This window comes from Trinickia sp., from assembly GCF_051953405.1.
Taxonomy (GTDB): domain Bacteria; phylum Pseudomonadota; class Gammaproteobacteria; order Burkholderiales; family Burkholderiaceae; genus Trinickia.
On the sequence record NZ_JBQCIV010000127.1, the window covers coordinates 1 to 57,671 of the forward strand.

General features: G+C 65.1%; 50 protein-coding genes (1 of these 50 running past the window's edge). 31 read left to right on the forward strand and 19 right to left on the reverse strand.

The window, feature by feature from the left end; genetic code table 11:
* Positions 1-34 precede the first annotated feature (34 nt).
* Entirely contained in the window at positions 35-3,535 is a 3,501-nt protein-coding gene (gene tssM, locus ACTHN9_RS22915; protein WP_440539076.1) for a type VI secretion system membrane subunit TssM, read from the forward strand.
* A 123-nt stretch (positions 3,536-3,658) separates the two neighbouring features.
* On the forward strand, positions 3,659-5,839 hold the full coding sequence (locus ACTHN9_RS22920; RefSeq protein ID WP_440539077.1) for an FHIPEP family type III secretion protein: 2,181 nt from the start codon (positions 3,659-3,661) through the stop codon (positions 5,837-5,839).
* 48 nt (positions 5,840-5,887) lie between these two features.
* On the opposite strand, the gene ACTHN9_RS22925 is transcribed toward ACTHN9_RS22920, so the two are convergent.
* From ACTHN9_RS22925 to ACTHN9_RS22980, 12 genes are all read right to left on the reverse strand, one after another.
* Entirely contained in the window at positions 5,888-6,991 is a 1,104-nt protein-coding gene (locus ACTHN9_RS22925; RefSeq protein WP_440539078.1) for an EscU/YscU/HrcU family type III secretion system export apparatus switch protein, read from the reverse strand.
* Positions 6,988-7,848: an EscT/YscT/HrcT family type III secretion system export apparatus protein gene (locus ACTHN9_RS22930; RefSeq protein WP_440539079.1), complete on the reverse strand. Its 861-nt coding sequence runs from the start codon at positions 7,846-7,848 to the stop codon at positions 6,988-6,990. The genes ACTHN9_RS22925 and ACTHN9_RS22930 overlap by 4 nt, the downstream gene beginning before the upstream one ends.
* 9 nt (positions 7,849-7,857) lie before the next feature.
* The gene (locus tag ACTHN9_RS22935) at positions 7,858-8,121 is read right to left on the reverse strand and encodes a flagellar biosynthetic protein FliQ (protein ID WP_440539080.1); all 264 of its coding nucleotides are present in this window, start codon (positions 8,119-8,121) and stop codon (positions 7,858-7,860) included.
* Positions 8,122-8,125: 4 nt separating this feature from the next.
* The gene (gene sctR, locus ACTHN9_RS22940) at positions 8,126-8,788 is read right to left on the reverse strand and encodes a type III secretion system export apparatus subunit SctR (RefSeq protein WP_440539081.1); all 663 of its coding nucleotides are present in this window, start codon (positions 8,786-8,788) and stop codon (positions 8,126-8,128) included.
* Positions 8,785-9,870: a type III secretion system cytoplasmic ring protein SctQ gene (gene sctQ / locus ACTHN9_RS22945; RefSeq protein ID WP_440539082.1), complete on the reverse strand. Its 1,086-nt coding sequence runs from the start codon at positions 9,868-9,870 to the stop codon at positions 8,785-8,787. Before sctQ ends, sctR begins: the two co-directional genes overlap by 4 nt.
* Positions 9,860-10,180 carry a hypothetical protein gene (locus tag ACTHN9_RS22950; RefSeq protein WP_440539083.1) on the reverse strand — a complete coding sequence of 107 codons (321 nt, stop codon included), beginning with the start codon at positions 10,178-10,180 and terminating at the stop codon, positions 9,860-9,862. Before ACTHN9_RS22950 ends, sctQ begins: the two co-directional genes overlap by 11 nt.
* Positions 10,181-10,266: 86 nt before the next feature.
* Positions 10,267-10,755, reverse strand: coding sequence for a hypothetical protein (locus ACTHN9_RS22955; RefSeq protein WP_440539084.1), 489 nt, complete (start codon positions 10,753-10,755; stop codon positions 10,267-10,269).
* Positions 10,721-12,103 carry a FliI/YscN family ATPase gene (locus tag ACTHN9_RS22960; RefSeq protein WP_440539085.1) on the reverse strand — a complete coding sequence of 461 codons (1,383 nt, stop codon included), beginning with the start codon at positions 12,101-12,103 and terminating at the stop codon, positions 10,721-10,723. The genes ACTHN9_RS22955 and ACTHN9_RS22960 overlap by 35 nt, the downstream gene beginning before the upstream one ends.
* Positions 12,097-12,900 (reverse strand): FHA domain-containing protein, encoded by an 804-nt coding sequence (locus ACTHN9_RS22965; RefSeq protein ID WP_440539086.1) that lies wholly within the window; start codon positions 12,898-12,900, stop codon positions 12,097-12,099. The genes ACTHN9_RS22960 and ACTHN9_RS22965 overlap by 7 nt, the downstream gene beginning before the upstream one ends.
* Positions 12,901-12,920: 20 nt before the next feature.
* Positions 12,921-14,435: a secretin N-terminal domain-containing protein gene (locus ACTHN9_RS22970; protein ID WP_440539087.1), complete on the reverse strand. Its 1,515-nt coding sequence runs from the start codon at positions 14,433-14,435 to the stop codon at positions 12,921-12,923.
* Positions 14,432-14,638 carry a hypothetical protein gene (locus ACTHN9_RS22975; protein WP_440539088.1) on the reverse strand — a complete coding sequence of 69 codons (207 nt, stop codon included), beginning with the start codon at positions 14,636-14,638 and terminating at the stop codon, positions 14,432-14,434. The genes ACTHN9_RS22970 and ACTHN9_RS22975 overlap by 4 nt, the downstream gene beginning before the upstream one ends.
* Positions 14,639-14,785: 147 nt before the next feature.
* Positions 14,786-15,343, reverse strand: a complete 558-nt coding sequence (locus ACTHN9_RS22980; protein WP_440539089.1) for an RNA polymerase sigma factor — start codon at positions 15,341-15,343, stop codon at positions 14,786-14,788.
* A gap of 248 nt (positions 15,344-15,591) precedes the next feature.
* On the opposite strand from ACTHN9_RS22980, the gene ACTHN9_RS22985 reads away from it, so the two are divergent.
* The 13 genes from ACTHN9_RS22985 (at position 15,592) to ACTHN9_RS23045 (ending at position 31,518) form a co-directional block, all read left to right on the forward strand.
* A complete protein-coding gene (locus ACTHN9_RS22985; RefSeq protein WP_440539090.1) occupies positions 15,592-15,918 on the forward strand; it encodes a hypothetical protein in 327 nt (108 codons plus the stop codon).
* A 66-nt stretch (positions 15,919-15,984) separates the two neighbouring features.
* On the forward strand, positions 15,985-16,185 hold the full coding sequence (locus ACTHN9_RS22990) for a hypothetical protein (protein ID WP_440539091.1): 201 nt from the start codon (positions 15,985-15,987) through the stop codon (positions 16,183-16,185).
* The gene (locus ACTHN9_RS22995; protein ID WP_440539092.1) at positions 16,182-16,604 is read left to right on the forward strand and encodes a hypothetical protein; all 423 of its coding nucleotides are present in this window, start codon (positions 16,182-16,184) and stop codon (positions 16,602-16,604) included. The genes ACTHN9_RS22990 and ACTHN9_RS22995 overlap by 4 nt, the downstream gene beginning before the upstream one ends.
* A 10-nt stretch (positions 16,605-16,614) precedes the next feature.
* Positions 16,615-17,412 carry a hypothetical protein gene (locus ACTHN9_RS23000; protein ID WP_440539093.1) on the forward strand — a complete coding sequence of 266 codons (798 nt, stop codon included), beginning with the start codon at positions 16,615-16,617 and terminating at the stop codon, positions 17,410-17,412.
* Positions 17,381-18,034: a hypothetical protein gene (locus ACTHN9_RS23005; protein ID WP_440539094.1), complete on the forward strand. Its 654-nt coding sequence runs from the start codon at positions 17,381-17,383 to the stop codon at positions 18,032-18,034. The genes ACTHN9_RS23000 and ACTHN9_RS23005 overlap by 32 nt, the downstream gene beginning before the upstream one ends.
* Before the next feature lie 23 nt (positions 18,035-18,057).
* A complete protein-coding gene (locus tag ACTHN9_RS23010; protein ID WP_440539095.1) occupies positions 18,058-18,717 on the forward strand; it encodes an HrpE/YscL family type III secretion apparatus protein in 660 nt (219 codons plus the stop codon).
* A 292-nt stretch (positions 18,718-19,009) separates the two neighbouring features.
* Positions 19,010-19,666, forward strand: a complete 657-nt coding sequence (locus tag ACTHN9_RS23015; protein ID WP_440539096.1) for a response regulator — start codon at positions 19,010-19,012, stop codon at positions 19,664-19,666.
* Positions 19,663-22,920, forward strand: coding sequence for an ATP-binding protein (locus tag ACTHN9_RS23020; protein ID WP_440539097.1), 3,258 nt, complete (start codon positions 19,663-19,665; stop codon positions 22,918-22,920). Before ACTHN9_RS23015 ends, ACTHN9_RS23020 begins: the two co-directional genes overlap by 4 nt.
* A 424-nt stretch (positions 22,921-23,344) precedes the next feature.
* Complete coding sequence (locus ACTHN9_RS23025) at positions 23,345-24,904, forward strand: hypothetical protein (protein WP_440539098.1); 1,560 nt, start codon at positions 23,345-23,347, stop codon at positions 24,902-24,904.
* A gap of 20 nt (positions 24,905-24,924) precedes the next feature.
* A complete protein-coding gene (locus ACTHN9_RS23030) occupies positions 24,925-26,811 on the forward strand; it encodes a hypothetical protein (RefSeq protein ID WP_440539099.1) in 1,887 nt (628 codons plus the stop codon).
* Between the two features lie 11 nt (positions 26,812-26,822).
* Entirely contained in the window at positions 26,823-28,667 is a 1,845-nt protein-coding gene (locus tag ACTHN9_RS23035; RefSeq protein ID WP_440539100.1) for a hypothetical protein, read from the forward strand.
* Between the two features lie 190 nt (positions 28,668-28,857).
* Positions 28,858-30,891: a putative Ig domain-containing protein gene (locus ACTHN9_RS23040; protein WP_440539101.1), complete on the forward strand. Its 2,034-nt coding sequence runs from the start codon at positions 28,858-28,860 to the stop codon at positions 30,889-30,891.
* Positions 30,892-31,068: 177 nt separating this feature from the next.
* On the forward strand, positions 31,069-31,518 hold the full coding sequence (locus tag ACTHN9_RS23045; protein ID WP_440539102.1) for an NUDIX hydrolase: 450 nt from the start codon (positions 31,069-31,071) through the stop codon (positions 31,516-31,518).
* Positions 31,519-31,594: 76 nt separating this feature from the next.
* On the opposite strand, the gene ACTHN9_RS23050 is transcribed toward ACTHN9_RS23045, so the two are convergent.
* On the reverse strand, positions 31,595-33,304 hold the full coding sequence (locus ACTHN9_RS23050; protein ID WP_440539103.1) for a glutamine--tRNA ligase/YqeY domain fusion protein: 1,710 nt from the start codon (positions 33,302-33,304) through the stop codon (positions 31,595-31,597).
* Positions 33,305-33,536: 232 nt separating this feature from the next.
* Here ACTHN9_RS23050 and ACTHN9_RS23055 point away from each other — a divergent pair, with 232 nt between their 5' ends.
* Positions 33,537-34,088: an RBBP9/YdeN family alpha/beta hydrolase gene (locus ACTHN9_RS23055; protein WP_440539104.1), complete on the forward strand. Its 552-nt coding sequence runs from the start codon at positions 33,537-33,539 to the stop codon at positions 34,086-34,088.
* A 160-nt stretch (positions 34,089-34,248) separates the two neighbouring features.
* On the opposite strand, the gene ACTHN9_RS23060 is transcribed toward ACTHN9_RS23055, so the two are convergent.
* A complete protein-coding gene (locus tag ACTHN9_RS23060) occupies positions 34,249-35,469 on the reverse strand; it encodes a CaiB/BaiF CoA transferase family protein (RefSeq protein WP_440539105.1) in 1,221 nt (406 codons plus the stop codon).
* A 259-nt stretch (positions 35,470-35,728) separates the two neighbouring features.
* Between ACTHN9_RS23060 and ACTHN9_RS23065 the strand changes: the two genes are divergently transcribed.
* From ACTHN9_RS23065 to ACTHN9_RS23090, 6 genes are all read left to right on the forward strand, one after another.
* Positions 35,729-35,983 (forward strand): GlsB/YeaQ/YmgE family stress response membrane protein, encoded by a 255-nt coding sequence (locus tag ACTHN9_RS23065; protein ID WP_440539106.1) that lies wholly within the window; start codon positions 35,729-35,731, stop codon positions 35,981-35,983.
* Between the two features lie 181 nt (positions 35,984-36,164).
* Positions 36,165-38,789, forward strand: a complete 2,625-nt coding sequence (gene alaS, locus ACTHN9_RS23070) for an alanine--tRNA ligase (RefSeq protein WP_440539107.1) — start codon at positions 36,165-36,167, stop codon at positions 38,787-38,789.
* Positions 38,790-39,128: 339 nt separating this feature from the next.
* A complete protein-coding gene (locus ACTHN9_RS23075) occupies positions 39,129-41,516 on the forward strand; it encodes an ATP-binding protein (RefSeq protein WP_440539108.1) in 2,388 nt (795 codons plus the stop codon).
* An 86-nt stretch (positions 41,517-41,602) separates the two neighbouring features.
* Positions 41,603-42,328 (forward strand): methyl-accepting chemotaxis protein, encoded by a 726-nt coding sequence (locus ACTHN9_RS23080; RefSeq protein WP_440539129.1) that lies wholly within the window; start codon positions 41,603-41,605, stop codon positions 42,326-42,328.
* Positions 42,325-42,867 carry a hypothetical protein gene (locus ACTHN9_RS23085; protein WP_440539109.1) on the forward strand — a complete coding sequence of 181 codons (543 nt, stop codon included), beginning with the start codon at positions 42,325-42,327 and terminating at the stop codon, positions 42,865-42,867. Before ACTHN9_RS23080 ends, ACTHN9_RS23085 begins: the two co-directional genes overlap by 4 nt.
* A 34-nt stretch (positions 42,868-42,901) precedes the next feature.
* Positions 42,902-43,267 carry a response regulator gene (locus tag ACTHN9_RS23090; protein WP_440539110.1) on the forward strand — a complete coding sequence of 122 codons (366 nt, stop codon included), beginning with the start codon at positions 42,902-42,904 and terminating at the stop codon, positions 43,265-43,267.
* A gap of 85 nt (positions 43,268-43,352) precedes the next feature.
* Here ACTHN9_RS23090 and ACTHN9_RS23095 read toward each other — a convergent pair whose 3' ends face one another.
* Positions 43,353-44,303 (reverse strand): LysR family transcriptional regulator, encoded by a 951-nt coding sequence (locus tag ACTHN9_RS23095; protein WP_440539111.1) that lies wholly within the window; start codon positions 44,301-44,303, stop codon positions 43,353-43,355.
* Positions 44,304-44,515: 212 nt separating this feature from the next.
* On the opposite strand from ACTHN9_RS23095, the gene ACTHN9_RS23100 reads away from it, so the two are divergent.
* The 9 genes from ACTHN9_RS23100 (at position 44,516) to ACTHN9_RS23140 (ending at position 53,358) form a co-directional block, all read left to right on the forward strand.
* Positions 44,516-45,805: a YbfB/YjiJ family MFS transporter gene (locus ACTHN9_RS23100; protein WP_440539112.1), complete on the forward strand. Its 1,290-nt coding sequence runs from the start codon at positions 44,516-44,518 to the stop codon at positions 45,803-45,805.
* A gap of 102 nt (positions 45,806-45,907) precedes the next feature.
* Positions 45,908-46,438, forward strand: a complete 531-nt coding sequence (locus ACTHN9_RS23105; RefSeq protein WP_440539113.1) for an NUDIX domain-containing protein — start codon at positions 45,908-45,910, stop codon at positions 46,436-46,438.
* A 132-nt stretch (positions 46,439-46,570) separates the two neighbouring features.
* Entirely contained in the window at positions 46,571-47,389 is an 819-nt protein-coding gene (locus ACTHN9_RS23110; RefSeq protein WP_440539114.1) for a MipA/OmpV family protein, read from the forward strand.
* 11 nt (positions 47,390-47,400) lie between these two features.
* The gene (locus ACTHN9_RS23115) at positions 47,401-48,081 is read left to right on the forward strand and encodes a response regulator transcription factor (RefSeq protein WP_440539115.1); all 681 of its coding nucleotides are present in this window, start codon (positions 47,401-47,403) and stop codon (positions 48,079-48,081) included.
* A 55-nt stretch (positions 48,082-48,136) separates the two neighbouring features.
* Positions 48,137-49,495, forward strand: coding sequence for a sensor histidine kinase (locus ACTHN9_RS23120; protein ID WP_440539116.1), 1,359 nt, complete (start codon positions 48,137-48,139; stop codon positions 49,493-49,495).
* 144 nt (positions 49,496-49,639) lie between these two features.
* Positions 49,640-50,578 (forward strand): branched-chain amino acid ABC transporter permease, encoded by a 939-nt coding sequence (locus tag ACTHN9_RS23125; RefSeq protein ID WP_440539117.1) that lies wholly within the window; start codon positions 49,640-49,642, stop codon positions 50,576-50,578.
* A gap of 34 nt (positions 50,579-50,612) precedes the next feature.
* Positions 50,613-51,815 (forward strand): branched-chain amino acid ABC transporter permease, encoded by a 1,203-nt coding sequence (locus tag ACTHN9_RS23130; RefSeq protein WP_440539118.1) that lies wholly within the window; start codon positions 50,613-50,615, stop codon positions 51,813-51,815.
* The gene (locus tag ACTHN9_RS23135) at positions 51,812-52,609 is read left to right on the forward strand and encodes an ABC transporter ATP-binding protein (RefSeq protein WP_440539119.1); all 798 of its coding nucleotides are present in this window, start codon (positions 51,812-51,814) and stop codon (positions 52,607-52,609) included. Before ACTHN9_RS23130 ends, ACTHN9_RS23135 begins: the two co-directional genes overlap by 4 nt.
* The gene (locus ACTHN9_RS23140) at positions 52,606-53,358 is read left to right on the forward strand and encodes an ABC transporter ATP-binding protein (protein WP_440539121.1); all 753 of its coding nucleotides are present in this window, start codon (positions 52,606-52,608) and stop codon (positions 53,356-53,358) included. Before ACTHN9_RS23135 ends, ACTHN9_RS23140 begins: the two co-directional genes overlap by 4 nt.
* Here ACTHN9_RS23140 and iolB read toward each other — a convergent pair.
* The 4 genes from iolB to ACTHN9_RS23160 all read right to left on the reverse strand — a co-directional run.
* The gene (gene iolB / locus ACTHN9_RS23145) at positions 53,355-54,158 is read right to left on the reverse strand and encodes a 5-deoxy-glucuronate isomerase (protein ID WP_440539122.1); all 804 of its coding nucleotides are present in this window, start codon (positions 54,156-54,158) and stop codon (positions 53,355-53,357) included. The two genes, ACTHN9_RS23140 and iolB, sit on opposite strands and share 4 nt — an antisense overlap.
* The gene (gene iolE / locus ACTHN9_RS23150; protein WP_440539123.1) at positions 54,155-55,069 is read right to left on the reverse strand and encodes a myo-inosose-2 dehydratase; all 915 of its coding nucleotides are present in this window, start codon (positions 55,067-55,069) and stop codon (positions 54,155-54,157) included. Before iolE ends, iolB begins: the two co-directional genes overlap by 4 nt.
* Positions 55,070-55,188: 119 nt before the next feature.
* Positions 55,189-57,192: a 3D-(3,5/4)-trihydroxycyclohexane-1,2-dione acylhydrolase (decyclizing) gene (gene iolD, locus ACTHN9_RS23155; protein ID WP_440539124.1), complete on the reverse strand. Its 2,004-nt coding sequence runs from the start codon at positions 57,190-57,192 to the stop codon at positions 55,189-55,191.
* Positions 57,192-57,671 carry the 3' end of a bifunctional 5-dehydro-2-deoxygluconokinase/5-dehydro-2-deoxyphosphogluconate aldolase gene (locus ACTHN9_RS23160; RefSeq protein ID WP_440539125.1) on the reverse strand. 1,536 nt of this gene lie beyond the right edge of the window, so the window shows 480 of its 2,016 coding nt (coding positions 1,537-2,016); its start codon lies beyond the right edge, outside the window; it ends in the stop codon at positions 57,192-57,194. The genes iolD and ACTHN9_RS23160 overlap by 1 nt, the downstream gene beginning before the upstream one ends.

A 57,671-nucleotide genomic window follows, 5' to 3' on the forward strand; every position in this document is an offset into this window, starting at 1 on the left:
ATATATGTTAGGGCTCCTAAAAAAATGTCTAAGCGTGCGCAACGCCGGTGTCCTGGCGCTCATTGGCGCGGTGGCGGCCGTCATTTGGTTCAAGGCGCCGCATCTGGGGTTCGACGAGCAACGACCGTTCGCGGCTGTTTCGGCGCGCCTTGGGTTGATCGGCGTCTGGGTGTTCGCGGTGCTGCTCTGGCTGGCGATCAGGCGGCTTATCCCGGTGTTGCGCGATATTCGCATCGTGCGGCATACCGGCGACGAAGAGAAGGGTGGCGCCGACGACCGTGCGCGCGAACAGAGCGCGGCGCCCGAGTCCGCGTCCCCGTACCCGTCCGCGTCCGCGTCCGCCAGCCGGCTGCGCAATCGCGTGAACGGTCTCGTCGCGGCGGCGCTGCGCTGGACGCGATCGGGCGGGCCCGCGTGGCGCTTCGGGCGGCATAGCGTTCACCGGCTTCCGTGGTATCTCGTCATCGGCGAGCCGGGCGCGGGGAAATCGACGATGCTGCGCGTGTTGTGCCGACGCTACGACGACAGCGAGTCGAGTGCGGGCGAAGGATCCGACGAGGCGTCCGTCGTCGGATGGTTCGGAAAGGAAGCGGTACTGTTCGAGGCGCCGGTGGGCGAGCCGGTGCACGAAGACAAATGGCGGGCGCTGATCCACCGCATGCGATGCGTGCGGCGTCGTTGTGCCGCCAACGGGATCGTCGTCGCCGTGGCGGCACGGCGGCTCATGGAGCGCGATGAAGCGTGGCTCGCCCGGCACGGCGAAGCGCTGCGCGATTGCATCGACGAATCGTATCGGCTCTGGAAGCGGCGCGTTCCTGTCTATGTCGTCGTCACGCAATGCGACCGATTGACGGGCTTCGACACGTTTCTCGCCGGATCGACCGACGCGGTCTGCGCGGGGCCGCTCGGTGCAGTCGTTCCGCTCGAGCGCGGGACGCGCGAGGACACGTGGAGCACGCATTTGACCCACGCGTTCGACACGTTGGCCCGCGAAGCGCAAGCGCAAGTGATCGCGCGCATGCCGGTGCGCTCGGACGCGTGGCGGGCCGCGAGGACGTTTCGGTTTCCCGGCGTGTTGATGCAATTGACGGCTCCGCTGGGGCGCCTATTGAACGACGCGTTCATTGCATCGCCCGAGCGATCGGAGACCCCGTTGCTGCGTAGCATGCATTTTTCCGCCGTGACGGGCAAAGCGTCCTCGGTCGAGCCGCACGCGCCGGGCTCACCGCTTTCGCAAGCATCCGGCGGCGAGCGCGGTTGCTTCGTCGAGGGATTTTTTCGGGAAGTGGTGTTTCGGGAGCGCGGTCTCGCTCGCTCGCGCGATGCGCTGCCGCATCGGCGCGTCGTCCTCGCTCGCCTGGGCGCCGCAGCGTGCGCGATGCTGGTGGCGTGCGCGGCAGTCGGCCTCGTGACAGCTTACCGGCGTGGCAGCGCCGCCGTCGCCGCCACGGGGCCCGCAGCCGTTGCACTCGTGCGCGAGGCGCGATCCGGTGTCGACCTGCGCTCGCCGCGCGCGATGCTCGCGTTGCTCGATCGCGTGCATGGCTTGCCTTGCGGGCGTGCTTGGCAAGAACCGGGCGGGTCCTGGTTGGTCGGGCTCGAACTGGTCCGTGAGGTGCACCTGGAGGCCGCCTGCCGGGCGACCTATCGGGAGATACTGCGCGAAACGGTGCAGCCGTACGTGGTTGCGCGCATGACGCAATCGTTGCGCGATGCGAACGCGTCGCCATCGACGCAATACGAGACGCTGCGTGCCTATTCGATGCTCGGCGAGCGGGCGCATTACGACGAGGCGACCGTTCTGGCGTGGATCGCCGGCGACGCGTCCCAAGCGGGCCTGTCTTCATCCGAAAAGGCGGCGTGGCTCGCGCATTGCGCCGCATGGGCCGATCCCACGTCGTTCCTAGCGGATATTGCGCTCGACCCGAAGCTGATCGCCGACGTGCGCGGCCGGCTGAGCGAACAACCGGGTGCGCAGCGCGTGTTCGACTCGGTGATGGCACAACTGAGGGCGTCCACGCCCGAACCGCTTTCGGTCGCCGATATGGCAGGACCCACGGCGGCGCTGGCGTTTTACCGCAAGAGCGGGGCACGGCTTAGCGACGGCGTGCCGGGGGCGTATACCCTGGCAGGCTTGCGCCGTTACGTGGTGCTACGCGATGCCGCGCTCGCCCAAGCGCAACGCGAAGACTGGGTTCTCGGTCGGACGCAGGCCAACACAGGCACACCACGCGCGTTAGCCGACGACGTCGACCGTCTCTATTTCAGCGGCTACGTGCAGGCGTGGGACGCCCTGATCGAGGACGTCGCGTTACGGCCGCTGCCTCGCGCGGACGATGGCGCGGCGCTCGTCGCGTTGCTGGCTGGCCAGGAGTCGCCGCTGCGCGCGTTTTTGTTGCGAGCGGCCAAGGAGACGACCCTGTCGAGTGCGGATGGCGCGGCCACGCCGGCTCGCGGTACGTCGGACACCTTCGCGATCATGGGGCGCACAGTCCGCAAGTGGTTCGACACACGCAGCGGGACCCCCTCGGCGAACGTTTCGATCCGCCCGGAGACGGCGGCGTTCGTCGATCGACATTTCGATGCCTTGCATCGTCTAGTTCGAAGCGAAGGCGGGGGCGGAGCAAGCGCGCTCGATCGGGTCCAAGCGCAACTGAAGGAAGTGGCCGTGTATTTGCGGGCGGCCGGTGTGGCGCATGCGAGCGGCTTGCCGGCGCCGCCCGACGACGCCCTCCAACAGCTCGCCCAGCATGCGGCCGTCATGCCGCCGCCGCTCGACGACATGCTCGGCTCGCTGGCCGAGGAAGGCACGACGACAGCGCAGTCCGCACAGCGCGCACGCATCGACGAGCGGTGGCGTGCCGAAGTGGACGGATTCTGTCATGCCGCGATCGATGGGCGCTATCCGATCGTCCCGACCGGCGTCGACGACGTGACGCCCGCCGATTTCACGCGGCTGTTCGCATCGGGAGGCCTGTTCGACACGTTCTTTCAGACGTATCTGAAGCCGTACGTCGACACCGCCGCGGTACCGTGGGTTTGGCGCCCGGGCGTTGCCCCGCCGGGGATGTCGATTGCCGCGCTGCGCCAATTCGAGCGGGCAGCGAGCATTCGCGAGGCGTTCTTCGGCGGGGACGGCAAGACGATGCACGTGCGTTTCGCGCTGACCCCGCGCACCATGGATGCGGCCTTGACGCGCTTCGTCTTGACCGCGGGCGGGCAAACGCTCGATTACGCCCACGATCCGGCGCGCGCGACGCCGTTCGACTGGCCCGATCGCACGGGGGACGCGGTGGCCCGGATCGATTATTCGCCTGCGAGTGCGGACGGTCGCCACGGGTTCGAGGCACACGGCGCGTGGTCGCTGTTTCGTCTGCTCGACGACGGCCGGCTGAGCGCGCTCGCGGCCGACCGCTTCGTCTTAACCTACAGTCTCGGCGGACAAAGCGTCGCTCTCGATCTGGCCGCATCTAGCGTGGCGAATCCGTTTTCGCTGCCCGCCTTGCATGCGTTTCGCTGCCCTGCGGGTTTTTAATGTCGGCTCGACGTCGTGCAAACATCGAAAAAAGCGTCGTAAAAGCGGTTCGCACGGGCGTATAAGGAACCATTGCCGAGCCGTTCGTTACTCAACCCACTCTTTCGTTTTCGGCTGGGGTGTATGAAGGGTCTTTCGCAGGCGGCGGTATCCACGCCGGTGCGGCGGCTGCGTGAAGCGTGGAGCAGCCGCCCCATGCGCTGGATTGCCCGAATCGGCGCGCGCGGCGACGCGGTTGCGGCAATCTTGATCGCTCTCGTCATGGCGATGATGATCTTGCCGCTGCCCACCTTCGTTATCGATGCGCTGATCGCCTTCAATATCGGCGCGGCCGTGCTGTTGATCGCTCTTGCGCTCTATCTGCCGAGTGCCGTTTCGTTTTCGAGCTTTCCCGTCGTGCTGCTGCTCACGACGCTGTTTCGTCTCGGCATCGAAGTCGGCACGAGCCGCTCCATTTTGCTGCATGCCGATGCCGGCGGTATCGTCGACACCTTCGGCCGCTTCGTTGCAGGCGACGATCTTGCGGTCGGCTTGATCGTGTTTTCGATCATCGCCATCGTCCAGTTTCTCGTGGTGACGAAAGGCGCCGAGCGCGTGGCGGAGGTGGCCGCGCGCTTCACGCTCGACGCCATTCCAGGGCGCCAAATGGCGATCGATGCCGACCTGCGCGCGGGCTTCACGCGTCCCGAAACGGCGCAAACCCTGCGCGAAGCGCTGGCCCGGGAGAGCCGGATGCATGGCGCGATGGACGGGGCGATGCGCTTCGTCAAAGGCGATGCGATCGCGGGCCTGGCGATCGTGGCGGTCAACCTGATCGCCGGTATCGGCATCGGCATGGCCGGGCGCGGGCTCTCGTTCGACGAGGCGCTGCAGCGCTATTCGATCCTGACGATCGGCAATGCGCTGATTGCGCAGATCCCGGCGCTGCTGATCGCGATTGCGGCGGCCGTGCTGATCACGCGAGGCGGCGACGATTCGAGCGCATCGGGTGCCTCGGGCGCGACGGTGGGCGGGCAAATTGCTCGTCAGTTGATTGCCGCGCCGGCGGCTTGGTTGATGGCGGCCGTCGTGATGCTCGTGTTCGCGACGGTGCCCGGCATGCCGTGGCCCGTTTTCGCATTGCTGTCCGCTGCGATGTTCGCGATCGGCTTGGCGGGGCGGCGGCGCGACGCACAAGCGAGCGCCCCCGCACCATCGCCGGCAACGCCACGCGATCGCGGCGTCGTGCCCGACGATATCGACGTGCGCCAAATCGTTCCGATCCGGCCGATCGTCGTTTCGGTGTCGTCACGTCCGCACGATGCGCCGGCGGCGCTCGCCGCCGAACGCGAAGCGGCACTGCTACGCGCGATCCGGCGCGTACGAAACGAGATCGTGTTGCGCTACGGCATGACCGTGCCCGTCATCGACGTGGATCGCGTTGAGCGGCTCGACGCCGATCGGTACGAGGTGGCAATACACGAAGTCGTGGTGGCGTCGGGGGATTTTCAATGGGATCGCATCTGCGTGCCGTTCGGCGAAGACATGGAAGCCGTCCTGCGCAAGCACGGTGTGACGCAATCGTTTCCGTTGATCGACGGTGCTGTCTGGATCGAGCCGTCCCTGGTGCCGCGGATGGACGGCGAGGATCGTCACGCGCTGGATGCCATAGGCTATTTTTCGGCGCTGTTGCGGCGGTTGCTGCATCGGCATGCAGCCCGGTTCGTCGGGATACACGAGGCCCAATTGGTATTCAATTGGCTGCAGCGCGAGCTGCCGGCCACGGCGAAAGAGCTGGCGCAAGCGCTGACGCTGTCGCGCTTCGCGGAAGTCATGAAGTTGCTGATTGTCGAGCGGGTCTCGTTGCGCAACGTCAGAGAGCTTGCCGAGGCGCTCGTGGTTTGGGCGCCGCGCGAAAAAGACACGGCGGTGCTGGCCGAACACGTGCGTATGGCCTTGGGGGCGCAAATTTGCGACGAGTTTTCCCATGGCGGTGTGCTCCATGCGTGCCTGATCGAGCGCGCGCTGGAAACGCATCTGACCGACGCGCTTCAGCCGACGCCGCTAGGCCCGGTGCTAACGATCGACCATGACCTCGCGCAAGCGCTGATCGCGCAAATCCGCGCGCTGGCCGCGACGAGGCCGGGGGTGCTCGCCTCGGCGGTCGTGTTGACGACGCAGGCGTTGCGCCGCCCATTGCGCCAATGGCTCGCGGACGAATTGTTCGAGACGCACGTCCTCTCGTATGCCGAGGTTGGACCGACGCAGCGCGTGCAGGTCCTCGGTAGCCTATCGATGGACACCGCCGCGCATTCGGCGCCGTAGCGCCGCGAGGCCGAGCGCCCCATCGTGCGCCGGCCGAAACGGTGCGGCTCATGACGAATCGAAGGCGACGTCGTCGATTTCGATCGGTAGGTTGGGGCGCTCGGCGAGCGCTTCGATCTCTTCGACGATGCGGTAGACGATGGCGACCGCGCGGTAGGAATCGGCCGGAATCCCGGCCTGCAATTCGCCGTGGCGGTAGAGGTGGCGTGCAAGCCTTCGGAAGCGAAAGACCACAACCCGGTCGAGCAATGCATCGTTCGTCATCCGCATCGCTTCGTCGTCTATGGCTTTGGCGACGACGAGCGGAGGCGCGGAGTCGTCGGCGTCGAAATCCAGTAGGACCGCGATATGTTCCGGGTTCGTGATGAGCGCGCGCCTTTTGCCGGCGCGGCCGACGGGCGGTACGGCGAACAGGGCTTCGGCGAATGAAGCGCGCTGACGGGCCCGCATCGTCTGGTCGCCCGTCGTTTGCTTCAGTTCGTCCTTGAGTTCGCGGTGGCTCATGCGCAGCGCGCGGCGATGCCGACGTCGCGCGATCGCAATCGACAATACGGCCGGAACGAACAGTGCCGCCAACAGCGCGCGCACGAAGCCATGCAGGCTGGCGATGCCCACGCGCAGATCGAACGAGAGCGATTGCCACTCGACGAGGGCATCGACGAGCGGGAGCCGCTCCAGCAAGAGGCAATAGGCGACCGTAGCGACGATCGCCGCGCTTGTCAGGGCCAGGACCACGGCCGTGAGATTCTTGGCGCCGAAGAGCGTCCTCAAGTGCCGGACAGCATTTAGGCGTTTGAACGACGGTTCGATCGCCTTGGGCGAGACGGACAATCCGCCGCAAGCCCATGCGCTGAACGTTGCGGCGATGACGGCGATGATCGCGAACGTGCCGACTAGCACGGCGAGAGACACGATCCACGACGGAAGCAGGCGTAGACACGCGTCGATGCGATGGGCGTGCGCCAAGTATGCGATGGTTTGCGCTTGTAGCGCGAGCCACCGGTCGATGCCCATATCGACAAGCGCAAATGCGGCCTCCGTCGCCAGCACGGCGGCGACGAAGCCGGCAAAGACGTCGCTGCGCGCGACATCGCCTTGCGCGCGGGCGTCGCGCAGGCGCTTGGCGGTCGGCGCCAGCGGCTTATCGCTCATCGTATCGGATCGGGCGGCGCCGCAAGCTCGGGCGAAGCATCGGTAGGGGGAGGGCGGCGGGGCAGATCGGCCGCCGCGGCCTCTCGCAGCGTGCGGCCCACTTCCGCGCTGTGCTGGGCCACGAGGTCACCGCCTGCCGCCAGCAGGCGGGGCAGCGTCAGCGCGACGAGTAGTGTCAGAAGCACGCTCTTGAACGGTAATGCGGCCACGTACGCCGGAAACTTGGGATTGACGCGAGAGAGCAACGCGAAGCCGGCCTCGATGGCAGCGAGGGCTAGGAGGTAAGGCGCGGCGAGTGTCAGCGCGAATCGCGCGGTGGCGCCGAGCAGCGTCCCGAAGGGCGCCCAGGCGTGCGGTCCGAGCGGGGGGAGGGGGGCCAGCACTGGCCACAAGGCGTGGCTTGCCGCGACGATGTCGAAGAGCGCATACAAGGCGCCGCTATGAATGAGGAAAACCATCAACGCTTGCTGTAGCACGATGGCGAGAACCGACGTCTCCACCGACATCGCCGGGTCAAGCGCTTGAGGATTGCCGCCGCGCTGATAGTCGAGATACGTGCCGGCCGCTTCTAGCGCCCAGAACGGCACGGCGATGAGGCCGGCGAGGACGGTGCCCAGTATGGCTTCCTTGGCGCCGAGGGCTAACCATTGGCCGAGCGCGAGCGGTGTGTGCGCGAATGCCGCTGCTACGCCGGGCGCGGTGGGCAAGGCAAGCGCGAGCGTCACGACGGCCCGCGCGATGCCCCTCAACGCCTGGCCCGCGAAGATCGGCACGAGCAGGATCGTGGGAAGCCAGCGCATGCCGCACAGTGCCAATGCGGCCGCGAACGGCAGGGCGGATTCGAGCGGATCGGTCACGGCGGCCGTTTATGTGCGAGGCACGCTCGCGAGTTCGAACGCGTGATGGATGACACGCATCAGTTCCGCGCCGATCGACTGCGCGGTGAGTGCAATCGCGGCGCCGACCACCACGAGCTTGACGGCGAACGGCAGCGTTTGATCCTGAATTTGAAAGACGGACAGGACAAGCGAGATCGCAATGGCTGCACAGGCCGCGGCGAGCGAGAGTACGACCGACACTTTGAAGGCGAAGAGCAGTGCGTGCTGAAGCAAGACCAAGGATTCGGGCATGGCGTCATCCCTGGTAGGACAAGACAAGCGCGTGCAGGAGCTTGCCCCAACCGTCTGCGAGCACGAACAGCAAGAGCTTGATCGGGAGCGCGACGATCATCGGCGGCACCATTTGCATGCCCATGGCGAGCAGGACGTTCGACACGAGGAGATCGACCGCGACGAACGGGATGAACAGCAGCAAGCCGATCTCGAACGCGGACTGCAACTCCGATACGACGAAGGCGGGCACGGCGATGCTCCAATCGTCGGCGCGCGCCGCGTCGTGTGCCGCTGCCGGCCACGTACGTTTCGCCATCTCGAGAAAACGGGCGCGCTCCTCGGCGCGGCCGTTGCGCATCACGAACTGCTTCAACGGTGCGACCACCGCGAGCGCGGTTTCGATTTGCGTTGCCCCCGGTGCGCCCCCAGGCGGCGCGTGCGCGACTTGACTGGCTTGCGCCATGCACGCCGACAGCGTGGGCGCCATGATGAACATCGTGCCGACGAGGGCAATCGCATTCAACGCGAGGGTCGTGGGCGCTTGCTGGACCCCGAGCGCATTGCGAACCAATACGAGGACGACCGACAGCTTCAGGTACGACGTGGTGGCGATGGCAACCAGCGGCAATAGCGACAGCAGGCCGAGCAGCGCGAGCAAGGCCAACGGATTTTGATCGAGGATCATGACGTGGGGCTCGGCGTGCGAGGGTGCGGCCAATGCATGATCTCGACGGCGAGCCGACCGTCCAGATCGACGAGTTCGCCGCTGCCGAGCGTCATTCCGTTCGCTTCGATCGTGACTTCGGGCGGCATGCCGCGCTTCAATTCGAGGAGCGAGCCTGGGCGCAATGCGGCTATATCGCCGACGGTTGCCCGTAAGGTACCGAGCGAAAACGACAGGCGCACCGGGATGTCGCCCTGATCGACTGTCGAGAGGGCGGTTGCCGGATTCGAGGGGCAGGCGGCGTCACTAGGGGAGTCAGGAATATGCGTCATGTTTTCGACTTCGAAACAGCGATGGGTGGCTAGCCAGCGCACGTGCAGCCCGCACGAGCCGACGCGCACGACGGCGCGGCCTGCGACGTCGAATGCGCTTTTGGCGATCAGAACGATGTCGCCGGGTGCAAGGCGGTCGCATTCGGCGAGCGGCACGCTCGATTCGCCGATGTCGCCGCCGATGGCGGCGTCGAGCGAACTGAGCCACGGCGGCAGGGATAGGGGGGGCGGCGTGGCGACCGGGTGCCACGGATCGCTGTCCAGCAGCGCGTGCAAGCCCGCAGCCGTCATGAGCCATCGCATCGTCAGGCGCATCGACGGCAAGCGCAACAGTAAGTTGACGGGGAACGTCGCTCCGCTATCCGGCGAGGGGGCCGCCGTTTCGCTCACGGTCGGTTCGCCGAGTGCGCTCTGCAAGGCGGGCGCGAGCGCGGCGAACCCGTATCGCGCGAGTGCGACGTGAGCGGGCGGCTTTCTCGGGTGCGTCAGATCGATGCCGGTGCACGCTAGCAGCAGCGCGGCATAGTCGTAGGCGATTGCGGGGCCGAAGCGCGTCGATAACGGCAGCCCTTGAGCGCCGCTGTCCACCGGGTGCATGTCCTCGCGGACGAGAAGGTCGGCCTCGCCAGCCCCCGTCAACGGGCAATGCGCGCGGTGGACCCGGGTGAGACGGTGCCTCGCTTTCGCGATGGCGTCGATGCGCCGCAGGCGAATCGCCCCGCTCGGAGTGCGCGTGCCGCGTCCTTCGTCGGGCGTCCTGTTATCCGGCATAGGCGACGTCGACCTTCGACGGATGGCGCAAAACGGATGTCAGGCGCCATTCGAGCTGTGCGCTGTGGGAAACCAGCCAGGCGTAGCTCGCGGCGCACTCGCATCGCAACCGAACGGCGATATGGCGCGGCCGATGCATCACGGTGAGATCGATACGGCCGAGGTCATGGAGCGTCAGCGTCGCCCGGTAGGTCGTGCCGGCCGGGACGTTGCCTCGCCGGATCGCCGTTTCAATGAGGATAGGCTCGACGCACGGGGATCGCCGAGGCTGACGCCACCCGTTGTTCGAACGGGCATCGCTCGTTGCCATCGGTTCGCCAGCCGTCCAATGCCATAGTGCGGGGGCGATTTGCAGGCGCGTTGGTGCGGGGGCGGAAAGGTTTCGATGAATCTCGATCATGCGTCACCCCCTTTGGCGATGCGCAGCCTGAACGAGAGCATTTTTTCGTGCTTTCGTGCCAGCCCGGCGTGTCGTTCTCGCGCCTGATCGAGCAGGCGACGCGCTCGAACGCTGTCTTGCTCGCACGTGCGAACGAGATCCATTTGGCGATCGGCAAGCGCTTGGCGTTGGCCCTGCGCCGCTCGCGCGTGGCGGATCTCGATACCGTTCGCCTCGCGTTGCCGCTCTTTGCAATGCCATTCGCGTTCGAACGCGATCGCCAGCGCTTGCAGCCGCGCCGCTTCGGTTTCGGCCTGTGCCTGCCGCGCGTTCGCATGCCGCAGGGCTTGCTTAGTTTGCGCGAGCGCATAGGCCGCACGTTTTCGGCGAGCGTCCGACACCGCCGCGAGTATCCGCCACGCGGGCGGCACGCTCGATGGTGGCGCTTCGTCGGCAATCGGTCTTGGCGATTCATTCGCCATGGACGGCGGCATGAAGTTGTTCAAGCGTGTTCTCCCAAGGTGCGGGTAAGCGAAGGTCTTGGCGCAATAGCGCCGTGAGCGGTGCATGGCGCGCCATGGCTTCGTCGGCTCCCGCGTCCTGGCCGGGCGCGTATTCGCCAAGCGAAACGAGCCATTCCAGTGCTTCGTGGCGGGCCAGCAGCGAGCGAGCGCGGTCGGCGTCTCGTCGATGCGAATCGTCGGCTACGACGGGCATGAGCCGGCTCAGGCTCGCGGTCACGTCGATCGCGGGGAAGTGGGCGCGCTCGGCGAGCTTGCGCGAAAGGACGATGTGTGCATCGAGCAATGATCTTGCCTCGTCGGCGATGGGGTCGGCATGTTCCGATTCGGTTAAGACCGTATAGACGGCCGTGATTGCCCCGTCGGCACGATTGCCTGCGCGTTCGATCAAGCGCGGCAATGCGGCGTAGACGGAAGGCGGGTACCCCAGCCGGCCCGGCGGCTCGTTCGACGCGAGCCCGATTTCGCGTTGCGCGCGCGCGAAGCGTGTCAATGAATCGACGAGCAGCAGGACATGCTTGCCGCCGTGGCACAAGCCCTCGGCGATCGCCGTCGCCGTGAATGCCGCGCGGGCTCGCTCCATGGGGGAGGCATCGGATGTCGCGCACACGACGACGGTGCGTTGCGCGAGGACGGGACCGAGTTCGCGGGCGAGAAACTCGTTCAATTCGCGCCCGCGCTCGCCGACCAGCGCGAGGACGATCGCGTCGGCATCGATCCCGCGCGCCAGCGCGCCGAGCAAGGTGGTCTTGCCGCACCCCGGACCGGCAAACAATCCGACGCGCTGCCCGCGCGCGAGGGTCAGCAGCGCATCGACCGCGCGCACACCTGTCGCGATGCGCCGATCGATGAGCGGCCGCGTGGTGGCGCAAGGTGCGGCCGCGAGTACCCGTACCGTCGTGAAGCCTGTATCGGATGCCGTCGCGCCTTCGCGCGTGGGGCGGCCGAAGCCATCGAGCCGTTCGCCCAGCAGGTGCGGGCCGACCCTTACGCTGTGCGGCACGCCGAGCGTACGTGCCAGCGCGTTCGCTCCGATGCCGTCGGTCGGGCCCAGCGGCGCGAGCCAAGCACGGTTCATCTCGAAACCGATCACCTCGGCAAGAACGGGAGGGGCGACTCGATCGCGCGGCGCCAGCTCGCACAGGTCGCCCACGGCGCAACGCGGCAGGCGCGCGACCACGAGCGTCGCGCTGACTTGCTCCACGCGCCCATAGCAGCGCACAGCTTGCGCGCAAACGAGGCGGTTGTTTGCGCGGCGTGTCCACTGCGCCAGCCGCAGGGAGAGATCGGCGCTCATGGGCGGATTCATGGCGTCGGGCGTACTGGCTACCATGTCGACTCCGCCGCATGCGGCCCGGCGAACACCGCGCGCCCCGGTTCGATCCGAACCAGCGTAAATGCGCCCAAGCGGCTGCCCGGCATGAGCACCTGATTGTCGCGGGTGACGACGAAGCCGTAAGGCCCTGTACTCGCGCTGCGTATCTCGAACGGCGGCGGGCGAACCGCTTGGCTGGGATAGACGGTGGCGCTCACCACGCGCACGGGGTTGATCGTCGTAGCGGGTGTGGGCGATGTTGCCGATGCGGACGATAAAGTCGATGCCTTCGACATGTTCGACACGTTCGATGCAGTCGATGCATCGGATACGGTCGTATCCGAAACGTCTGTGCGAACGGAGGGGCTCCTTAACACCCATCCGGTGGCGAGGCCGATCGCGCCGATGGCCGCGACGAAAGCGATGCATAGCGCCGGCTTGAACGGGGCGGGCCGCCTGCCGCGTCGCTCGCCATGAACGATGCCGGCTTGCGGTTGGCCGGCGGGCCAGGGCGAGCCCTCCTCATCGCAGCCGATCAAGACGGGGCCGGCGAACCAGCGAGCACCGGGGACGAGCGCAGTGCCGCCGGTTGCGCCGACATCGTCGAACGCCTTGCCGTCCGAACGGACCGAGGCGTACGTGCGGTATCGCCAGCCCGATTGCTCGGAAAGAAAGATGGCACAGGCGACACCGGGCATGCCGGGATCGAGCAGGACGATGTCGTTTTCCGCCGCGCTTCCCAAGCGGATCGCGTCGCCTTCGAGCGGCAACGCGGCTCCGCGATGCAGGCCGGTGAGGATACGGAGTTCGAGCATGGTGACGGGCTTGATGCGTCCTATAACGCTTTGGCGCTGAGGAAAATGGCACGTTGCTGTGCGCGCGCCGTTGCAACGGGGTAGCTGGCGATCAAACGCGGGGGCGCACCGCTTTCGACGGTGATCGCGGTGTCCAATTTCACGCTGCTGGTATTGGCCCACGGTTGCCCCGGCAGACCCGTGGGTTGTGCCATGAGCAAATCGACGTCCACGGCGATCGATGTCGCGGCCGCACGATCCGATGGCACGATCCGCGCGGCGAGGTCGAGGCGATCGCCCCGATTGCCGCTGCGGCCGTTGAGCGGCTCGGCGCCGGCCTGGTCCGATTCGCCGCCCGTGTGCACCGCCTCGCCGCCGATCGCAAGGGTCGTATGCGCGTTCATGCGGCCGACGAGCGTTTGGCGATTGAGCAGGCGAACGCGGTGCGCCGCGACCGCATCGTCGATGAGTTCGTCGAATGCCGAACGATGCGCCGTCCGCTCCCCGCGCGCGCTTTCGGTTGCCGCGTCGAGCGCTGTCACCGTGGCGATGTCGGCCTCGATCACGAGCACGTCCATGGCGACGAGCGAGGACGGTCGATCCAGCGCTTCGACGAGCGGCTGAATTCGACTTTGCCAGCGCCGGTCGGCCCATACGATGACGGCGTTCGTTCGCTCGTCGGCGACGATGTCGATCCGAGCCTCATCCCATGGCGAACCGTTCGGCGCACGCGAGCGAGGCGCGAGCGGCGAGCGCGTGGACGATGCGGCGGGCAATCCGATCCATTGGGCGAGCGGCGGCGTGGCGGCGGGCAACGGCGGAAAGTCGGCCTGCGCCGGCAGAACGAACGCGGGTTGTGCAGCCGGAACTTCACGCACGAGGAGTTGGCGCAAGAGCGCCGCGACACCGGGACGCGCGACAGCGTCGGTCCCGGCGGCCGACGGCGGGCTGTCCGTCGCTTGCGCGAATCGCAGCGGAAAGATCATCGGCCCAGGATCGGCCTGGCCGTCGCTCGACCGTGTATCGGCGGCAAGGAAGCGGCGCACGAGTGCACGATAGGCGCGTGGCCCGCCCACGAGCACGGCATCTTGGCCCGACAGTTCGCCCCAGCCGAAGCGCGGGTCGTAAAGCCCGACCGATTCGAGGGCCGCTCGGGCGCTGTCCGCACGGGCGCCGCCGAGCGCGATTCGCTCGACGGCGGCGTCGCGCGCGCCGCTCAGATACAGCGTGCGTTCGGCGATGAACCACGAAAAGTGGTGCGCTTGGGCGAGCTGCTCGAGAAAGGCGCGGCCGCTCGGTGCGCGTACCCACCCGTCGAGCTTGGCTGTTTGCCAAGCGCTCTCGGCGCCGGGATTCGTTTGCATGCCAAGGCCGTGATCGGCGGCGAATCGACCGAGGATCTCGACGACGGTTTGCTGGGTTGCCTCGGAGGCATACGGCGCCGCGAGGCTGGCGCCTGCATCCACGGCGCCAGAGGCGTTGCTCGGCAGCGCGATCGACGACAACGCGACCAGCAGCGACAGATTCAACCAGGCGCGCTCGAACATGCCGATCATCGAATTTCGTTGATGACCGTGCGCAACAGTCCGAACTTCATTTGAAGATCCGTGGTGGCGCTCCAATTGGCCAGCGATACGCCGCGTAGTGCATCCACATAGTCGCGCCACTCGGCGGGTTGGTCGGCGGACATCGTTTGCCGGATTCGTTCGGCATGCCGCAATGCATCGAGCAATTGGGTTTCGGAAGATTCGAGCTTCATGGCGGAAATTCGGATGGATCGACGATTGAACGAGGCCGGCGCGAGACGCGTTGCACGGACCGAGGCTGCGACCGGCGGTAGTCCCATCCGGGCGAAGCGGGCGAACAGGGCGAACAGGGCGAACAGGGCGAACCCGAAGCGCGAAATTCAAGGGCCGCCGAACCGTTCGAAGTACCTGTCCAGCCTCGAACGCAAGCGCGACAAGCGCGAACGAACGGTGCCGACGGGAATGCCGAGCGTGGCGGCGACGTCGACATAGCTGACGTTATCGATGAACAGCAGCTCGAGCATGCGCTGCTGTTCGGGCGGGAGCGTTTGTGCGAACTCGAGAAAGTGCGAGAACGTTTGCTTGACCGAGACGCATCGGTCGGGTGCCCGCGTATCGATGAGTTCGTTTTCGTGATCGTCGATCGGCTCGATCACGAAACGGTAATCGGACATCCGGTTGACGTGATTGCGCAGCACGTTCAGCGCGATCGCCGTCAACCAGGTTTTCGGCTGGGCCGTGCCCCGATACGACGCGCGGTTTTCCCAGGCGCCCAGGTAGGTGGATTGAAGAATGTCGGCCGCATCTTCCGCGCTGCGCACGCGCCGCGCGATGAAACGGTAGATGGCGCACGCATGGGCGCGGTACCAGTCGTCGAATTGGATGGACTGATCCACCGCGGCGGGCGGCGAGGCGGGATTCGAGAGCGTCGTGATCATCGTCGGATCGAGTGACTCTTGGCATGGCGATCCGCACATGATTCGCGTCCCGCTCGACGCTGGGGTATCGGAAGCGAAAAATCGGACGATGTAACCCCCGAGCCGCCTTCCTGCGCATACCGCACTGCACCGCCGGTAGGGGATGGAACCGTTCCGCGCCCGCCCGTTACTAAGCTCGCAATTCCGGCGTGCGGCGGATCGATCCCCGGAAGAGTCGCAGTTCGAACCTCAGCCAAGGAGCCGCAATCATGACCATAGCAGCCATAGTTCCCGCGATTAATGCGGTGGGTGCTCTCGCTACGCTCGCCACGTCCGTCGTCTCGGCCCTATCCGGGTCGTCCGACGCGAAGGCGGACGGTGCGGCGGGCTTACCGAGCAGCGTAGGTTCGAATCAGATGGACCGTATCCTGAAACGGCAGGAAGCGATGCAGTTGAAGGCGATGGAAATGCAGACCGAGGCCAACATCCAAAAGATGATGGTCGACACGGCCAACAGTATCGCGAGCGGTCATCTCGATTCCGGAGCGAAGGCGCAGAACGCCGGCATTAAGGCGGCACAGGGTATTCACTTTTAACGTGTCGGTATAGGGAGGCAGGTGCGGCGCGCCAGCGCCGCACCTCGAATCGAGAGGTCTTGAAACATGTTCGAAATATCGGAGGCCTTCGCCGCACGTGCGGCCGGCCAAAAGCACGTGGGGGAGTGGGCAGCCTACACCGGCGTCGCATTCGCGCTAGAGAAGCGCAAGCTCGACGCCGAGCAGGCACTCGGTTATATGGAGGGACACGCGAAGACGGAACTCATTAATGCGCTGCGCACGATCGGCCAGCAGTTGCGTCCATGAGCGGCCCGCTTGCAAGCACGGCCGCCGAGCACACGGCGGCACCATGGGCGGCGGCGCGCCAAGCAGGCGCGGCAAGCGTGGGCGATTCGTTCGCGGCGGCCCTGGCGGCCGTCGACGCCGGCCACGCGTTGTCTTTCGCTTCGCTGCCTCGCACCGCGGCGCCTGGGAGCGGGCCCGGATCGGCGCTCGGTGCGCTGGCGAGCCGCCTCGACGAAGTCGGGCGTTACCGTGTGCAGGCACAGACGCTGTCTGCCGAGTTGGCCGGCGCATGGGCTGCGGGCGTCGATGCGCCGACGTTGGCGGTGTCGATGCATCGCCAGGCGCGCGCGATGGCGTCTTACAACCTGTCCATCATGTGGGGCGCCAAGCTTGTCGGAGTAACGGCGGGCGCACTCCGGCAGTTGGTTGCGGCGGCGTGATCGCGTCGGCATGAAGGTCGAAGTCGGTGCAACGGCATGGCGTATCGCGAAGCTCGGCGTTTCGTCGATGGCTGCGGTTTTGGCGCTGTCTGCATGCGAGCGACGTGTCGAGCTTCAGTTGGCTCCCGATGCCAGGCAAGCGAGCGAGATCGAGGCGGCGCTTGCCGGCCGTGGGGTCCTCGTCGAACGCAAGCGCGAGAAGTCGGGCGTCATGCTGTCGGTCGCGGAGTCGGAGTTGCCGCGCGCCATGAGCGCGCTGCGCGAAGCGGGCTTGTTGCGCGCGGCGCGTCCGAGCGTCGACGAGGCGTTGGGCGAGCGGGGCATCGCACCTACGCCGCTCGAGGCGCGTGCGCGAATCACGCATGCGATCGAACGCGAACTCGAAGGCACGCTGATGGAGATCGATGGGGTAGTAGGCGCCCGCGTTTCGGTGGTGCCGCCGGAGCGTCCCGCGCCTGGGGCGCCGCTTGCGCCGGCATCGGCGTCGGTGCTCCTCAAGCATCGCGCCGACGTCGATCTGTCGTCGTTGGTGCCCGGCATCGCCCGTCTCGTCAAGAATGGCGTGCCGGGGCTCGCCGCGCAGGACGACCGGCATGTCGCCGTCATGCTGCTGGCCGAACCGCCGGTGCAGCCGCTACCGGTCGGCTCCGGGGCCACTCCACGTTCGTACGAGACGCTGAGAACGCTCCTGCTCGTGGGTGGTGCGGCCGCGGCCGGCTATTTCGCGGATCGAATACTGCGCCTATCGAGGCGCCGAAAACCGAGGGAAGAAGCGCATGGGGGAGCCGATGGCACAACGGCCGGCTGACGATATTCCCGCATTTTGGACCGAGCCATGGCGATGGGCGTCACGGGCGTGGCATGCCGAGTATGGGGCACCGCCGCGCGAGCTCGATCGATTTGCCGAGCGGCTGATCTACGGTGGTTGGGCGGATTGCTTTGGCTTGCGGCGGCGATGGCATCCGCCGGCCGACTCCCGATGGCTGACGGTGATCGGCGCTTCGCCGGCGGTCTTGCGAGATATGGCCTCGGTACTCGGGCATCTCGGATCGCTGCGAGCCGGCGTGTCGGTGCCGCACGCATGCCGTGCACCGATCGATCCATGGCTAGCCTTCGCGTTGAGGTACCGCGACGTCAATTGCCTGCGCGCGCAAACTCGATCTCAGGCGCAATGCGGCGAAACTTCATCGACGTATGCTTGCGGCGTATCTGTCTTGCGCGCCATGGCGCGCTCGGACTGGCCGCATGCCGATGCACGGTTCGCGATGCTGATGGCGGCGGATGGGCGTGCGCACGAGCAGGAGCCGCAGGCGTCACTGCGTGCGCCGACGCTGATCGTCGACCGGATCCACGTAGGCCGCTGTTTGTCGCTGTGCTGCGCCGTCGTGCGTCATGCGGCGGCGCAAGCCGCCTCCCGAGGTAGGCAATGAGCTTTACGGCACGGCGTATCTCAATGGACGAAGGCCCGCATGCGTTCGACGGTAAGCTCGTTTGGCGACGCGAAGAAGTCGCACGACTGCGCGATGCCGAGGCGATCGTCGATCGTGCGCGACGCACGGCCGTCTCCATCGTCAAAGCGGCGCGCGACACCGCGAAGCTGCGCAAACGACATTCGATCGCCGCATGGCGTGCGCGCCATGCGCAAATGGAACGCGAGTTCGCCGAACGCGCGATTGCACTCGATCAGGCGTATCGATCGACGCAAGCGTCGCTGACGGCTCAATTGGAGGCGACGCTCGATCGCGTACTTGCTGCGGCGCTGGCGCACGTCGGCGCACGGTTGCCGGCTGGGGAGCGGCTGCGCATCGTTTGCGAGCAATTGCGCGAGGCGGCGGGGCCGACGCCTGCGGCGCGGCTTCTCCTATGTCCCGCCGACGAAGCGATCTACCGCCGCAACGATATCGGTTCCCCTTGGCCGGCCGAAATCGACGAGACATTAGCGCCCGGATGCTGCCGGCTCGTGGGCGATGAGGGCGAATGGGTGCTCGCCTTCGACGCGCTCATGGCCTCGCTCGGGCCGATGCCTGCATCGGCTGCGCACGGCGTGAACGACGCGCGCGACGGCAACCGCGCGTCCGTCGCGGAAGTCGCGCCGGCGAATGCGAAAGCTTAGGCGTCGACCGGGTTCCGATATCGCGCCGCTTATCGCGTGCCGTACCCAGTATTCGAGATTTTTCTCAGCTGCCGATCCGCATGGCGTCCCTAGAATTTGATTCTGGTCGGTCGTGACTAGAATTCTCAATGAGCGACGAGGCAGCGGTCTCGCCCGGTTTGCCGCGAGCGTGTGCGTGGATCCCATCATCCATGAAGACGGCGTGCGCCGGACATGATCGGTCGCCGTGGCCGCGTCAGCCGACGCGGCTGCGCCGGAGCGCGTCGGCACCCGATAAAGGCATGGAAGCGTCGTGAATAAACCCTTGCAGATCTTACTGGCCGAAGACCACGGCATCGTCCGTCACGGCATTCGTTTAGCCGTCGAATCGGCGCACATCGCGCACGTCGTGGCCGAAGCGGCGAATTCGGACGAACTGATCGCCGCCGTCAAACAGCGAGACTACGATGCCATCGTGACCGACTTGTCGATGCCGGGCGCGCGCACGCGCGACGGCATTCCGCTCATCGTCCGCTTGCAACGCATGCGGCCGGAGGTGCCCATCATCGTCGTGACGGCGATGCGCAACGCCGCGATCCTGAACAAGTTGATCTCGAAAGGCGTTCAGGCCATCGTCGAAAAAAGCGGGGGCATCAACGAACTGCACAGTGCGCTCGTCGCGGCAGCGCAAGGGCGGACCTACGTGAGCCCCGGGGTAGAAGCGCTGTTGGCGCGCGTGAATCTGGTCGGCGCGCGCATCGGCAAGGAAGCGACGCTGACAGCGGCCGAAGTCGATGTCGTTCGGCTCTTCGCACACGAGAAACTGACGGCCGGCCAAATCGCTCGGCGGCTGAACCGCAGCGTCAAGACCGTCAGCGCGCACAAGATGCGGGCGCAGCGCAAGCTCGGACTATCGACGAGCCAGGAACTGTTCGAGTACTGGCAAGCGCATGATCGCTGTTCGTCGTGAGGGCCGCCTCTCGTGTCGGGCGTCTAGTCGCTTGCGCGGTCTTGGCGGCCGCGCTGTGCGCTTGCCCTAGCGAGGACCACAACGGCGCGCCGCCCACCCTGGCATGGCATTCCCGCGTCCCGCTCTCGCCTGCCGAGCAATCGTATCTCGCGTCGCTGCCGCCGTTGCGCGTGGGCGTCGATCCTAGATGGGCGCCCATCGCCTTTGTCGATGCGCAGGGGCGCGCCGACGGCATTTCGGCCGATTACCTCGGTTTCTTGAGAGACGCGCTGCATCTTCGCTTCGTGCTGGTGCCCACGAACTCCTGGGCCGATACCATACGGATGGCCAACGCCGGCCGTATCGATGTCGTCGTGGCGGCGTCGGCCTTCGACGGCCTGGCGCAAGGTTTTTCTTTGTCCACGCCGTATGTCCAGTACCCGCTCGTGATCGTGACGCGGGAGACCGCGCCGTTCATCGCGGGGCTCGACGATCTCGAAGGCGCCGAGGTGGCGCTCGTGGGCGATCTGCAAACGACCCGCGCGAGGCTCGAAGCCTTGCCGAAGGTGCATGCGGTTACCGTCGGTTCGGCCGAGGACGGGCTCAAGGCGGTCGCGCAAGGGCAGGCGTTCGCGTACGTCGGCAACCTCGGCGTGGTCGACCGGATCGTCCGGGAGCGCTATGCGGGCATCTTGCGCGTCGCGGCGCCGGCCGATCGCGTGCAGCAGTTGTCGTTCGCTCTCGCGCCACGGCTCGCCCCCTTGTTGCCGCTCGTCGATCGCGTGCTGGCGGCCGTTCCCGAAACGCAACGCGAGTACATTCAAAACAGCTGGTTGTCGACGCGCTTCACCTTCGGTGTCGCGCCGCGCACCTTATGGCTCGTGCTCGCACCCGTCGGTACGCTGACGCTGCTGTTTCTCGCTGTCCTGTGGCTCAACATGACGCGTTTGCGCGACGAGGTGCGTCAACGCCGCCGCACGGAGCGGGAACTGCTGTCGGAAACGCGCTTCAAGACACTGTTGATGGACACGATCCCTGTCCCCGTTTGCGTCAAGGATGGCCATGAGCGCGTGATGGCCGTCAATCCCGCCTACGAACAGGCTGTCGGCGTACGGGCTGCGGATCTCATCGGCAAGACGATTCCGCCCTCCGCTCGGGCGCGCGATATGAACGGGCACACACTCGCGCAGGTGACGCGCACGGTGATCGAAACCGGCCATCCGGCGCGGGGCGAGATCCGCTACCGCGGGCCCGACGCCGAGGTTCACGAAGCCGTCTATTGGGCGCGGCCCTGCACGATCGAACAAGACCGCCCCGCGGTCCTCTACGCGTTCGTCGACGTATCCGATTTGCGGCGCATGGAGCGCCGCGAACTCGCGCTGAAACGGCGCCTCGTCGAATTGACTCGAACGCTGCCGTCGGTTGTCTTTCAGTTGAGTTTGAAGCGCGAGCGGCGCCTCTCGTTCGAGTTGCTATTCGCCAACCAGCGCGCCGATGAACTCGTCCAAGCCCACTCCGGCAGCCCAGCCGATGCGTTCAGCCGTTTCGTGCGCGTGCTCGATCCGCGCCAACGGCTTCGGCTGACGCGCCTGTTCCTGCGTTCCGCCCAGTCGAAAGAGCCGGTGCGGACCGAGTTCGTGTTGCATCGAAATGAATTGCCGCCCGCGTGGTTTCACGTCGAAGCCGCGCCGCGGCCGAACGACGACGGCGGGACGCAATGGAGCGGCTATCTGCACGACGTGACCGAAGCGAAAGAGGCGCAGGCGGCACTCATGGTGGCCAAGCACGAAGCCGAGGAGCAAGCGCGCGCCCGCGAATTGTTGATTGCGACCGTTAGCCACGAGATTCGTCTACCCATGAGCGGCATCGCGGGTATCTTGCAACTGCTCGACCACGACGGCTTGCTGCCCGACGATCGGAACCTGGTGAGCATGGCGAGCAGTGCCGCCGAATCCTTGCTGCTGATCCTCAACGATATTTTGGACTTCGCGAAGAGCGAGCACGGCGAACTCGTGCTCGAGCACGCGTCGATGCGGCTCGAGGACATCGTGGGACATGCGGTGGCCCTCGTGGGCCCCGAAATCGAGCGCAAGGGGCTGACCCTGCGTACCGAACTTTCGGCGGCGGTGGCCTCGCATCATGTGGGCGACGCGCGCCGGCTCGGTCAAGTGTTGCTCAATGTGTTGGGCAACGCGGTGAAGTTCACGGACGAGGGCGCGGTTTCGCTGTTTGTCGACGTCGCCGAGGACGCGTTCGATCGGCAAGTGTTGGCGATACGGGTGATCGATACCGGTATCGGGATCGGCACGGACGATCAGGCGCGCTTGTTTTCGCCGTTCGCGCAGGCCCGCGGCACGGGCGCGAGCCGTTATGGCGGGACCGGATTGGGATTGGCGATCTGCAAGCGTTTGATCGAGCAAATGGGCGGCACGATCGCACTGGAAAGCAAGCTCGGAGACGGGACAACGATCACGATCGCGCTGAGCTTACCCATCGATCGAAACGCCATCGGGCCGCGCCCGAGCGAGGGGAGAACGGGCGTGGATCCCGCCGGGGCGGACGGGGCAGGCGCGGTCCAGACACCCCGGCTCTTACTGGTCGAGGATCGGCCGCTCAACCGCGAAGTCCTAAGGCGTCAACTGGCGCGGTTGCAGATCGTCGATTGCGACCTCGCGGACAATGGCGCCGACGCACTGAGCGCCTGCGACCGTAACGACTACGCCATGATCATCACCGATTGCGCGATGCCGGTCTTAGACGGCGCCGAACTCATCGCGCGCCTGCGCGAGCGCGAGCGGAACCGCGCGCATCGGACGGTGCTGATTGCGTTGACGGCCGATACGACGCCACGCCAGCGCGCAGCTTGTCTGGCAGCCGGCGCCGACGAGGTCCTGGTGAAGCCGTTGTCGCTCGATCGACTGCGCGCCTTGCTCGAGCGGTACGATGTGCGAACGATACCGGCAGGCGTGTCGGCACCGACCAACAGCACGCGCAGCCCTGTCGCGCAGCAGGACGCACTGTGGCCCCAACTGTGTCGCACGCTCGCCGCCGAGCGCGATACGTTGCTCGGCTTGTCGTTGGACGCGCAGCGCGAGCAGGCACGCGACGTCGCCCATTCGATTGCCGGGGCGGCGGCATGGTTCGGCCTCACGCAGGTGTGGAACGCGGCCACGCGGTTCGAACAGGCGCTCGAGGCGGGGGGAGCGCCGTCGGGCTCGCTGCTCGAGCTGAGGTCGGCGATCGAGTCTGCGATCGGCGAGCTGCGCCATCCTTGACCGATCCGTGGCGCGCGATCGGGGCGATCCAATCCGATCCTCAAACATTCTTTAGGAATCGAGCGCCATGCTGCAATAGTCGATGAACGCTCAAATCGTGAGATCGAATGGATTGCACGTATAGGAAAATCAATTAAATCGCTTTGCGCCGACTGTCGAGTCTTGAGTTCGACTAATGGCGTGTCCTATTATTCGATGGCATTGGCGGTTCGGTTTATCGATGTGCGGGTGCGCGTGACTGGATTCGATCGCCGATCGCACCTTGGCGCTTCTGTTGATCTTATTTGATATTTCTCGCTCGTTGCGATGACGGCTGCGACGGTTGGATGTCGTTTGCGCGTGTCGCAGGGAATTTGCGTGCATGATTTTCGAATCGTGCATGACAGATTGTCGATTATCGTTTTTCTCAAATTGAGAGAATAAAATGGCTGACGAACGCGATGTGAAGGTGGGGGATGATACGCCGGTGTTTAATCCGGCCGCGGGTGCCGAAATTCCCGTGACCGTGGCCAAGTTGATTACGGTCACGATTCCCGACAAGGCGACGAAGACGATCCAGTTAGTGCAAGCGCCGCCGAACAACGAACAGCCGGATCCTAACTTTAGGATAAACGGAGTGTCAGCTTCGCAAGTCACCCTCGATTCGAACGGTGTCGGGAAGTTCCGGGTGCGATATGCGTATCCGAGTGGGACGACCGCGCAGCCGGACGTCACCCGCACCGTTGCGACGAAATATAACAGTCTTGCAATCCCCGGCGGGGAGGTGGGCTACGACTATATCGTGCGCGATGCGTTCGTGACCGTCGAGCCGGGAACGCCCGATTTCGCCGTGCTCGGACCGGCGCCGCTCGCGGTCCAACTGCACATCGTCAACGGGGTCGGCGATGCCATCGGCGGGGCGACGGTCCGAGCGAGCTGCGACAGCGGCAACGCGCGCTTTCTAGACGCGACCGGAACCGATGTTACCCAAGTGGGGCAGATCAACGGGTCGGAGGTCTTCTACTACGATTACACGACGAGCAATGTGCTGAACACGCCGGGTTACGGCATCGCAAAGGCCGAGTTCACCGCACTGAATACAGGCATCTTCGACATCAAGATTCAGGTGAGCGGCTTCAACGAATCGCGCTTGTTTACGTTGGTCGTGACCGACGATCAAGTCGCCGGTGGGGGGCTGCCGCCGCCGCGTCTGTCGTTCTCGTCCACGCTCAATCTGGACGGTCCGGCCACGACGTTCGTGCGGCTCGCCTCGATCCCGGCTGGTGTGTCGCCCGATAAGAAGGTGGCGCTAGTCGTCAACGGCAATCCTGCCGCGCCGTTCGATTTGACGATGCAACAGTTCACGACGGTCGGCTACGAGCTGCCGAAACGATGGTTTATGCAAAAGACGATCGACGACTCCGAGCCGAACGGTAAGGCGTCGTTGTACTACATGGTTCAATCGCTCGACGACGACGCGACCTACACCCGTAGCAATCTCTTGAAGTTCAGCACCACCGGTACGGTCGTCAACAAGCCCGATCTGCAAGTGGGCAAGCGGACGTTGCCGATGCCGACCGTATCCGGCGTCATCGTCGTCAATTCGTCGGTGCTCGAATCCGGCACGTTGCCGGTCGAGATCGACTTCACGAATAGTGGGGTGTCGCCGGGGATCGACGGCTATCTCACGGTTTATGCGAATGGGTACAGCTCGAACGCGAGCACCGTGATCGACAACGTGCAAACCGTTCCTCAGTCGTTCAAGACACAGGCCGGAAAGATGGTGGTGAACGTCGATGCCACGTTGTTGTGGGGATTCACCACTTCGTCCACCGGCGTAGAGAGCAGGTTGATGATGGACTACTACCTGGTGAGCACGACGCTCGAGGAGAGATCCGAGGCGGGCAGCGATTTCGAAGATCCGCAGCAGCGCGAGTTAGGTAAGAAGTACTCGCTGTTCCTTGAAAAGGGATGGACCATTATGACGCCGGTTCATTCGATCTGACCGCCCTTCGTGGAGACGCCATGTTTCGCTCACTGACAGTGTTTGCGTTATCGGTCTGGTTGGCTTTGACCTCGTATAGCGTGCTTGCTTCGACTATGCCGTCGCAACGGTTGAGCAAGCCGGAGCAGTCGAATCTGGAGTACTTGGTGCGCAGTGTCGGGAGCCAAGGACGGGGGGCGGTCGACCTGTCGGACCCGAGGGCGAAAGCAGCGTACTTTGCTTTATTGGCGAGACATGGCATCACCGAAAAGACCCGGCCGTATCTGTTCGAAGGGTTCAAGGCGCTCGCGAGCGAGGACTATCGGAAAGCCGAGAAGCAGTGCGCTTTGCCGGAGACGGGCGAAGGCCCGCAGAACTTCCGCGACATCTTGGCCGCGACCGCCAACGCCGACTTCTCCGAAGTGAAGGCCGAGGCGCTCGATTCGCTTGTCATGGCAACGGCAAAGGGCCACCCTGCCGACACGCCTAACTTCGTGCTCGATACGTTGGACGTCTACGATGCCTCGTTCGACAATCGACTGACATGGGCGGAGGCGGAAGAGTACGTGGGGAGCGATCATCGGGCGTTCGATCCGCGTTTCAACATCGTGCACACCCCGTGGGGCACCAATGCGACGAGGGGACCCATCGCGGTGGTCGCGTCGTTCTTTTTTAGAACCGCGAGCGGGGCGCGTTTGCCCTGCCTGATTTCAGACTCGGGATTGGAGCACTTCATGCCGAAGAGCATGCAACTGAACGACCCGCGCAATCTGAAAGGGAAGCCGGACAGCGACATCGTGATTTGCCTGAATCGCGAGAACTTCGGGGGGAACTATAACGATTGCGATTACGGGCCGATGATGTCCGGGGGCAATGAAGTCGCGCGCGTCAAAGTCGTGGTAAATGGCAACGTGGACTATAACGATCCGCTTGCGCCGTTCGTATCGGATCCTTCGGGGCCCAACCCGATCGGTTACATGGCGGTCGTGCCGAAGAACTACGGGGGAGCGTGCTTGCTCAAGCTCGAAGGCGAGAAGGTGGCGAGCCATCTCGTGCGGCAAGACGACTACACGCTCGAGTTCAACTGGGGGCGTGGCATTCACGGGGAAATCAACAATAAGCAGGCAGCGGATTTCGGAGACCTGTGCTACCACCTCGTCGGCAACAACGAGCAATGGGATTTCGTGCTCGATTTACAGACGAAGACGCTGAACAAATCGGGCCAGCCCATCTACAAGGTGACGGCCGCCTTCATCACCGTAGACCCGGCACTTCCGCCCCTACCCAACATCGTGTTCCTTCCGCCGCTCGTCATGCAATTCGGTTGTATCGAAAAAGGGGCGAAGGTCGCGATGAAGAACGGGGCCGAAACATCGATCGAAGACGTTAAGGCCGGCGACCAGGTCGTCGGCGAAAGCGGGACCATTTTCAACGTGGTCAAAACCACAAAGGGTACCGACAGCGATTTCGTCGAATTGACGGTCGATGCGAGCAAACCCGTGCTCGCCGTTACCCCGATGCATCCGATTGCCATCGCATCCCGGGCCGAGACGAATTCGAGCGGCCGCATGACGTTCGTGCCCGCCAAGGATGTGAAGGCCGGGGACCGGGTTTACTTGGCGGGTGCATCCGCCGCAGCGACCGTTTCCAAAGTCGAACGCAAGCGTTCTCCTACTGCGCGCCAAGTCTTCAATTTGACGCTTGAGCCGGTCGATGCCTCGAGCCGGGCCGATTCCGCTTTCTATGCCAACGGCATCCTCGTCGGCGACAATGCGATGCAGGGCCGTCTCGTGGCCGCAGCCGAGGCAGCCGGCGCGGCCTTGCCCAAGCGCGAAATCGCAGGCGGCGAGCGCATCGATTACGAGAACTGGCTGCGCTCGCGCGAGCCCGCGGCAGGCAAGCACTCCCAGCAATCGACGGTGAATTGAGGGCGACGATCATGACCCGATCAACCACGAAGGTGTTGAGTGCGCGGTACCACGAAGAGGGCTATGTCAGCGCGCAGTGGGAGACGACCTCCCCAGTGGCACCCAAGAGCTTCGCACTCACGATCAGTTACGAGAAGAAAGACGGCGCGGGGCAGCACACGTTTGCTGTGGACGATGGGTTGGCGCGCACGGCGGGCTGGCCCTATACGTTCGAGCCGGGCGTACTCTACAAGCTGGTCGTGACACCGTTCGACGGGGAGGGCTTTCAGTGGCCGTCGCCGGCTTTCGAGATCCCTAACCCTTTGAGGCCGGTTGCCGACGATACTCCCCCCACCGGCACGCAATCGGACGCCGCTGCGCATAGCGGCTCGCCCGAGTCCTATCGCCTCCAATTCGTCGAGCGGCTGCCCTACACCCCTTTGCTGATCGACGCAGGCTGGAACGTCCTCAAGGTGAAGCTGACGAGTGCCGACGGCAAACCGCTCGCCAAGCAGCCGATCCATTGGCGCATCCCGCCGGGCACGCAAGGCGTGCGCTTGGAGAAGGCCAATCCGACGAGCACAGGCGCGGACGGCATTGCGGCCAACCGTATCTATATCGATCGCGGCGCACTGATGCCGAGTTTGTTGACGGTGTCGGCGTGGTACGAACCGCCGGGCGGGAGGCTGGACGAGACGGCCTACCATGTCGCCGAACTGTTCGAATCCGCCGAGGTGCGCGTCTTTTGCAGCTTCGTTAGAGATTCCGCTCATCCGTGGACGGACGGTCCCATCCCAGAGAATGAAGAATTCGTCACCGCCACCGCCACGGTGCTCGACGATCGAAGCCGGCCTGTGCGCGGGTTGCGCATGGCATGGCGCATGCATCCCAACGCGGCGTCGGTTGCTTACGAGGTGCTCGGCGCACAGGGGCTGCAACGGTTGCACTGGAAGGACCTTCCCGCGTACGAGCGCGGCTTCCCCGTCGATACCAATGCGTTCGGCCGAACGACCATCAAGTTCGCCAACGCCGCGCCTCAGATCATGGGTGTCGCGCCGGCCGTCAATGCCGAGGAGTATCCGACCCACGCGGTGTTTTCCGCCGTCGATCTCGGCAGCGGCTCAGGGGCCAGGGCGGGGCTGCCGTTGACCCCCACTGGGGTCCTGGATCTCGACCAATTCCCCGATACCGTCCCGGTGACGGTTTCGCCGGAGGTCGGCGTCACCTGCGACGCGGCGATCTGGCTCAACGATGCCTTCGTCGCGACCGTCTACATCGGCACCGTATCGAAGCCTGGGCTCGTGCAGGTTCCGAGCGAATACTTCGTCCCCGGCAAGCCGAATCGAATCGGCTATATCCAGAGCGGCATTTACGGCAACGGCACGGATTCGGTGCTCTCGAGGTTCCCCGTAACAGGCAAGGCGCACATCCCTCAGCCGATGCCCGGCGGCACGTTGGCGCCGCCGCGCTTCGAGGCCGGCGGCGTGACGATCATTAACGATTCGGTCATCGCGGGCGGTTTGGCGTTGCGTATCCCCGCGTATGCATCGATCGCTCCCGGGGATGACGTGACGCTTCGGATTTATCTCGAAGGGTTTTATCAAAACAGCGACTTCAAGAAATACGGTTTTTATCAAATGATGCGCGGCGTCGTCCCCAAAGATGTTCAGAACGGTTTCGTTCTCATTATCGACGAGGCCGAACTGCGCGGCTACGCAGCCTCGCTGGGGGGCACGCCCGGCCGCTTCGAGGCGCAGTACGAGGTTTCGTCGCTCGTGGGAGCGAAGCGGTTTTCCCAGGTGTTGCTCAACAAGCACTTCGTGACGACTCTGCCCGATTTGCCGTCCGAATGGGTCGCGTTCGATCGCGAACCCTAACTATCAGTGCGATGCCAGTGCATTGCCGCGTGGGATGCCACTCACGCGGCGGGTGCTCGTTCGTGCGTGAAAGGCGATCGGGCTGCCCGATCGACGCAAATTGAGAATTATCGCGTCGCGCACGATGGGCCAATTGCCGACCATATCGGATGTTCTGAGATAGGAAAGCAGTGCTTCGCGAGGAAAAATCATGTTTCGAAGATTTGCGTTTTGGTTGGCGATAGGGGCGGCTGTTGCTCTGGCCGGCTGTCACGGCGGGGGGGGATCGTCCGGGAGCGGTTCGGGTTCCGGGGGCGAACCGGGCGGATTGCAGTACGAGCAGTCCGTCGTCAGCTACAAGGTGGGCCAGACCATTGCGCCGAATAGCCCTAGCAACACGGGGGCGTCGATCGATCACTACAGCGTCGCGCCGGCGCTGCCGGCCGGCCTCGCGCTGGATGCGAACTCGGGGGTCATCTCGGGCACGCCGACGAGCGAGAGCCCTCAGACCATCTACACGGTCACGGGTTCGAATGCGGTTGGAAAGACCACGGCGGTGTTGACGATGACGGTGACCTCGATGCAACAGCCGCCGGTTAGTCTCAACTACGATCAGCAATCGCCCAACTACCCGTCCAGAATACCGATTACGCCGAATGCGCCTCACCCCATCGGCGGGGCGGTGACGCACTATCACGCTGACGGCGCGTTGCCGGCGGGGCTCGTGCTGTCTGAAACGACGGGCGTCATCAGCGGCGCGCCGGTCCCGATCGCCGGCGACGCGGTACAGCACTACGTCGTGACCGTGACCGGCTCGAACGACGCCGGCTCGGCGATAGAGAAATTGACGATTGGCATCGAGCCTGTCGCGGTACCGCCGACTCCGCCCAGCAATTTCCGGTACGACCGGTCTTGGGCGGTGTATGCCGTGGGAGAGGCGATTGCCAGCAACGACGCGCATCACGACGGCGGTAACATCGTCAGTTACTCTGTCTCGCCGACACTGCCCACGGGCCTGCAGCTCGACCCGACGACGGGCGACATTTCCGGCGTGCCGACGGCCACCAGTCCTTCGACGACGTATACGGTGACGGGCGTGGGGGCGGACGGCAGCGGCAATGTGACGACCCCGGTCACGCTGCAGGTCGTGCCGCCGGGTACCTGGGTACCGACGGCGGGGCCCATGCAAACCAAGCGGTACGGTGCGACCCAGGTGACGTTGCTCGACGGCCGCGTGCTCGTGGCGGGTGGCGACGACGGCAGTGGCAATGGGGTTCCGCTTTCGAGCGCCGAACTCTACGATCCCAACACCGGCGAATGGACCCCGGCGGGTTCGATGGTCACCGGTCGCGAGTACGCGATGAGCCTATTGTTGCCGAGCGGCAAGGTGCTCGTCGCGGGCGGTGCCGGGGCGACCGGCGCACTGGATTCGGCGGAGATTTTCGACCCGAACGATCCGAACGGTCCGGCTGGCACCTCCGGCATCTGGCAAGCCACGGGGTCGATGAATAACCTGCACGTCGGGACGGGGCTGGCGCTGCTGGCGGACGGTAACGTCGTCGTGGCCGGGGGCACGAGCGGCAGTCCGCAGCCCACCCGCAGTGTGGAGATCTACGATGTCCAGTCCGGCACGTGGGGTCCCGCCACAAATCCGCTCCTTCTGGCCGTGCGCGGTGTGTCCCCGCTATCGTTGCAAGGCGGTGCGCTGACCGTTATTCCCGGGGGCACGAACAACATGTCGGTGGCAGTGAACCGTGCGCAAGTTTCCTCCGATCCCGCAACGTCGACCTGGTCGAACCAGACGATGGCTGGCGCGGCGCGTTCGGACTACGGCGCCATTACGATGGGCGGCAACTACGCATTGGTCCTGGGCGGGTTGAACGGCGTCGCTCTGAACAACGTCGATTTGTACGACGCTCAAAGCAACGCTTGGAGCAGCCTCGCGGCGCTCGCCGGGCAGCGGGCCGGAGCGCTCGTCGCACCGCTGAGCGCGACGCAAATTCTGGTCGCCGGGGGCACGGCAGGCAGTTTGGGCGCGCAAGGTATCAAGACCGCCGAGGTGTATACCTTCGATCCCAGTGCGACGCCCCCATCGGTCGATACGCCGACATCATCGATGAGCATCGTTCGCGCCGGAGGCGGGATCTCCACGCTCCAAGACGGTCACGTCCTCGTCTCCGGGGGATTGGACAACAACGGAAACAGCAACACCTACACGAATACCTCGGAGCTGTACGTCCCCTAAACGAGGCACCCTCACGACGCCGCGCCGCGATCCCAGCGATTGCGCCGCGGCGTTTTTGCATGGTAAGCGTCGCTCGCCCGGTATCATCCGAAAAACGAAGCGAAAGGGAGAACCGAGCGTGCGATTCGAAGCCACCGAAGACGGCCCAACGGGCTGCGCGAGCCTGGGGCCGCGCTCATGAGCGAGCGCACCGTTTCATGCGGCGTGATCCTGCTCGATCGCCGCGGACACGTCTTGCTCGCGCACGCGACGGATACGTCTCATTGGGATATTCCGAAAGGGCAGGGCGACGAGGGCGAAGCGCCGATCGATAGTGCGCTGCGCGAATTGCGCGAGGAAACCGGTATCGTGCTGATGCCCGAACGGCTCGTGGAACTCGGCCGATTCGCTTATCGGCGAGACAAGGACCTGCATCTATTCGCGGTGCGCGTAGACGAAGGCGAAGTCGACCCCGCCCGGTGCGAATGCACGTCGATGTTTCCGAGCCGCAGAGACGGTACCCCGATCCCCGAGATGGATGCGTTTTTGTGGGTCGCTCCGTCCGACGTGTGGCGCTACGCGAGCCGCAGCCTCGCGCGCCTGTTCGAAACGACGCTGTCGCTAGCCGAGTTGAACCGAACGCTGTAGCGAAAAGCAAAGGCCCCAAGCGAAACGCGCGAGGGGCCTTGATACGATGCGCGGCGCGATGGACGTGGCAGCGACGTTACTTACCCCAGCTATCGCGCAACCCGACGATGCGGTTGAACACGGGCTTGCCCGGCTGGAAATCGTAGCGATCGGCGACGAAGTAACCGTGGCGCTCGAACTGGCAACGATCCTCGGGTTGAAGCAGTTGCGCGCCCGGCTCCAAATACGCCTGCACAACGCGCTTCGAATCGGGATTGAGCGCTTCCAGGAAGTTGCGTCCGCCCGCGTCGGGCTGCGCTTCCTTGAACAGGCGATCGTAGAGCCGCACTTCGGCCGGCACGGCGTTCGCCGCGCTGACCCAGTGAATGTTGCCCTTCACCTTGTAGTTGTTCGCGCCGTCCGTGCCCGATTTGCTGTCGGGGAAGTAGTTGCAATGGACCGCGACGATATTGCCGTGCTCGTCTTTTTCCGCACCCGTGCATTCGATCACATAGCCGTAGCGCAGGCGCACCTTATTGCCGGGGAACAGCCGGAAATAGCCCTTCGGCGGCGTTTCGGCGAAATCTTCGCGCTCGATCCACAGTTCGCGCGTGATCGGAAATTGGCGTTGCCCGCGCTCGGGGTGGTGCGGGTGAACGGGGGCCGTGCAAGGTTCGGACAGGTCGGCCGGGAAGTTGTCGATGATGAGCTTGAGCGGGTCGAGCACGGCCACGGTGCGCGGGGCCTTTTCGTCGAGATCGTCGCGCAGCGCGCCTTCGAACACGCTCATGTCGATCCACGAATCGACCTTCGTCACGCCGATGCGATCGCAAAACAGCCGGATTCCTTCGGGCGTGAAGCCGCGCCGGCGGACGCCGACGATCGTCGGCATGCGCGGATCGTCCCAGCCTTCGACGTGGCCTTCCGTGACGAGTTGCAAGAGCTTGCGCTTGCTCGTGATCGCGTAGGTGAGGTTCAGCCGCGAGAATTCGATCTGCTGCGGGAGCGGCCGCGTAAAGACGCCGGCCTCGGCCAGCTCGTTCAGCACCCAATCGTAGAGCGGGCGGTGATCTTCGAATTCGAGCGTGCACAGCGAATGCGTGATGTTTTCGATCGCGTCCGAAATACAGTGCGCGTAGTCGTACATCGGGTAGACGCACCAGGTGTCGCCCGTGCGGTAGTGATGGGCGAAGCGGATGCGATAGAGCACCGGGTCGCGCATGGTCATGTTCGGCGAGGCCATGTCGATTTTCGCGCGCAGGACGTGTTCGCCTTCCTGGAACGCGCCCGCCTTCATGCGGCGGAACAGCTCGAGGTTTTCTTCGGGCGTGCGGTCGCGATAGGGCGAGTTCTTGCCCGGCTCGGTGAGCGAACCGCGATTCGTGCGCATGTCGTCGGCGCTTTGGCTATCCACGTAGGCCTTGCCGCGCTCGATCAACAGCTCGGCGTATTCGTAGAGCTTGGCGTAGTAGTCGCTCGCGAAGTACTGGTGCGAGGCGCCGTCCTTCTCCCAATCGAAGCCGAGCCAGCGCACGGCGTCGACGATCGAATCGGCGTACTCCATGCTTTCTTTTTCGGGGTTCGTGTCGTCGAAGCGCAGGTGGCAGATGCCGCCGTAATCGCGTGCGACGCCGAAGTTCAGGCAAATGCTCTTCGCATGGCCGATGTGCAGATAGCCGTTCGGCTCGGGCGGGAAGCGCGTTTCGACGCGGCCGGCCCATTTGCCCGTACGGTTGTCCTCATCGATGATGTTTCGAATGAAATTGGACGGCACTGCCGTCGCGGCGTCGTTGCGTTCGTTGTTCATGCGAGGGTCGAAAATCGGCGGAAATTACGCGGGGATACCCGCGGCAATCCGGTCATTCTACCTAAAGCACGCGCCGCCTGGCCCGCGACGGCATCGATGGGGCTTGCGCGGGCGCTTGGTGCGGCGTGCCATTCGCGCTCTGTGGAGCGCTGATCGAGCGCTTATACTAGGCGCGAAATTTCGAAACGTTTGCTCACCTGCGTAATCGCGCCTCGCATGCGACACCCCCCCCATGAATCGAACGAAAACTTACGTGCTGCCCGGCTATGCCAACTCGGGCCCCGGCCATTGGCAAACGCGATGGGAAGCGCTCGACCCCTCGTGCGTGCGCGTTGCGATGCCCGACTGGGATCATCCCGTGCGCGCGGCGTGGTGCGACACGCTCGATGCGGCTGTCGCCGCCGAGCCGCGCGGGCCGCTTCGCTTCGCGGCGCACAGCCTCGGCTGTCTGACCGTTGTCCAGTGGGCGCTGCGTGGCGCGCGCCCCGCACAGATCGACAAGATCGCCGGGGCGCTGCTCGTCGCGCCGCCCGATCCGGACGGCCCGGGGTTTCCGCGCGATGCGCTCGGCTTCGAGACGGTGGTGCATGAACCGCTTCCGTTTCCCTCGATCGTCGTCGCGAGCAGCGACGATCCCTACGGCACGCTGGCGTTTGCCGAGCGCTGCGCGCGCGCATGGGGCAGCCGCTTGATCGAGATCGGGCCGCGCGGTCATATCAACGCGGACAGCGGCCTGGGGGATTGGGAGCAGGGGCGGCAGCTTCTCGCCTCCCTCGTCGCTTGAGCGGTTGCGCGGCAAACCTTCGCGTTTAAGCGGCCTTTATAGCTTGTGGGGCTGTTGGGGCTTTTAGCGCTTTCGATGGCTTTAGGGCTTTGGGGCTTCAGGGCTTTCAGGACCTATAGGGCTTTCAGGGACCTTTAGGGCGAGGCGGGCGTCGGCCCGCTCAAATGACCGATTTCCCGCGCAACGCGGCAATGGCGGCCGCGTCGTAGCCGAGCACCTCGCGTAACACCGCTTCCGTATGTTCGCCAAGCGTGGGCGGCGCGCTGCGCACCTCGGGCGGCGTGGCGCTCATCCGGATCGGATTGCGTACCAGGGGCGCCGTTGCCCCGCTCGGGTGCGCGACCTCCACGCGCATGCCGCGCGCGCGCACCTGGGCATCGTCGAAGACTTCCGCGAGGTCGTTGATCGGGCCGCACGGCACGCCCGCCGCCTCCAACGCCTCGATCCACTTTGCCTTGCTGCGCGTCTTGATCATGTCCGCGACGATCGGCACGAGCACCTCGCGGTGCCGCACGCGTTCGGGGTTCGTCGCGAAGCGCTCGTCGTCGGCGAGTTCCGGCCGACCGCCCACTTCGGCGAACTTGCGGAATTGTCCGTCGTTGCCCACCGCGACGATGATCCAGCTGTCGCTCGTCTGGAACGCCTGATACGGCACGATGTTCTGGTGGGCGTTGCCCCAGCGCTGCGGCGCCTTGCCGCCTACGAGGTAGTTGGACGTGACGTTGGCCAGCATGGCGACCTGCACGTCGAGCAGCGCCATGTCGATGGCTTGGCCTTCGCCGGTGCGATCGCGGTGGGCCAGCGCGGCGAGTACCGCCACGGTTGCGTACATGCCCGTCATCAGATCGGCGATCGCGACGCCCGCCTTTTGCGGACCACCGCCGGGTAAGGCATCGCGTTCGCCCGTCACGCTCATGAAACCGCCCATGCCTTGCACGATGAAGTCGTAACCGGCGCGTTCGGCCAGCGGCCCGGTCTGTCCGAAACCCGTGACCGAGCAGTACACGAGATCGGGCTTGAGCGCCTTGAGCGATTCGTAATCGAGCCCGTACTTCTTCAGTTGGCCCACCTTGTAGTTCTCGAGCACGACGTCGCTCGTGCGGGCGAGTTCGCGCACGATCGTTTGACCCTCGGGCGTGGCGATGTCGACGGTGACCGAGCGTTTGTTGCGGTTCGCGCACAGGTAATAGGCCGCTTCTTGCGTTTGCGCGCCGTCGGGCGTGCTCAGGTACGGCGGGCCCCAATGGCGCGTGTCGTCGCCCGCGCCCGGACGCTCGATTTTGATGACGTCGGCGCCGAGATCGGCGAGCGTTTGCGCGCACCACGGGCCCGCGAGCACGCGGGTCAAATCGAGCACGCGGATATGGCTGAGCGCTCCCATGCGTTGGATATCTCCTCGAGTTGTCTGCAGTCGTTAGCCGGCCGGGCGGCCAGCATCGGGCGCCGGGACGATGTTACCCGGAAGTCCCAGTATTCACGGCGAAGGAAGCAAACAATTGTCACCATGCGTTGCAAGACGTCCGAAACGGGGCCGTACCCGCTAGACTGGTGCGCAGCACCGTCGACACCGGTCCCGCTCGCCGCGCGAGCGTTCGGCGGCGGGCTACAAAGAAAAACTCGGATACCTCGGAGAAAGCACTATGGAACATGGTCTCATCGGCTGGTTGATCATCGGCGCTATTGCGGGCTGGCTCGCTGGGCTGATTACGAAGGGGGGCGGTTTCGGCTTGATCGTCGACATCCTGGTCGGCATCGTGGGCGCGTTCGTGGGCGGATGGCTAGCCTCGATGTTGCACATCAATATCGGCAGCGGATTCATCGGCTCGATCATCGTCGCCGTCATCGGCGCGGTGGTGTTGCTGTTCGCCATTCGCGCCGTTAGGCGAATGGTTTGACCGCGGCAGGTTTCGGGCCGGCTTCGCGGGCCGGCGCGAACCTGCGTCGCCGCGCGTGGCGCACCCTAGGGTGTGCGTCCGACATTTCCGTATAATGAGCCGTTTAGGGGAAAACGGCCCGGCGCCATGAGCCTGAAGGCGCGGCCGGTTTCCAGTCGAGACCGTCGCCCCTCAGTTTTCTATGAAAGCCGCCGAAATCCGCGAGAAATTCCTTAAGTTCTTCGAATCGAAGGGCCATACGATCGTTCGCTCGTCCAGCCTTGTGCCCGGCAACGACCCGACGCTGCTCTTCACCAATTCGGGAATGGTGCAGTTCAAAGACGTGTTCCTCGGCGCCGAGTCGCGTCCCTACTCGCGCGCCACGACGGCTCAGCGCAGCGTGCGCGCCGGCGGCAAGCACAACGATCTCGAGAACGTGGGCTACACGGCCCGGCACCATACGTTCTTCGAGATGCTCGGCAATTTCTCGTTCGGCGACTACTTCAAGCGCGACGCGATCCACTATGCGTGGGAGCTGCTCACCACGGCTTACCGTCTGCCGAAGGACAAGCTCTGGGTGACCGTCTATCAGGAAGACGACGAAGCCTACGACATTTGGGCCAAGGAAGTGGGCGTGCCCACCGAGCGGATCATCCGGATCGGCGACAACAAAGGCGCGCGCTACGCGTCGGACAACTTCTGGCAGATGGCCGATACCGGTCCGTGCGGCCCATGTTCGGAGATTTTCTACGATCACGGCCCCGATGTCTGGGGCGGCCCCCCGGGATCGCCCGAGGAAGACGGCGATCGCTACATCGAGATCTGGAATCTCGTGTTCATGCAGTTCAACCGCGACGCCCAAGGCAACATGACGCCGCTGCCCAAGCCCTGCGTCGATACGGGCATGGGGCTCGAGCGGATCGCGGCCGTGCTGCAGCACGTGCACAGCAACTACGAAATCGATCTGTTCCAGGCGCTGATCGCGGCCGCGGGCCGTGAAACCGGCGTGAGCGACCTCGCGAACAATTCGCTGAAGGTGATCGCCGATCACATCCGCGCCTGCTCGTTCCTGATCGTCGACGGCGTGATCCCGGGCAACGAAGGCCGCGGCTACGTGTTGCGCCGGATCGTGCGCCGCGCGATTCGCCACGGTTACAAGCTCGGCTGCAAGCATTCGTTCTTCCACAAGCTCGTGGCCGATCTCGTTGCGCAGATGGGCGCGGCGTATCCCGAACTGGCCGATGCGCAAGCGCGCGTCACCGACGTGCTGCGTCAGGAAGAAGAGCGCTTTTTCGAAACGATCGAACACGGCATGTCGATTCTCGACGCGGCGCTGGCCGAACTCGATGCGAAGGGCGGCAAGATTTTGTCGGGCGAGCTGGCGTTCAAGCTGCACGACACGTACGGCTTCCCGCTCGATTTGACGGCGGACGTTTGCCGCGAGCGCGAGATGACGGTGGACGAGCCGGCATTCGACGAGGCGATGTCGCGTCAGCGCGAGCAAGCGCGTGCGGCCGGCAAATTCAAGGCGGCGCAAGGGCTCGAATACTCGGGCGCGAAAACGACCTTCCACGGTTACGAGGAAGCGATCTTCGACGACGCGAAGATCGTTGCGCTGTATGTCGAGGGTACGGCTGTCGAAGCGGTTCAGCATGGGCAAGATGCCGTCGTCGTGCTCGACCACACGCCGTTCTACGCGGAATCGGGCGGCCAGGTGGGCGATACCGGCGTGCTCGCGAACGCGAGCGTGCGCTTCGCCGTGGCCGATACGCTGAAAGTGCAGGCCGACGTGATCGGCCATCACGGCACGCTCGAGCAGGGCACGCTGAAGGTGGGCGACGTCGTCAAAGCGGAAATCGACGCCGTGCGCCGCGCCCGCACCGCCCGCAACCACTCGGCAACGCACTTGATGCATAAGGCGCTGCGCGAAGTGCTCGGCGGCCACGTGCAGCAGAAAGGCTCGCTCGTCGACGACGAAAAAACGCGCTTCGACTTCGCGCACAACGCGCCGATGACGGATGAGCAAGTGCGGCGGGTCGAAGAAATCGTCAACGCCGAAGTGCTGGCCAACGCGCCGGGCATCGTGCGTGTCATGCCGTACGACGAGGCCGTGAAGGGCGGCGCGATGGCGCTGTTCGGCGAGAAGTACGGCGACGAGGTGCGCGTGATGGATCTCGGCTTCTCGCGCGAATTGTGCGGCGGTACGCACGTGCATCGCACGGGCGATATCGGGCTGTTCAAGATCGTCGCCGAAACGGGCGTCGCGGCCGGTATCCGCCGCGTCGAGGCCATCACGGGCGATAACGCCATGCGCTACGTGCAGGGGCTCGAAAGCCGCGTCAATGCCGTGGCGGCCGCGCTGAAGGCGCAGCCTTCGGAACTCACGCAGCGCGTCGCGCAAGTGCAGGAGCAGGTCAAGTCGCTCGAGAAGGAATTGGCGGCGCTGAAGTCGAAGCTCGCCTCCAGCCAGGGCGACGAACTCGCGGCGCAGGCCGTCGATGTATCGGGCGTCCAAGTGCTCGCCGCTACGCTCGAAGGCGCCGATGCCAAGACGTTGCGCGAGACTGTCGACAAGCTCAAGGACAAGCTCAAGCACGCGGCCATCGTGCTGGCTGCCGTCGATGGCGGCAAGGTCAGCCTCATCGCCGGCGTCACGGCCGATGCGAGCAAGAAGGTGAAGGCAGGCGAACTCGTCAACTTCGTCGCCCAGCAAGTGGGCGGCAAGGGCGGCGGCCGCCCCGATATGGCCCAAGCAGGCGGGACCGAGCCCGAGAAACTGCCGGGTGCGCTGGCCGGCGTGAAGGCGTGGGTGCAAGCGCAGCTTTAAACATCCATCCGATGCGCGCGAGCGTCGAGCAAGCATAGGGGTTCGTCCCGGCCGTTCGCGCGCGATACGAATTGCTCGCTCCTTTCTCGCGTTCCTCCTCGCTGCAATTTTCGAACGAAGGCTGCCTGATGTTCGGTTTCCGAACCTCAGGCAGCCTTTTTTGCGTCTTGCGCGCCCCCGCTGGCTCGCAGGCCGTTGCGGCTCCCCCCCCCGTTCCTTCGTCATCAAGTCGTCATCGGCCCGCCCCGATAATTTCGCCATAACGAAGTAAAGATTCACTAAAAACGAACGTTTCGCGCGACGACGGTACGCGCGGCACACCACGCATCGGGGTTACACATGACGATTCGTCATCGCATCACATTGTTGGTGCTGCTCATGTTCGTCGCGCTCGCGGCGATCGGCGGCTATGCGACCTATCAAGCGCGCCGCAGCGCCGCGCAAGTGCGCCAAGTCACGCAAGGCGTCGTACCGAGCGCGCTCGCTTCGGCCGATCTCGTTTCGGAAGTCAAGGACGTTCAGCTCGCCACGATGACCCTCGTCTACGCGCCGGATGCGAACATGGTGTCGCAGGCGCGAGAGCAATTGAAAACCAAAGAGGCGGCCCTGCGCGCGGCGCTCGAGGTGCAGGCGAACGCTGCCGCCAGCCATGCGCAAAAAGGCCTCGTCGCGCAGGCGCGCGAGAGCGTGGCCAATTATTTCGCGGCCATCGATCAAACCGAACAGATGAAGGCGTCCGGCAAGGACGCGCTCGCGCAAGCATTCTTGTTCGCCGATGTAGGCGAGTACCGCAACGAACTCGAAGGGATCGTCGAGACGATGCGGATCGAGAAGACCCGTCAGAAGGACGGTGCCATCGGCGCGCTGAACGGCATGCTCGCCACGACGACGACCGCAATCGGCGGCGCGACCGCCGCGGCCATCTTGCTGCTGACCGTGATCGGCGTGCTGCTCTATCGCCAGATCACGCGGCCGCTCACGCGAATGCAATCGGAGATGAGCGAAATCGCGTCGAACCAAGACTTCACGCGGCGCGTGCCTGTCGCGCGCATGGACGAAATCGGCCGCTCGATCGTCGCGTTCAACGACATGATCGAGAAGATCGAGCAAAGCTCGATGCAGCTGAAACAAAAGACCGCCGATATTCAAGCGATGCTGCAGAACATGCAGCAGGGCATCTTGACCGTCGTCGACAACGGGCTCGTGCACGGCGAATATTCGGCCTTCCTCGAGGCCATCTTCGAATCGGAAGACATCGCGGGACGCGACGTCATGTCGCTCGTATTCGGCGAGACGAGCCTCGATGCCGATACGCGGGCGCAAGTCGAAGCGGCGATTCATGCCTGCATCGGCGAGGACGCCGTCAACTTCTCGTTCAACGAACACCTGCTCGTCAACGAAGTCGTGAAGACGATGCCGGACGGCCGCACCAAGACGCTCGATTTGAGCTGGTCGGCGATCACCGACGAGACCGATACGGTCATGCGCCTCATGCTGTGCGTGCGCGACGTGACCGAACTGCGACGCCTCACGGCCGAATCGACGGAGCAAAAGCGCCAACTCGAGATGATCGGCGAGATCTTGTCCGTTAGCCAGGAGAAGTTCCATCAATTCGTCGAGAGCGCGAAGGGCTTCATTCACGAGAACGAGCGCATCATCGGTCAACACGAGCACGCCGACGAATCGGCCGTCGCCGAGCTGTTCCGCAACATGCACACGATCAAGGGCAATGCGCGCACCTACGGTCTGCGGCACTTGACGAGCATCGTGCACGAGGCCGAGCAGCGCTACGACGAAATGCGGCGTCTCGGCGCGGGCGAAGGGTGGGATCGCGAAGCGTCGATCGCCGAGCTGGCGCGCGTGAAGCAGGCCGTGGAGCATTACGCGACGATCAACGAGGTCAATCTCGGCCGCAAGGGTCCCGGTGGGCTCGCGCATCGGGGGCAGGGCGGCCGTTATATGGTCGTGGATCGGTCGCATATCGACGAGAGCTTGACGCTCGTCGAATCGGTGCGCGACAGCGATTTGGCGGGGCTCGTTGCAATGCGCGAAGCGGTGCGCCGGACGCTGCGCCTGCTCGATACGGAAAGCTTCGGCGAAGCGCTGTCCGGGCCGCTCGAATCGTTGCCTTCGCTTGCCAAGGAACTCGGCAAGCAGGCGCCGACGATCACGATCGACGACAACGGCTACCGCCTGCGCCGGCATGCGAGCAGCGCGTTGCGCGACGTCTTTACGCATCTGCTGCGCAACTGTGTCGACCACGGCATCGAGCCGGCCGACGAGCGCGCGGCGGCCGGCAAGGGCGAAGCGGGAACGATCGAACTTGAAGTGGGCGTCGATGCGGGCGCGTTGCAATTGACGCTCAGCGACGACGGCCGCGGCCTCGCGCTGGCACGCATTCGTGCGATCGCGGCGGAGCGGGGCTGGATCGCACCGAGCGAGGCGATCGACGACGAAACGGTGGCGGCGTTTATTTTCCGAGTTGGGTTCTCGACGGCCAAGGCGGTCACGGAAGTGTCGGGGCGCGGCGTGGGCATGGACGCGGTGAGGGAAATGCTGGAGCGCGAACACGGTCGCATCGAATTGCGCTTCACCGACGATCGGCGCGGGGCCGATTTCCGACGTTTCCAAACGATCGTGCATCTGCCCGAGTCGTGGGTCGTCGATAGTCTCGGCGCGCCGATCGGCCAAGAGTCGAAAGCGGCGCGCGACGACGCGCTGGCGTGACGAGCCGCGTGTGGCGTGCGCAAGGAAAAGGCTTTAAGTCGTTCTAGCAGTTCGAGTCGGGGAAAGCTGTGGTTCTAACGAATGGGATGGGGGCGGCGATTGCGATCGCCGTTGCGGGATCGATGGCACTGGGCGCGTGGATGGGCGCTAAGCGTGCAAGCGCGAAAACTGCGCGAGCGCAAGACGAAGCGATGGCCCGTTTGAGCGTCGCGCACGATGAAGCGAGCGCGCGCACCACGGCCGCCCTGACCGCGCAAGAAACGCGCGCAGCGGAGCTGGCCGGTGAGAACGAGCGTTTGGCACAGACACTGGCCGGCGAATCGGAACGCCTTCGAGAGGCGCGCGCCGCCCTCGATTCGGCACAGGCACGTCGCGACGATTTGCTCGCGCACGCGAAAAAAATCGAAGAGCAGGCCGCGCGGCTCAAGCAGTTCTCCGCGACGTTCGAGCGCTGGCACGAGCAGATGATCTCGCTCATGGCGCAAAACCAGGACATGCACAACAAGAATCACGAGCTTGCGCGCATCGTCAATCACGTATTGATGGTGTCGCTCAATGCCTCGATCGAAGCCGCGCGCGCCGGCGCGGCGGGGCGCGGCTTTTCGATCGTGGCGGGCGAAGTGCGCGCGCTCGCCACGCGTTCGCAGGAATTGTCGAAGAGCTACCGCGATAGCCTCGACCGCAACGACCTGGTGACCACAGCCACGTTCCAAGACATTCAAGCGGGCGGAAAGATGATCACGGCGGCGCTCGCGAGCGTCGAAGCGCTGGCGGCCCAGTTCGAATCGAAACTCGAGCGGCGGGCGACGTGATTACTCACGCGGCACAGGGTAGTCTCGAGCGCATTTTCTTTCACGCGGCTCGCACGCGTTTGACGGTCGATGCGGGGCACGCCTGCGAGATCGTGCAGGCGGCGCAGCCGGGCCCGAACGACATAGGCCCGAGCGGCGACATGATCGTGCTGACGATCGCCTCGATCGATTTTCGTATCGTGCTGCTGTTGCAGTTTGCCGACGATGATGCCACGCGGGCCTATTACGCAGGCCAAGGCGCGGATCGTTCGTTGCGCGAGTGCGCGATGGAGATCGGAAACTTGTGCTGCGGCGCGATCAATCAACAGCTCGTCGAGCATTTTCCCGATCTCGGCATGTCGACGCCGTACGCGTTATCGAGCGACAGCATCGGCTATCTCGATGAACTCGATCCGCAGTACGTCGCCGCTTACGACATTGCGATCGAAACGGCGGTCCGTCTGCGCGCGACGCTATGCGTGTGCGCGCAACGATCGCTCGATTTCGTCGCGCAAGCCGCCGATGTAGAGGAAAGCGCTGGCGAACTCGAACTCTTCTAATGTTTTCGATCAACGTCAATTCGAGAGACGACAGATGGCAAAGATTCTAGTGGTAGACGATTCGAGCACCGTACGCGACGAAGTGGCCGGTTTCCTGCGCAAGCACGGTCTGGATGTCGATACGGCCGTCGACGGCAAGGATGGGCTCGCCAAGATGAAGTCGAACCCGGGGGTGCGGTTGGTCGTCAGCGACGTCAACATGCCCAACATGGATGGCCTGACGATGGCCGAGAAGATTCGCGGCGAACTCGCGATGAGTTCGGTCAACATCGTCATGCTGACGACCGAAAGCAGCCCTGCCATGAAAGAGCGCGGCAAGGCAGCCGGCGTGAAGGGTTGGATCGTCAAGCCGTTCAAGGGCGAGGCCGTGCTCGAAACGTTCAAGAAGCTGGCCGGCTGATAGGCACGCGCGCGGCGATTGCCGCTCGCGAAGGCGCACCCTGACGCCGCCCGATCGAGCGTCGCTTTCGCGGGGCGCTCGCCGGTTACTTCGATACGACCGCGGCGTCTCGGGCCCCAGCGCCGCTATCCTGATCGTTCGGTTCGCGCGCCGCGGTTGCCGCTTGTGCGTCGGCCAGCAGCGCGTCGCGCAATGCGTGCAGCGCGGCCGAATCGTGGCCCCGACGCCAAATCAGCAGCGTCGGTACGGCGCCGAGCGGCCCGAGCGGATGGATTGCCACCTCCCTCGCGCCGCCGGGCAGCACGTCGAGCACCGAGCGCGGCGCCACGGCCACACCGGCACCGGCCGCCACGCAGGCGACGATAGCGTGGTACGAGCCGAGTTCGAGCGTGCGCGCGGGCCGCAGGCCATGCTCGGCATACCATCGCTCCACATAGCTGCGATAGGCGCAACCGCGCTCGAACGCAACGAGCGTAGACAGTGCGATGTCGTTCGCCGCCTGAATCGCGCGATGGCCGCGCGGGGTCACCATCACTAACTCCTCGTCGAAAACGCGGAGGGACTCGACGTCGTCGGTCAGCGTGGCCGCGTCCGGCGGCGTCGCGATCAGCGCCGCGTCGATCTCGAATTCGCGCACACGGTCGATCAAGCAGCCCGTCGTGCCGGTGGCAAGCTCGAGTTCGACCTCGGGCCAGCGCTGGTGATAGGCGGCCAGCACGCGCGGCAAGCGGCTCGCTGCCGTACTTTCCATCGCGCCCAACGCGAGTCTGCCCCGCGGCCGATCATCACGCAATGCGTGGCGCGCTTCGTCGGCCAGCGCGAGCAGCCGCTCAGCGTAGGGCAGTAGCGTGCGTCCCGCTGGTGTCAGCACGAGCCGCCGTCCCTCGCGGACGAACAACGGCGCGCCCAGCTGCTCTTCGAGCTGCTTGATGCGCATGGTCACGTTCGACTGAACGCGGTTGAGCTTCGCGGCGGCGCGCGTCACGCCGTTTTCTCGCACGACGGCACGAAAGATGGTGAGCGCGGCCAAATCCATGGTTCTCTCCCAGTGATGGATAGCATCAATATTATTCATTTTTCGTGATGCACGCACGGCGCTACGCTTCTAAAACGGCGCATCGTCGTTAGGCGTTAGGCGTTAGGCGTTAGTCGGCCCCGAGGCGGCGCGCCGCATGCTCGACACAGGCTCACCGGCACAGAGTTGCCGGTTCGTTGTCGGTTTTTGTCCGAAGGTTGCGGGAAGCATTCATGGCTGATTTCGATTCGATAGGCGAGGCCACACGACGCTCGCCTAGCCGGACGGCAAACGCCGGGCGGGTGGCGCTCGCCTGCATGGTCGCGCTTGCGGCAGCGCTCGGTATCGGGCGGTTCGCCTTCACGCCGCTTTTGCCGCTCATGCTGCACAGCGGTGCGCTCGATCTGCGCTCGGGCGGTTGGCTCGCCTCGGCCAATTACGCGGGCTATTTCGTCGGTGCAACGACCTGCGCATTCTTGCAGGCCGAACACGCGACGATCGTGCGCGCCGGACTCGTGGCGACGGCTGTGCTCACGCTCGCCATGGGCATCATCGACAGTTTTCCGGTTTGGATGGCGATCCGGTTCGCGGCGGGTGTCGTCAGCGCCTGGACCTTCGTATTCGCGTCGCAATGGGGGCTCGCGCGCTTGGCGAGGCTCGGGGCGCCCGCTTGGAGCGGCGTGATTTATACGGGGCCCGGGATCGGCATTGTGGCGACGGGGCTCATCGTTGGCGCAACGGCGCATCTTGGCGCCAACGCAGGCTGGCTCCTCTTCGGCGGATTGTGCGCGGTGGCGGCAGCCGCGGTGTGGGGCACGCTCGCGCCGTCATCGGCATCCACGTGGTTGTCGACGTCGGATCGGGCCGGCCCGCGCGCGCGCGAAAGTGGGCCGGCCCGCGCGGAACGTTGCGCACCGGCGGCGAGTTCCCCACCGCCGGCCGCTGGCGGCGCCTCGCCGACGCACTTGCGCAGGCGTCGGATGCAAAGCCTCTGGCTCGTTGTGCTCTACGGCATGCCCGGCTTCGGCTACATCATCACGGCCACGTTTTTGCCGGTCATCGCTCGGCACGCGTTGCCGGGATCGCGTTGGCCGGATTTGTTTTGGCCGATGTTCGGAGCGGCCTTGATCCCGGGGGCCCTTTTTGCCGCCCGACTGCCGGCTCGCTGGGACAACCGGATCTTGCTCTCGGTCTGCTATGTCGTGGAGGCGGTTGGGATAGGGCTCGGGATCGTATGGCCGACGGCGATGGGTTTCGCGATCGGTAGCGTCTTGATCGGCTTGCCGTTCACGGCGATTACGTTGTTCGCGATGCGGGAGGCGCGGCGCTTGCATGGAGAGAACGCGGCCGGATTGATGGGCTACGCGACGGCGGCCTACGGCATCGGGCAGATCGCCGGCCCCCTCGTGGCCGCGCCGATCGCGGCCCACACGGGTTCGTTCTCCCCGGCGCTCTGGCTGGCGGCCGGCATCTTGATGCTCGGCGCGGCGGGCTTGGCGCTGCTGGCCGCGAAGTCGCGCTGAGTGTCTTTGCCGGCGCGTCCGGCCCGATGGCGGCTTCATCGTCCCAACGGGTCAAAGCCGCTAGAATGCGCGTTCCCAATTGCCGCGGCCTCTTCCATCTCTATGAGCGACTATCGATTCTGCCCGCATTGCGCGAGCGCCCTCGTCGAGCGGCGCGACACCGAGGGGGACGGCGGCCGTCTGCGTCGCGCGTGCCCCGACGACGCATGCGGCTATGTGCATTGGAACAATCCGGTGCCCGTCGTTGCCGCCATTGTCGAGTACGAAGGCAAGATCTTGCTTGCGCGCAACGCCGCGTGGGCCGAAGGCGTATTCGCCTTGATCACGGGTTTTCTGGAAAACGGCGAGACGCCCGAGGCAGGGATCGCCCGCGAGGTGCTCGAGGAAACGTCGTTGCAGGTGCGGGAGACCGAGCTTGTCGGCGTGTACGAATTTATCCGCAAGAACGAACTCATCATCGCGTATCACGTGTTGGCCGAAGGCAGCGTCGAACTCTCGCCCGAGTTGCTCGAATATCGCCTGGTCGAGCCCGCGAAGCTGCGGCCGTGGCGCTCGGGCACCGGACAAGCGCTAGGCGATTGGATGCGCCGAAAAGGCTTGCCGTTCGAGTTCGTCGAAAAAGCAGGGCAGTGACAGGGGCGCGATGTCATCCCGGGACATCGCATTGTCTTGCACAAGCTTCTCGCAGGTCGTTGGGCCGGTAAGTACCGGGTAAGTCGGGCCGCAATACAGTCGCCCGTGTCCAACGACCTTCGGGAAGAAAAATTGAAAGAATTTGCCTTGCCTGTGCGCCGCTTGCTCGTGCCGGTGGCCTTGTTCGCGCTCTGTACCGGGATGGCGCGGGCGGAAGGGGACGCCGGCGAGCCCGATGCCTCCACGCCGGGCTTCACCGTCTTGAGCCATGCCACGAACGTGACTCGCTGGGGACTCGGGGCGGGCGTCGGCGTCGCCCAGTCTCCCTATAAGGGAGACGGCGCGAAGGTGGCGCCGCTTCCGCTCGTCTTGTTCGACGATAAATGGGTGCACGTGTTCGGCACGACGATCGACGTCAAGGTCGGCAACGCTTACGGCGTGAGTCTTGCGCTGCGCGGCAAGTTTTCATTTGGCGATGGCTATAAGCCATCCGACGCTCCGATCTTGAACGGCATGCAAGACCGGAACGGCAACGTATTTTGGTACGGTCCCGCGTTGGATTGGCGCAGCGCGTTCGGCACGCTTTCCGCCGACTACCTCGTCGGTGGAAACAAGGGAACGCGGGCCAATTTGGATTGGCGCAAATCGTTCGATTTCGGAAAGGTTTCGCTCAGTCCGCACGCGGGCCTCGATTGGCTGAGCGCCAAGTACGTCGATTATTATTACGGCGTGCTACCTTCGCAAGCGCGAGCGGGCCGGCCGGCGTATGCAGGAAAAGCGACCTGGAACGCGTCCGTGGGCGCGAGTGTGGATTACTCGCTGGCTCCCCGGCAAAGCCTGATTCTCGACGTCGGCGTGTCGCACCTCGGCGGCGGTATCGCGGACAGTCCGCTCGTCGGTAAGCGGTTCATTCCCGAAGTGAAGGTCGGGTACCTCTATCGGTTCAAGTGACCATCGCCCTTATGTCGCGAGTTGCAATCGTCGAAGATCATGCGCGTCTGGCCGATATGGTGGCTCGAGCGCTCGCCGCGGTGGGCATCGAATCCGACCTGTTTCGGAGCATTTCGGAAGCGGATTATGGCTTGCGCCGCGCCTATTACGCCGTGTTGATCGTCGATCGCGGGCTGCCCGATGGCGACGGTCTGGCTTTTCTGCGGGCGCTGCGTGCGGCCGGGCGAACGGCGCCGTGTTTGATGCTGACGGCTCGCGATGCGTTGCACGATCGCGTGGACGGCCTGGAAAGCGGTGCGGACGATTACGTCACCAAACCGTTTGCGATGAGCGAACTGGTGGCTCGGGTGCGGACGCTGATGCGGCGCCCGGCGGCGCTGGCTGCGCTCGTGGAGTCGTTCGCCGATGTGATCGTCGATCCCAAGCACCGGGAGATGCGCTGCGGGACTTTGTCGGTCGTGCTGGCCCCTGCCGAATTGCAGATCATGCTTTGCCTTGTCCGGGCGGCGGGAAAGGTGGTCCGCCATGGCGCGCTCGAGCATGCCGCATGGGGTCTGAGCGAAGCCGTCACGCCCAATGCGCTGGAAGTCACCGTCCATCGTTTGCGAAAGAAGCTCGCGGTGCTCGATACGCGGGTGCGCGTGGCCAATGTGCGCGGCGTGGGTTTTGCCCTCGAGGAGGCTTCAGCGTGATGCGGGCGAAATCCCGAGCGGCGGGGCACCCGATTCGCGCGCACGCGAGGGCCTAATGTTCGATCACTCGATTAGAAGCTTGTCGGCGCGGCTATGGGTGACCACCGTGGTCGCGCTCGCCGCCAGTCTCATCGCGCTTGCCGGGGTGCTCGTGTACGCGTTCGATCGCTACCCCGAGCAGACGCTTGGCCAGCACGAGCAGTTCGAGAGCGTGCGGGACATCGTGGAAGGGATTCGTTTCAACGAGGCCGACGAACCGGTTTCGGTTCAGTTGCCCACGCGGCGAGCGTGGCTGTTTGAGGTCGTGCCCAACGAACTCCAATATCGCGTACTCGATAGTCGCGGGCGCATCGTTCTGGCGTCGTCGGGCGCACAAAGAGACGGGCCGTGGCTGACGAACGTCGGCCTCTCGGAAGCGGCCGGCAAGATCGTTCGCCGGGCTATCGATGGACGGCCGTTTTTCATTGCGACGCAGCGTGTGCCGCGCGGCCGATCCTCGTTCTATGTTCAGACGGCCACCAGTGCGCGCCTGGTCCAAACGCAAATCGAATTGAAGGTCGAGCCGATTCCCGCTATGGTCAAAACGGTCCTTCTGGTTGCGATCGTCTTGTTCGGCTTGGTGCTCCCGCTGACCCTCTACCATGTGCTCCGGCCGTTGCGAGCGGTGTCGCGCGAGGCTGCCCGCATTACGCCGCGCAACCTGAAGACACGCCTGTCGACTCGCGGTGTGCCGAGCGAAATCAAGCCGTTGATCGACGCGTTCAACGAGGCGCTCGCGCGCTTGGAGAAGGGCTTCGCCGTTCAGCAGCACTTTCTTGCGGCGGCCGCGCACGAACTGCAAACGCCGCTCACGCTGATCCGCGGACAAATCGAGCTGGAACCCGACATCGAGGGTAAGGACAGGTTGTTCCGCGAAATCGACTTGATGTCGCGACAGGTCCGGCAGCTACTGCACCTTGCCGAAGTCAGCGAGGTACAGAATTTCGATTTTGTCGAGGTGAATGCCGCCGAGCTCGCGCACGACGTCGTCGCGTACCTGACGCGCAAGGCCGATGCGATGCAAGTTCGGTTGTCGATCGAGGACAGCGGCGCGATGGCCCGGATTCGGGCGGATAAAGGGGCGCTGTTCATCCTCCTGAAGAACATCGTCGAAAACGCGATCAACGTGTCGCCGGCCGACGGCATCGTGCTAGTGACCTTGGACGATGGGGCGATTGCGGTGTGCGACGAAGGGCCGGGCATACCCGAGGCGCATCTGCCGTTCCTATTTACTCGATTCTGGCGGGCGCCCGACGCGGAGCACGACGGTGCCGGGCTCGGGCTGGCCATATGCAGCGAAATCGCACTGGCGCACGATTGGCGGCTGACTGTGAGCGCCCGTCCGGTTGGAACTCGGTTCACTGTCTGGGTATGATCGCGTTCTCGATCGACCGCAAAGAGGGATCCATGAAGAACAGCGCGCGTTGCGTTGCAGGGCATGCTGCGTGCCCACCGAACAGGCAGGCGCTTGGCCAACCCCTGCCGATCGCTACGCTTACGATGAAGGAGCGCACCTAAGGTGCTGGCCTTCGCCGTCGCCACGCTTAGCGGCCTCAGCTACGGGCTGCTGCTGTTCATGCTCTCGGCTGGGCTGACGCTCATCTTCAGCATGCTCGGTGTGCTGAACTTCGCGCATGCGAGCTTTTACATGCTCGGCGCTTACCTCGGATACACCGTTGCGGCTCACCTCGGGTTCGGCTTTGCGCTGGTTTTCGCGCCGATCGCGGTCGGCCTGGCGGGGGCCGCGATCGAACGTGTGCTGCTACGCCGGGCGCGTGCTAATGGGCCGTTGCACGAACTACTACTGACGTTCGGTCTCGCCTATTTGCTTGCCGAACTCGTGAAGCTCGTGTGGGGCCTCGGCAGTGTGTCGATCGCGTTGCCCGCTGTGCTCGACGGCCCGCTGCTCGCGCTCGGCGACGCCACGTTTTCGCGTTATCGCGCGTTCATGATGGCGGTTTCCGTCGCGACGCTGGCCGGCTTGTACGTGCTCTTGCGCAGCTCCCGTACGGGTCTCGTGTTGCGCGCGGCGCTGACGCACCCGAGCGCCACGCAAGCGCTCGGGCACGATGTCGCACGCATCGGCACGCTGGTGTTCGCCGTGGGCACGGGGCTCGCGGCGTTGGCTGGCGTGATCGGCGCACCGCTCGCCGTCGTGGAGCCCGGCATGGCCGAGGCGGTCGGCTCCATTGTCTTCGTCGTCGTCATCGTGGGCGGCCTAGGCTCGCTCGGCGGGGCATTTGCCGCCTCGCTGCTGATCGGGTGCGTGCAGACCTGGGCGGTCGGCAGCTCGGCATCGCTCGGGACGCTCGCGCAAGCCACCGGGATCGGATTGCCGCCCGTATGGGCCGCGCTCTCGATTGCACAAGTCGCGCCGTTATTGCCCTATATGCTGCTCGTCGTGATGTTGGCCTGCCGTCCGCGCGGGCTGTTCGGAAAGCGCGAAGACGATGTCTGAGCCAGTGCCGATACCCTCACGCCATCGATCGACGATGCGAGCCGCACCGTGGGTGGCCTTGGCCGCGTTGCTCGCGCTGCCGCTCGTCGTCGTGCGCGAGAGTTGGCTTCTTGCCTACTTCGCGCAGGCGGCCGCGATGATGGTGTTCGCGCTCTCGTACAACTTGCTGCTCGGCGAAACCGGGCTGCTTTCGTTCGGGCATGCCGCCTTCGCCGGTCTCGGCGCATTCGTCGCAGCGCATCTCGTCAACCGCGGGGGCATCGCGTTGCCTTGGTTGCCGCTCGTGGGCGGCGCGGCCGGCGCCGGATTCGGCTTGCTCTTCGGATCGATTGCGACGCGGCGCTCAGGTACGGCCTTCGCCATGATTACGCTCGGTATCGGCGAGTTGGTGGCCGCCGCCGCGTGGACGTTACCCGAAGGATTCGGCGGGGCGGCCGGTGTCGCGATCGATCGAGGCAGCGCCCCGACGTGGGGCGGCATGGCGTTCGGCCCCGAGCGCGGGGCCTATGCACTGATCGCAAGTTGGGCGGTGCTGTCGGTTCTCGCCATGTTCGCGTTGACGCGTACGCCGCTCGCGCGGATGGCCAATGCCGTGCGCGACAATGCGCTGCGCGTTGCAGCGCTCGGCATCGATCCGCGACGGATTCGTCTCGCGATGTTCGTGCTGGCGGCGTTCTTTGCCGGTATCGCGGGCACGCTCACGCTCATCGACGTCGAATTGGCGTCGTCGGAAAGCGTGGCGATGACACGCTCGGGCGCGGTGTTGATCGCGACGGTCATCGGCGGATCGTCGACGTTCTTCGGGCCGGTGGTCGGGGCGCTCGTATTGACGGTGCTCAGCGTCGCGTTGGCGAGCGTCACGCGCGCTTGGCCCGTGTATTTGGGCCTGTGTTTCGTCGGCACCGTCTTGTGCTTACCCGAGGGCATCGGCGGCTGGTGGGCTCGGCATGCGCAGCGCACGCGGCGATACGGCGGGGGCGCGCTGGCATTCGCCTATGCGCTCGGCACGCTCGCGGTAGCGGCGTGGATCGGCGCGCTCGTCATCGCCGTCGAATCGCTTTATGCGCGCCGCTTTGCGGCCGATGCGGGCGGTGTTTGGCGGATCGGGTCGCTGACATTCGACCTCGGCGCAGGCGCGACATGGTCGATGCTTGTCGGCCTCGCTGCAATCGGTGCAGCGGCTTACGCCGCCATGCGCGCCTGCTTGCGCTGCTCGGCCAAGAAGAGGCAACGATGACGGCACCGATCGCAGTGCGGCTCGACGGTATCGCGCGGCGCTTTGGTGCCACGCACGTCCTGAACGGCGTCGCACTCTCCGTCACGGCCGGCGAGCGGCATGCGCTGATCGGGCCTAACGGCGCCGGTAAGTCGACGCTGTTCAACGTCATTGGCGGAACGCTTAGACCCGATGCGGGGCGGGTATGGCTCGACGGTGCCGACGTGACCGGGCATCGTCCCGACCTGCTTGCACGCGCGGGGCTCGGCCGAAGCTTTCAAACGACCCGGCTGTTCGCTCGCCAGACGGTATGGGAGAACGTGCGCTGCGCGCTCTGGTGCGGCGAAATGGCGAGACGAGCGCGACCGGGCGCCATCTCGCGGCTTGCCATAGGGACGCGCTGGTTGCGCCGCTCGGGCGAGATCGATGCGCGTGCCTGGGAAGTGCTCGTCGATTTGGATCTCGAGCGGGTAGCGGATACGCCGGCGGGCGCACTCGAATACGGCGCGCAACGCAGGCTCGATCTCGGCATCGCCTGGGCCAGCGGCGCACGCACGTTGTTGCTCGACGAGCCCACGGCCGGCATGAACCGAGACGAAGCGGCGCGCGTGATCGCTTGGCTGCAACGCGCGAGCGTGGGCAAGACGGTGCTCGTCATCGAGCACGACATGGATGCCGTGCAAGCCCTCGCCGATCGCGTTTCGGTGCTGGTGCAAGGCCGTATCGTTGCAACGGGAAGGCCGGCCGACATCCGTGCCGACGCGCGCGTTCGCGAGGCCTACCTCGGCCTACCGCCCGCCGAGGAGCAACCATGACGGCACTGCTCGATGTCCGCTCGCTGTGCGCATGGTACGGCGACGCGCAGGTGCTGCACGGCGTGGATTTGCGTGTCGATGCCGGCGAGATCGTGTTGCTGTGCGGGCGCAACGGATCGGGGCGCTCGACGCTCGCGAAGGCGCTCGTCGGATTGGTGCGCCGGACCGGTTCGATCCGGTTCGCGGGCCAGGATCTGAGTGCGCGGCCCCCCTTCGAAATCGCGCGGCTGGGTATCGGCTATGTCGCCGAGCAGCGCGAGGTGTTTCCGACGCTTTCGGTCGAGGACAACTTGCGGCTCGGCATCAAACCGGGGGCGGCTGGCCCGGCGAGCGCGAGGCTTGCGGATACCTTTGCCCGGTTCCCCATGCTTGCCGAGCGCCGCGCGACCCGTGCAGGGGCACTGTCGGGCGGCGAGCAGCAGATGCTCGTGTTGGCGCGCGCATTGATTGGCGAGCCGAGCTTGCTCATCGTCGACGAACCGACCGAGGGGCTGGCGCCCGCGGCCGTCGACGCGGTTCGTCAATGTTTGGTGGGCTTGCGGGCGCAGGGCGGAGCCGTCTTGCTGATCGAACAACGCTTGACGCTCGCGCATGCGGTGGCCGACCGCGTGGCGGTGATGGGACATGGGCGGATCGTCTACGACGGTGCGGCCGATGCGCTCGATGCCGCGACCGTCGACGAATGGATCGCACTGGGCGGTGGCGACGGCCGAAGCGCCGGCGAGCCCGGCCGCCCGTCAGGTGTTTAACCGGCGTCGCGCTTCGCGATCCAATCGTGCGCCGGATCGTTCTTGAAATGCCACACTCGCTGCGGGCCCGCCATCACGTTCAAGTAATACGACTCGTAGCCGTAAGGGACGACCACCGGGTGATAGCCGCGCGGCACCATGACGACGTCGTGGTCCTCGACCGCCAGCGATTCGTCGATGTCGCGCGAATCGGTGTACACGCGTTGGAACGCGAAGCCTTGCGGCGGATCGAGCCGATGGTAATACGTCTCTTCGAGTGCGCTTTCGAGCGGAATGTTATCGGCGTCGTGCTTGTGCGGCGGATAGCTCGACGAATGGCCGCTCGGCGTACGTACCTCGACGACGAGCAGCGATTCGGCCGGTTCGGTCTGCGGGAGAATATCGCAGACGTACCGCGTATTGTGGCCCTTGCCGCGCACCGAGCGCTTCATCTGCGACGGTTCGATGAGGCGAGTCGGATAGCGGCCTTGCGCCGGCGCGCTGGCCACGCCGAGTTCGGCATCGCGCTCCGCCCGCACGGTGGCTTGCACCTTCGGCGGTAGGTAGAGGGCATACGGGGCGGCGTCTTCGAAGACGCTGTCGCGTGCGCCGAGGCTCGTGTAGCGCGTTCCGTCCACCTCGATCGTGACCGCACCCGACAGCACGACGATACAAGACTCGCGCGCGTCTTCATGGACATACAGCACCTCCTCTCGCGCGAGGCGATAGGCGGCGAAGCCGACATAGCGCCATGCGGCCGTCTCCGGCGTCACGCGCGCGATGGTCATGCCCTCGCGCTGGGCTTTGACGAGCAGGCTCATGCGGGCTCCTTGGCGGGGGCGATCGCGGCATCCACGAGCGAACGCAACGTCCGATAGCCGAGCTGCGCATATTCGAAGCTCGGTGCAACGGCCGGATCTTGTTCGGCTTCGACGACGAGCCAGCCGCGATAACCGTGCCGTTTCAGGCCCGCGATGACGGCGGCGAAATCGACGGCGCCGTCGCCGGGCACCGTGAATGCCCCGTTGATAACGGACTCGAGAAAGCTCCAATCGCGATTGCGTGCGAGTTTGATGACTTCCGGCCGCACGTCCTTGCAATGCACGTGGCAGATGCGCGATGCGTAAGCGTCGAGCATCGCGAGCGGATCGCCGCCGGCGAACGTGATATGGCCCGTGTCGAGCAGCAGGCCCACGGCATCGCTCGTGCGTTTCATCAGGTTCTCGACGTCGGCCGGCGTCTCGACGTACGCGCCCATATGGTGGTGGTAGGCCACGCGCACGCCGTGCGAGCGCGTGTATTGGGCGAAGCGATCGAGGCGCTGCGCGTACGCATCCCATTGGGCCTCGGTGAAGAAGCGGGGACGCTGATAAAGCGGTACCGGCGAGCCTTGGATCGTATCCGCGACTTCGCCGTAGACCATGACGTTCGCCCCGTTTTTGGCGAGCAGCTCGAGGTGGGGGCCGACGGCTTCGATTTCCTCTTCCGCGCTGCGCTCGGCCAGCCGTCCCGAATACCAGCCGGAGACGAGTGCCAGATCGTATGGTGCGAGCAGCGCCTTCAGCGCGGCGGGCTCGCGCGGGAATTTGTTGCCGAGTTCGAATCCTTCGTAGCCGATCGCGCGGCCTTCGGTCAGCGCGACGGACAGCGGCGTTTCCCCGCCGAGGGAGGGGAGGTCGTCGTTCATCCACGAGAGCGGATTGACGCCGATACGCACTTGAAAATCGGTCATGCTGGTTCCTTTGTTCGCATGATGAAAGCGATGTCGATGTCGATGTCGATGTCGATGTCGATGTCGATGTCGATGTCGATGTCGATGTCGATGTCGATGTCGATGTCGACGTTCAATTCCTATCGGTCGGCTTGCCCCTGCTTGTCCACCGTTTGGCCGTCGCGCTCGGCGAGCCGCGCCTCATAAACGGCCCGCGCATGGCGCACCGCCTCGCGTGTGGACACTTCGGGCACGGCCACTTCCCACCACCAGCCGCCATCGTCCGTGGTGCGGGCCGGGTCCGTATCGATGACGATGACGGAGGTGCGATCGGCCGCGCGCGCACGAACGAGCGCTGTTTCGAATTCGCCGATATCGGCTGCGTGTTCGGCCAGTGCCCCGAGCGAGCGGGCGTGCGCGGCGAAATCGATGCGCGGCGCGCCGAGCGGCCCTTGCAGGCAGTCGTCCAGCAGGTTGTTGAACGGAGCACCGCCGCAGGCTTGCTGAAGACGATTGATGCAGCCGTAACCGCGGTTGTCGAGCACGACGACGATGAGCTTGGCACCGAGCATGACGGAAGTCGCGATCTCGCTGTTCATCATCAAGTAGCTGCCGTCGCCGACGAACACGATGACTTCGCGTTCCGGCCGTGCGAGTTTGGCGCCGAGGCCGCCCGCGATCTCGTATCCCATGCACGAATAGCCATACTCGACGTGATAGCCGCCGGGCCGCCCCGCGCGCCAGAGCTTGTGCAGCTCGGCCGGCAGCGTGCCTGCCGCGCAGACGGCGATGTCGTCTTGCGTCGAATGTGCGCTCGAACGCTGCACGGCGCCGATGACGTCGGCGTCATACGGCAGGGTGCCCGGTTGCGGCGTCGCATTCGTGCGTGCCGCGACCGTGTCGCGCCAAGCGGTGCATAGCGTGCGGGCGCGTTCGCTCCAGCCAGCGTTCGCCCGCCACTCGCCGAGACGTTCGCCGAGCGCGCCGAGGGCCGCACCGGCATCGGCGAGAACGGTGATCGCGCCGTGCTTGAGGGCGTCGAGCGCATTGGCGTTGATGCCGACGACATGCGCGCCCGCGAACAAGGTGTTCGAGCCGGTCGTGAAGTCTTGCAGGCGTGTGCCGACCGCGATGACACAGTCGGCCTCGTGCGCAAGCGCGTTCGCTGCGCTCGAGCCCGTGACGCCGATCGCGCCCGCGTTGAGCGGGTCGTCCCAGGCGAGCGCACCCTTGCCGGCTTGCGTTTCGCCGACGGGGACGCCGTGCCGTTGCGCGAACGCGCGCAGTGCGTCGGTGCCGCCACGGCTGTACAGGACACCGCCGCCCGCGACGATCATCGGCCGCGACGCTTGGCGTAGCGCGTCGAGCGCGGCTTCGAGTTCGTCTTCGCTGGGCGTCGGCGCATGAAAGCGGATCACGCGCGGCGCGAAAAACGCGCACGGATAATCGTAAGCCATCGCTTGCACGTCCTGCGGCAGCGCAAGCGTAACCGGGCCGGCCTGCGCCGCGTCGGTCAGCACACGGATCGCGCGCGGCAACGCGCTCAGCAACTGCGCGGGGTGGACGATGCGATCGAAGTAGCGCGATACCGGTTTGAGCGTATCGTTGGCGGACACGCCGCCGTCCTGGAAGTCTTCGACTTGCTGGAGAACCGGATCGGGGGCGCGCGAGACGAAGATGTCCCCAGGCAACAGCAGGACCGGCAATCGATTGACGTGCGCGAGCGCCGCGGCGGTCACGAGGTTAGTCGCACCGGGGCCGATCGACGTCGTCACCGCCATCATGCGGCGCCGGAAGTGGGCCTTCGCATAAGCGATCGCGCTGTGCGCCATCGCCTGCTCGTTATGGGCCCGGTAGGTGGGCAACTCGTCGCGATGCCGATAGAGCGCTTCGCCCAGGCCCGCGACATTGCCGTGGCCGAAGATGGCGAATACCCCACCGAACAGGGGCACGGTGGATACGCCGTCTTCAGCCACGACCCGCTGCGCGGCCAAATAGCGCACGAGCGCTTGCGCAGCGGTCAGCCGGATTGTCGATGTCGATCCCGATGCCGATGCCGATGCCGATGCCGATGCCGATGCCGACTTGCGGCCTGCATCATGGGCTGCTTCGTTGGCCGTCGTTTCCGCGTGTCTCGCGTTCATCACGCTGCCTCCTGCCGCGTGGCCGTTTGCGGCGCGACGGTGCCGGTTTCGGCGCGCGCTTCGCGCCAGGCGCGGATCAACGTCTCGAACGTCGCACGCACCCGTGCGACGAGCGTCGCATCGTCGATTTCGCCGGCCAGCCAAGCGCGGCTCGGCTCATGAAAGATGGTCCGGCCGACGGTGAAGCCTTTGCACGTGCGAGAGACGGCCGCCGCGCGAAAGCCCTCGCTGAGCACATCGACGCCGGCCGATAAGCCGAGCAACACGACGCCCCGACAATACGGATCGCGCTCGGCGATGAGCGCATCGACCGCGGCCCATTGCTCGGCGGCAAGCGGCGCGAGCTTCCACCACTCGGGCTGGATGCCGAGGTTATAGAGCCGCTTGAGCGCGCGAAACACGGTATCGGGCGCCGAGGGCAGGGTATCGCGCTTAGGCGGGATCACTTCGAGCAGCAACGCGTGCCCGCTCGCCTGCAC

Bases quoted from the DNA above. Each gene is read 5' to 3' on its own strand.
- iolB (WP_440539122.1), bottom strand. From the start codon at position 54,158: ATGAGCCTGCTCGTCAAAGCCCAGCGCGAGGGCATGACCATCGCGCGC.
- ACTHN9_RS23135 (WP_440539119.1), top strand. From the start codon at position 51,812: ATGACGGCACCGATCGCAGTGCGGCTCGACGGTATCGCGCGGCGCTTT.
- ACTHN9_RS23080 (WP_440539129.1), top strand. From the start codon at position 41,603: ATGGGGGCGGCGATTGCGATCGCCGTTGCGGGATCGATGGCACTGGGC.
- ACTHN9_RS23040 (WP_440539101.1), top strand. From the start codon at position 28,858: ATGTTTCGAAGATTTGCGTTTTGGTTGGCGATAGGGGCGGCTGTTGCT.
- ACTHN9_RS23120 (WP_440539116.1), top strand. From the start codon at position 48,137: ATGTTCGATCACTCGATTAGAAGCTTGTCGGCGCGGCTATGGGTGACC.
- ACTHN9_RS23000 (WP_440539093.1), top strand. From the start codon at position 16,615: ATGAAGGTCGAAGTCGGTGCAACGGCATGGCGTATCGCGAAGCTCGGC.
- ACTHN9_RS22995 (WP_440539092.1), top strand. From the start codon at position 16,182: ATGAGCGGCCCGCTTGCAAGCACGGCCGCCGAGCACACGGCGGCACCA.
- ACTHN9_RS22975 (WP_440539088.1), bottom strand. From the start codon at position 14,638: ATGAAGCTCGAATCTTCCGAAACCCAATTGCTCGATGCATTGCGGCAT.
- ACTHN9_RS23100 (WP_440539112.1), top strand. From the start codon at position 44,516: ATGGCTGATTTCGATTCGATAGGCGAGGCCACACGACGCTCGCCTAGC.
- ACTHN9_RS23030 (WP_440539099.1), top strand. From the start codon at position 24,925: ATGTTTCGCTCACTGACAGTGTTTGCGTTATCGGTCTGGTTGGCTTTG.
- ACTHN9_RS23115 (WP_440539115.1), top strand. From the start codon at position 47,401: ATGTCGCGAGTTGCAATCGTCGAAGATCATGCGCGTCTGGCCGATATG.
- ACTHN9_RS22990 (WP_440539091.1), top strand. From the start codon at position 15,985: ATGTTCGAAATATCGGAGGCCTTCGCCGCACGTGCGGCCGGCCAAAAG.
- ACTHN9_RS23090 (WP_440539110.1), top strand. From the start codon at position 42,902: ATGGCAAAGATTCTAGTGGTAGACGATTCGAGCACCGTACGCGACGAA.
- ACTHN9_RS22950 (WP_440539083.1), bottom strand. From the start codon at position 10,180: ATGGCAACGAGCGATGCCCGTTCGAACAACGGGTGGCGTCAGCCTCGG.
- sctQ (WP_440539082.1), bottom strand. From the start codon at position 9,870: ATGCCGGATAACAGGACGCCCGACGAAGGACGCGGCACGCGCACTCCG.
- ACTHN9_RS22985 (WP_440539090.1), top strand. From the start codon at position 15,592: ATGACCATAGCAGCCATAGTTCCCGCGATTAATGCGGTGGGTGCTCTC.
- ACTHN9_RS23035 (WP_440539100.1), top strand. From the start codon at position 26,823: ATGACCCGATCAACCACGAAGGTGTTGAGTGCGCGGTACCACGAAGAG.
- ACTHN9_RS23045 (WP_440539102.1), top strand. From the start codon at position 31,069: ATGAGCGAGCGCACCGTTTCATGCGGCGTGATCCTGCTCGATCGCCGC.
- ACTHN9_RS23075 (WP_440539108.1), top strand. From the start codon at position 39,129: ATGACGATTCGTCATCGCATCACATTGTTGGTGCTGCTCATGTTCGTC.
- ACTHN9_RS22980 (WP_440539089.1), bottom strand. From the start codon at position 15,343: ATGATCACGACGCTCTCGAATCCCGCCTCGCCGCCCGCCGCGGTGGAT.
- ACTHN9_RS23025 (WP_440539098.1), top strand. From the start codon at position 23,345: ATGGCTGACGAACGCGATGTGAAGGTGGGGGATGATACGCCGGTGTTT.
- ACTHN9_RS22925 (WP_440539078.1), bottom strand. From the start codon at position 6,991: ATGAGCGATAAGCCGCTGGCGCCGACCGCCAAGCGCCTGCGCGACGCC.
- ACTHN9_RS22960 (WP_440539085.1), bottom strand. From the start codon at position 12,103: ATGGTAGCCAGTACGCCCGACGCCATGAATCCGCCCATGAGCGCCGAT.
- ACTHN9_RS22920 (WP_440539077.1), top strand. From the start codon at position 3,659: ATGAAGGGTCTTTCGCAGGCGGCGGTATCCACGCCGGTGCGGCGGCTG.
- ACTHN9_RS23095 (WP_440539111.1), bottom strand. From the start codon at position 44,303: ATGGATTTGGCCGCGCTCACCATCTTTCGTGCCGTCGTGCGAGAAAAC.
- ACTHN9_RS22935 (WP_440539080.1), bottom strand. From the start codon at position 8,121: ATGCCCGAATCCTTGGTCTTGCTTCAGCACGCACTGCTCTTCGCCTTC.
- sctR (WP_440539081.1), bottom strand. From the start codon at position 8,788: ATGATCCTCGATCAAAATCCGTTGGCCTTGCTCGCGCTGCTCGGCCTG.
- alaS (WP_440539107.1), top strand. From the start codon at position 36,165: ATGAAAGCCGCCGAAATCCGCGAGAAATTCCTTAAGTTCTTCGAATCG.
- ACTHN9_RS23140 (WP_440539121.1), top strand. From the start codon at position 52,606: ATGACGGCACTGCTCGATGTCCGCTCGCTGTGCGCATGGTACGGCGAC.
- ACTHN9_RS22965 (WP_440539086.1), bottom strand. From the start codon at position 12,900: ATGCTCGAACTCCGTATCCTCACCGGCCTGCATCGCGGAGCCGCGTTG.
- iolE (WP_440539123.1), bottom strand. From the start codon at position 55,069: ATGACCGATTTTCAAGTGCGTATCGGCGTCAATCCGCTCTCGTGGATG.
- ACTHN9_RS23130 (WP_440539118.1), top strand. From the start codon at position 50,613: ATGCGAGCCGCACCGTGGGTGGCCTTGGCCGCGTTGCTCGCGCTGCCG.
- ACTHN9_RS23050 (WP_440539103.1), bottom strand. From the start codon at position 33,304: ATGAACAACGAACGCAACGACGCCGCGACGGCAGTGCCGTCCAATTTC.
- ACTHN9_RS23060 (WP_440539105.1), bottom strand. From the start codon at position 35,469: ATGGGAGCGCTCAGCCATATCCGCGTGCTCGATTTGACCCGCGTGCTC.
- ACTHN9_RS23010 (WP_440539095.1), top strand. From the start codon at position 18,058: ATGGACGAAGGCCCGCATGCGTTCGACGGTAAGCTCGTTTGGCGACGC.
- iolD (WP_440539124.1), bottom strand. From the start codon at position 57,192: ATGAACGCGAGACACGCGGAAACGACGGCCAACGAAGCAGCCCATGAT.
- ACTHN9_RS23055 (WP_440539104.1), top strand. From the start codon at position 33,537: ATGAATCGAACGAAAACTTACGTGCTGCCCGGCTATGCCAACTCGGGC.
- ACTHN9_RS23105 (WP_440539113.1), top strand. From the start codon at position 45,908: ATGAGCGACTATCGATTCTGCCCGCATTGCGCGAGCGCCCTCGTCGAG.
- ACTHN9_RS22970 (WP_440539087.1), bottom strand. From the start codon at position 14,435: ATGATCGGCATGTTCGAGCGCGCCTGGTTGAATCTGTCGCTGCTGGTC.
- ACTHN9_RS23065 (WP_440539106.1), top strand. From the start codon at position 35,729: ATGGAACATGGTCTCATCGGCTGGTTGATCATCGGCGCTATTGCGGGC.
- ACTHN9_RS23005 (WP_440539094.1), top strand. From the start codon at position 17,381: ATGGGGGAGCCGATGGCACAACGGCCGGCTGACGATATTCCCGCATTT.